This window comes from Streptomyces virginiae (assembly GCF_000720455.1).
GTDB lineage: Bacteria > Actinomycetota > Actinomycetes > Streptomycetales > Streptomycetaceae > Streptomyces > Streptomyces virginiae.
Genome location: NZ_JOAK01000001.1, coordinates 339787 through 396381 on the forward strand (window position 1 = coordinate 339787; position 56595 = coordinate 396381).

Annotated in this window: 49 protein-coding genes, 1 tRNA gene and 2 pseudogenes (2 of these 52 cut by a window edge); 25 read left to right on the forward strand and 27 right to left on the reverse strand. The window is 71.5% G+C overall.

Going from position 1 to position 56595, the window contains the following annotated elements:
• The 3 genes and pseudogenes from pucL to IG86_RS45270 all read right to left on the reverse strand — a co-directional run.
• A protein-coding gene (pucL, locus tag IG86_RS0101635; RefSeq protein ID WP_030817333.1) for a factor-independent urate hydroxylase crosses the window boundary here: on the reverse strand, positions 1-815 show its 5' portion. Its footprint begins 103 nt before the window's first position; only the first 815 of its 918 coding nucleotides appear in the window; its start codon is at positions 813-815; its stop codon lies off the left edge, out of view.
• Positions 816-1076: 261 nt separating this feature from the next.
• The gene (locus IG86_RS43455) at positions 1077-2426 is read right to left on the reverse strand and encodes an aspartate aminotransferase family protein (RefSeq protein WP_030817335.1); all 1350 of its coding nucleotides are present in this window, start codon (positions 2424-2426) and stop codon (positions 1077-1079) included.
• A gap of 591 nt (positions 2427-3017) precedes the next feature.
• Positions 3018-4169, reverse strand: a pseudogene (locus IG86_RS45270) (AfsR/SARP family transcriptional regulator); the annotation flags it as partial.
• Positions 4170-4428: 259 nt separating this feature from the next.
• Here IG86_RS45270 and IG86_RS0101645 point away from each other — a divergent pair.
• Positions 4429-4935, forward strand: a complete 507-nt coding sequence (locus tag IG86_RS0101645) for a hypothetical protein (protein ID WP_045936292.1) — start codon at positions 4429-4431, stop codon at positions 4933-4935.
• A gap of 88 nt (positions 4936-5023) precedes the next feature.
• Here IG86_RS0101645 and IG86_RS0101650 read toward each other — a convergent pair whose 3' ends face one another.
• The 3 genes from IG86_RS0101650 to IG86_RS0101660 all read right to left on the reverse strand — a co-directional run bounded on the left by IG86_RS0101650 (position 5024) and on the right by IG86_RS0101660 (position 6814).
• Complete coding sequence (locus IG86_RS0101650) at positions 5024-5395, reverse strand: hypothetical protein (RefSeq protein WP_030817340.1); 372 nt, start codon at positions 5393-5395, stop codon at positions 5024-5026.
• A gap of 177 nt (positions 5396-5572) precedes the next feature.
• Positions 5573-5776 carry a cold-shock protein gene (locus tag IG86_RS0101655; RefSeq protein WP_030030412.1) on the reverse strand — a complete coding sequence of 68 codons (204 nt, stop codon included), beginning with the start codon at positions 5774-5776 and terminating at the stop codon, positions 5573-5575.
• A gap of 297 nt (positions 5777-6073) precedes the next feature.
• On the reverse strand, positions 6074-6814 hold the full coding sequence (locus tag IG86_RS0101660; RefSeq protein ID WP_030817345.1) for a PP2C family protein-serine/threonine phosphatase: 741 nt from the start codon (positions 6812-6814) through the stop codon (positions 6074-6076).
• A gap of 155 nt (positions 6815-6969) precedes the next feature.
• Here IG86_RS0101660 and IG86_RS0101665 point away from each other — a divergent pair, with 155 nt between their 5' ends.
• From IG86_RS0101665 to IG86_RS0101675, 3 genes are all read left to right on the forward strand, one after another.
• Positions 6970-7269: a hypothetical protein gene (locus IG86_RS0101665; RefSeq protein WP_030817348.1), complete on the forward strand. Its 300-nt coding sequence runs from the start codon at positions 6970-6972 to the stop codon at positions 7267-7269.
• A gap of 69 nt (positions 7270-7338) precedes the next feature.
• Complete coding sequence (locus IG86_RS0101670) at positions 7339-8715, forward strand: FAD-binding oxidoreductase (RefSeq protein WP_030894125.1); 1377 nt, start codon at positions 7339-7341, stop codon at positions 8713-8715.
• Positions 8716-8813: 98 nt separating this feature from the next.
• Complete coding sequence (locus IG86_RS0101675; RefSeq protein ID WP_030817354.1) at positions 8814-9242, forward strand: hypothetical protein; 429 nt, start codon at positions 8814-8816, stop codon at positions 9240-9242.
• Between the two features lie 68 nt (positions 9243-9310).
• On the opposite strand, the gene IG86_RS0101680 is transcribed toward IG86_RS0101675, so the two are convergent.
• Both IG86_RS0101680 and IG86_RS0101685 read right to left on the reverse strand, forming a co-directional pair.
• Positions 9311-9868, reverse strand: coding sequence for a potassium channel family protein (locus IG86_RS0101680; protein ID WP_045936293.1), 558 nt, complete (start codon positions 9866-9868; stop codon positions 9311-9313).
• A gap of 65 nt (positions 9869-9933) precedes the next feature.
• A complete protein-coding gene (locus tag IG86_RS0101685) occupies positions 9934-10611 on the reverse strand; it encodes a GAP family protein (protein ID WP_030894130.1) in 678 nt (225 codons plus the stop codon).
• 175 nt (positions 10612-10786) lie between these two features.
• Here IG86_RS0101685 and IG86_RS0101690 point away from each other — a divergent pair, with 175 nt between their 5' ends.
• Positions 10787-11182 carry an SHOCT domain-containing protein gene (locus IG86_RS0101690; protein ID WP_030817362.1) on the forward strand — a complete coding sequence of 132 codons (396 nt, stop codon included), beginning with the start codon at positions 10787-10789 and terminating at the stop codon, positions 11180-11182.
• A gap of 69 nt (positions 11183-11251) precedes the next feature.
• Here the strand turns inward: IG86_RS0101690 and IG86_RS0101695 are convergent, their stop codons facing one another.
• The 9 genes from IG86_RS0101695 to IG86_RS0101735 all read right to left on the reverse strand — a co-directional run bounded on the left by IG86_RS0101695 (position 11252) and on the right by IG86_RS0101735 (position 23301).
• Complete coding sequence (locus IG86_RS0101695) at positions 11252-12601, reverse strand: hypothetical protein (RefSeq protein ID WP_030894133.1); 1350 nt, start codon at positions 12599-12601, stop codon at positions 11252-11254.
• Positions 12602-12757: 156 nt separating this feature from the next.
• Positions 12758-15322 carry an ABC transporter permease gene (locus IG86_RS0101700; RefSeq protein WP_030894135.1) on the reverse strand — a complete coding sequence of 855 codons (2565 nt, stop codon included), beginning with the start codon at positions 15320-15322 and terminating at the stop codon, positions 12758-12760.
• 40 nt (positions 15323-15362) lie between these two features.
• Positions 15363-16109 carry an ABC transporter ATP-binding protein gene (locus IG86_RS0101705; protein ID WP_030817368.1) on the reverse strand — a complete coding sequence of 249 codons (747 nt, stop codon included), beginning with the start codon at positions 16107-16109 and terminating at the stop codon, positions 15363-15365.
• Between the two features lie 226 nt (positions 16110-16335).
• Positions 16336-17013, reverse strand: coding sequence for a response regulator (locus IG86_RS0101710; RefSeq protein WP_030894138.1), 678 nt, complete (start codon positions 17011-17013; stop codon positions 16336-16338).
• Complete coding sequence (locus IG86_RS0101715) at positions 17010-18467, reverse strand: sensor histidine kinase (protein WP_398225630.1); 1458 nt, start codon at positions 18465-18467, stop codon at positions 17010-17012. Before IG86_RS0101715 ends, IG86_RS0101710 begins: the two co-directional genes overlap by 4 nt.
• Positions 18468-18843: 376 nt before the next feature.
• Positions 18844-19590 (reverse strand): VOC family protein, encoded by a 747-nt coding sequence (locus IG86_RS0101720; protein ID WP_037847099.1) that lies wholly within the window; start codon positions 19588-19590, stop codon positions 18844-18846.
• Positions 19591-19845: 255 nt separating this feature from the next.
• Positions 19846-21048 (reverse strand): NAD(P)/FAD-dependent oxidoreductase, encoded by a 1203-nt coding sequence (locus IG86_RS0101725; protein WP_030894142.1) that lies wholly within the window; start codon positions 21046-21048, stop codon positions 19846-19848.
• Positions 21049-21160: 112 nt separating this feature from the next.
• Positions 21161-22105: an RNA polymerase sigma factor SigJ gene (gene sigJ / locus IG86_RS0101730; protein WP_030894144.1), complete on the reverse strand. Its 945-nt coding sequence runs from the start codon at positions 22103-22105 to the stop codon at positions 21161-21163.
• 257 nt (positions 22106-22362) lie between these two features.
• Positions 22363-23301 carry an alpha/beta fold hydrolase gene (locus IG86_RS0101735; RefSeq protein ID WP_030817379.1) on the reverse strand — a complete coding sequence of 313 codons (939 nt, stop codon included), beginning with the start codon at positions 23299-23301 and terminating at the stop codon, positions 22363-22365.
• Positions 23302-23427: 126 nt separating this feature from the next.
• Between IG86_RS0101735 and IG86_RS0101740 the strand changes: the two genes are divergently transcribed.
• From IG86_RS0101740 to IG86_RS0101760, 5 genes are all read left to right on the forward strand, one after another.
• Positions 23428-24060, forward strand: coding sequence for a TetR/AcrR family transcriptional regulator (locus IG86_RS0101740; RefSeq protein ID WP_030894146.1), 633 nt, complete (start codon positions 23428-23430; stop codon positions 24058-24060).
• Between the two features lie 426 nt (positions 24061-24486).
• Complete coding sequence (locus tag IG86_RS0101745; protein WP_051784911.1) at positions 24487-25533, forward strand: UDP-glucuronic acid decarboxylase family protein; 1047 nt, start codon at positions 24487-24489, stop codon at positions 25531-25533.
• Positions 25534-25660: 127 nt separating this feature from the next.
• Complete coding sequence (locus tag IG86_RS0101750) at positions 25661-27532, forward strand: glycosyltransferase family 2 protein (protein ID WP_030894152.1); 1872 nt, start codon at positions 25661-25663, stop codon at positions 27530-27532.
• A gap of 69 nt (positions 27533-27601) precedes the next feature.
• Complete coding sequence (galE, locus tag IG86_RS0101755) at positions 27602-28624, forward strand: UDP-glucose 4-epimerase GalE (RefSeq protein WP_030894154.1); 1023 nt, start codon at positions 27602-27604, stop codon at positions 28622-28624.
• Between the two features lie 62 nt (positions 28625-28686).
• The gene (locus IG86_RS0101760) at positions 28687-30111 is read left to right on the forward strand and encodes a UDP-glucose dehydrogenase family protein (protein ID WP_167751126.1); all 1425 of its coding nucleotides are present in this window, start codon (positions 28687-28689) and stop codon (positions 30109-30111) included.
• Here the strand turns inward: IG86_RS0101760 and IG86_RS0101765 are convergent.
• Together IG86_RS0101765 and IG86_RS43465 are read right to left on the reverse strand one after the other, a co-directional pair.
• Entirely contained in the window at positions 30045-31661 is a 1617-nt protein-coding gene (locus IG86_RS0101765) for a right-handed parallel beta-helix repeat-containing protein (protein WP_244305757.1), read from the reverse strand. The two genes, IG86_RS0101760 and IG86_RS0101765, sit on opposite strands and share 67 nt — an antisense overlap.
• 415 nt (positions 31662-32076) lie before the next feature.
• Complete coding sequence (locus IG86_RS43465) at positions 32077-32214, reverse strand: hypothetical protein (RefSeq protein ID WP_167751127.1); 138 nt, start codon at positions 32212-32214, stop codon at positions 32077-32079.
• 145 nt (positions 32215-32359) lie between these two features.
• On the opposite strand from IG86_RS43465, the gene IG86_RS0101775 reads away from it, so the two are divergent.
• Positions 32360-32836: a cupin domain-containing protein gene (locus tag IG86_RS0101775; RefSeq protein WP_030894162.1), complete on the forward strand. Its 477-nt coding sequence runs from the start codon at positions 32360-32362 to the stop codon at positions 32834-32836.
• Between the two features lie 271 nt (positions 32837-33107).
• Here IG86_RS0101775 and IG86_RS0101780 read toward each other — a convergent pair.
• A tRNA-Gly gene (locus IG86_RS0101780) sits at positions 33108-33181 on the reverse strand.
• Between the two features lie 478 nt (positions 33182-33659).
• Between IG86_RS0101780 and dcd the strand changes: the two genes are divergently transcribed.
• Both dcd and IG86_RS0101795 read left to right on the forward strand, forming a co-directional pair.
• On the forward strand, positions 33660-34247 hold the full coding sequence (dcd, locus tag IG86_RS0101790) for a dCTP deaminase (RefSeq protein ID WP_030647898.1): 588 nt from the start codon (positions 33660-33662) through the stop codon (positions 34245-34247).
• Positions 34244-34744 (forward strand): phosphoribosyltransferase, encoded by a 501-nt coding sequence (locus IG86_RS0101795; RefSeq protein ID WP_030817386.1) that lies wholly within the window; start codon positions 34244-34246, stop codon positions 34742-34744. Before dcd ends, IG86_RS0101795 begins: the two co-directional genes overlap by 4 nt.
• A gap of 84 nt (positions 34745-34828) precedes the next feature.
• Here the strand turns inward: IG86_RS0101795 and IG86_RS0101800 are convergent, their stop codons facing one another.
• The gene (locus IG86_RS0101800) at positions 34829-35737 is read right to left on the reverse strand and encodes a Yip1 family protein (protein WP_030817387.1); all 909 of its coding nucleotides are present in this window, start codon (positions 35735-35737) and stop codon (positions 34829-34831) included.
• Positions 35738-36024: 287 nt separating this feature from the next.
• On the opposite strand from IG86_RS0101800, the gene IG86_RS0101805 reads away from it, so the two are divergent.
• On the forward strand, positions 36025-36825 hold the full coding sequence (locus tag IG86_RS0101805) for a hypothetical protein (RefSeq protein WP_030894165.1): 801 nt from the start codon (positions 36025-36027) through the stop codon (positions 36823-36825).
• Between the two features lie 901 nt (positions 36826-37726).
• On the opposite strand, the pseudogene IG86_RS0101810 reads toward IG86_RS0101805, so the two are convergent.
• Together IG86_RS0101810 and IG86_RS0101815 are read right to left on the reverse strand one after the other, a co-directional pair.
• A pseudogene (locus IG86_RS0101810) lies at positions 37727-39934 on the reverse strand ((Fe-S)-binding protein); the annotation flags it as partial.
• A gap of 110 nt (positions 39935-40044) precedes the next feature.
• Positions 40045-40581: a sugar transferase gene (locus IG86_RS0101815; protein WP_030894170.1), complete on the reverse strand. Its 537-nt coding sequence runs from the start codon at positions 40579-40581 to the stop codon at positions 40045-40047.
• 206 nt (positions 40582-40787) lie between these two features.
• Between IG86_RS0101815 and dnaK the strand changes: the two genes are divergently transcribed.
• The 4 genes from dnaK to IG86_RS0101835 are packed head-to-tail and all read left to right on the forward strand — an operon-like array spanning position 40788 to position 44987.
• A complete protein-coding gene (gene dnaK, locus IG86_RS0101820; protein WP_030647926.1) occupies positions 40788-42638 on the forward strand; it encodes a molecular chaperone DnaK in 1851 nt (616 codons plus the stop codon).
• Positions 42638-43297, forward strand: coding sequence for a nucleotide exchange factor GrpE (gene grpE / locus IG86_RS0101825; RefSeq protein ID WP_030647929.1), 660 nt, complete (start codon positions 42638-42640; stop codon positions 43295-43297). Before dnaK ends, grpE begins: the two co-directional genes overlap by 1 nt.
• A gap of 39 nt (positions 43298-43336) precedes the next feature.
• On the forward strand, positions 43337-44515 hold the full coding sequence (gene dnaJ / locus IG86_RS0101830; RefSeq protein ID WP_030817399.1) for a molecular chaperone DnaJ: 1179 nt from the start codon (positions 43337-43339) through the stop codon (positions 44513-44515).
• Between the two features lies 1 nt (position 44516).
• Positions 44517-44987 (forward strand): heat shock protein transcriptional repressor HspR, encoded by a 471-nt coding sequence (locus tag IG86_RS0101835; RefSeq protein ID WP_030894173.1) that lies wholly within the window; start codon positions 44517-44519, stop codon positions 44985-44987.
• Between the two features lie 72 nt (positions 44988-45059).
• Here the strand turns inward: IG86_RS0101835 and IG86_RS0101840 are convergent, their stop codons facing one another.
• Entirely contained in the window at positions 45060-46127 is a 1068-nt protein-coding gene (locus tag IG86_RS0101840) for a regulatory protein (protein WP_045936294.1), read from the reverse strand.
• Positions 46128-46211: 84 nt separating this feature from the next.
• On the opposite strand from IG86_RS0101840, the gene IG86_RS0101845 reads away from it, so the two are divergent.
• Entirely contained in the window at positions 46212-46487 is a 276-nt protein-coding gene (locus tag IG86_RS0101845) for a hypothetical protein (RefSeq protein ID WP_030894176.1), read from the forward strand.
• Complete coding sequence (locus IG86_RS0101850; RefSeq protein WP_030026718.1) at positions 46484-46798, forward strand: Rieske (2Fe-2S) protein; 315 nt, start codon at positions 46484-46486, stop codon at positions 46796-46798. Before IG86_RS0101845 ends, IG86_RS0101850 begins: the two co-directional genes overlap by 4 nt.
• Positions 46799-46932: 134 nt before the next feature.
• Here the strand turns inward: IG86_RS0101850 and IG86_RS0101855 are convergent, their stop codons facing one another.
• Positions 46933-47346, reverse strand: a complete 414-nt coding sequence (locus tag IG86_RS0101855) for a pyridoxamine 5'-phosphate oxidase family protein (RefSeq protein WP_030817404.1) — start codon at positions 47344-47346, stop codon at positions 46933-46935.
• A 110-nt stretch (positions 47347-47456) separates the two neighbouring features.
• Between IG86_RS0101855 and clpB the strand changes: the two genes are divergently transcribed.
• The gene (gene clpB / locus IG86_RS0101860) at positions 47457-50048 is read left to right on the forward strand and encodes an ATP-dependent chaperone ClpB (protein WP_030817406.1); all 2592 of its coding nucleotides are present in this window, start codon (positions 47457-47459) and stop codon (positions 50046-50048) included.
• 134 nt (positions 50049-50182) lie between these two features.
• Complete coding sequence (locus tag IG86_RS0101865) at positions 50183-50722, forward strand: YbjN domain-containing protein (protein WP_030026713.1); 540 nt, start codon at positions 50183-50185, stop codon at positions 50720-50722.
• 16 nt (positions 50723-50738) lie between these two features.
• Here IG86_RS0101865 and IG86_RS0101870 read toward each other — a convergent pair whose 3' ends face one another.
• Entirely contained in the window at positions 50739-51857 is a 1119-nt protein-coding gene (locus IG86_RS0101870; RefSeq protein ID WP_234315964.1) for a glycosyltransferase family 39 protein, read from the reverse strand.
• Positions 51858-52067: 210 nt separating this feature from the next.
• Positions 52068-53258 (reverse strand): pyridoxal phosphate-dependent aminotransferase, encoded by a 1191-nt coding sequence (locus tag IG86_RS0101875; RefSeq protein WP_030817408.1) that lies wholly within the window; start codon positions 53256-53258, stop codon positions 52068-52070.
• 686 nt (positions 53259-53944) lie between these two features.
• Between IG86_RS0101875 and IG86_RS0101885 the strand changes: the two genes are divergently transcribed.
• The 3 genes from IG86_RS0101885 to IG86_RS0101895 all read left to right on the forward strand — a co-directional run.
• Positions 53945-54490, forward strand: a complete 546-nt coding sequence (locus IG86_RS0101885) for a DUF2617 family protein (RefSeq protein ID WP_030817416.1) — start codon at positions 53945-53947, stop codon at positions 54488-54490.
• Between the two features lie 157 nt (positions 54491-54647).
• Positions 54648-56291: a polyamine aminopropyltransferase gene (locus IG86_RS0101890; protein ID WP_030817419.1), complete on the forward strand. Its 1644-nt coding sequence runs from the start codon at positions 54648-54650 to the stop codon at positions 56289-56291.
• Between the two features lie 32 nt (positions 56292-56323).
• Positions 56324-56595 carry the 5' portion of an SRPBCC family protein gene (locus tag IG86_RS0101895; protein ID WP_030817420.1) on the forward strand. It continues 553 nt past the right edge of the window, so the window shows 272 of its 825 coding nt (coding positions 1-272); the start codon lies at positions 56324-56326; its stop codon lies off the right edge, out of view.

Sequence of the window (56595 nt, forward strand, 5' to 3'; positions counted from 1 at the left end):
TCGTTGTCGTTCTTGAGGCCGAAGGGCTCCAGGTCGACGAGGAAGTGGTGCTTGTTGGGGAGGTTGAGCCGTACCTCGTTGACCTTGGGGCAGTTGTCGAGCACGCGCTCGGCCATCTGGTTCAGGGTCTGCTGGAGCGAGTAGGAGTACGTCTCCGCGAAGGCCTCCAGCATGTTCTTGCGGACCTTCTTGTACGCCTGGTCCCAGTCGTAGCCGCGGTCGTCGGCGGCCAGCGCCGAGTGCGCCCACCGCGCGGTGACCTTGGTCGCCAGGATGCGGTCGTACGCCTCCTTGAGCGTCGTGTACTTGTCCTTGATGTACCCGTGGAACTCGGAGTTCGTCGAGTTCATCACCGTGAGGTCCTTCAGACCCGAGATGACCTGCAGGCCCGTCGTCTCGCTGTAGGTGATCTGAGCGGTCCGCACCTCCTGCCCCTTGAGGACGAAGGAGTGCTGCTCCTTGCGCGTGGGGACCGGGATGCGCTCCCAGGCGAATTCCTCGATGCGGATCTGGGCCTCGCGGATCGGCGCCTGCGAGGAGACGAAGTGCTTGGCGAGCAGGATGCCGAAGGCCTCCGGCGACTCGATGCCGTGCTCCTTGCCGAAGGCGTACACCGTGTTCTTGGTGGTGTCGGTCGGCAGGCAGTTGGCGTTGTCGCCGGTGAGGTGGACGTCGCGGAATTCACCGCGGAGCGCGACCGAGACGTTGAGGTCGCGGATCTCGTGCCAGGAGCCGTCGTTGCCCTTGCGGGTGACCTTCACGATGCGGTTCTCGGCCTTGCCGTACTGGTTCTGGGCCAGGACGTGCTTGCTCATGCTGTCTTCCTTCGGGTACTCGGGAACACGGAGTCCGTTCGTTGGATCCCGTACGCCCGGCGTCCAGCGGTCGTCCCGCTCCCCGCCGTTCGGCCACTGGGGGCCGCCCCGGGACTGACGTGCATCCCGGTCCGTAGGTGCTTGGCCTGTTTTGACGTTTGTGGCCTGCACGGATTGCAGCATGTGTACGGCGGGTTAACCACCGCACGGATCCTCCGAACACCAGCACCGGCAGATTGGGCGACCCCACAGATTCGCAGGTCAGACGGTGTGCGCGTCGGCCACCGTCAGGGCCTCGTCCAGGATCTGCAGGCCCTTCGCCACGTCCTGCGGCGCGATGTTGCAGGCCGGGGCGATGTGGATCCGGTTGCCCGCGATCAGCGGCCAGAGCCCGCCCTTCTTGCAGGCGGCCCCGAACTCCGCCATCGGCGCGTTGTCCGCCCCGGCGGCGTTGTAGGGGACCAGCGGCTCGCGGGTCTCCTTGCTGCGGACGAGTTCGAGCGCCCAGAAGGTGCCGAGGCCGCGGACCTCACCGACCGAGGGGTGGCGCTCGGCGAGCGCGCGCAGGCCGGGGCCGAGGAGTTCGGCGCCGGTGCGCGCGGACTGCTCGACGACGCCCTCCTCCTCCATCACGTTGATCGTGGCGACGGCGGCCGCGCAGGCCAGGACGTGCCCGGAGTACGTCAGCCCGCCCGGGTAGGGCCGGCGGGCGAAGGTGTCGGCGATGGCCGCCGAGACGGCCACACCGCCGAGCGGTACGTAGCCGCTGGTCACGCCCTTGGCGAAGCAGATCAGGTCGGGGGTGACGTCCCAGTGCTCGGAGGCGAACCACCTGCCGGTGCGCCCGAAGCCGACCATGATCTCGTCGAGGACGAAGACGATGCCGTAGCGGTCGCACAGCGCGCGCACCCCGGCCAGGTAGCCGTCGGGGTGCACCAGCACGCCGGGGGCCCCGCCGACGGTCTCCAGGATGATCGCGGCGATGGACTGCGGGCCCTCGAAGACGATGGTGTCCTCCAGGTGGCGCAGGGCCCGCTCGCACTCCTCGGCCTCCGTCGTCGCGTAGAAGGGCGAGCGGTAGGCGAAGGGCCCCCAGAAGTGCACGACGCCGGCGGTCGCGGAGTCGTTGCCGAAGCGGCGGGCGTCACCGGTCAGGTTGATCGCGGTGGAGGTGGCGCCGTGGTACGAGCGGTACGCGGACAGCACCTTGGGGCGCCCGGTGTGCAGCCGGGCCATGCGGACCGCGTTCTCCACCGCCTCGGCGCCGGCGTTGGTGAAGAAGATCTTGTCGAGGTCGCCCGGGGTGCGCTCGGCGATCAGCCGGGCCGCCTCGGAACGCACGTCGACGGCGAAGCCGGGCGCGACGGTGCACAGCTTGGCCGCCTGCTCCTGGATGGCCGCGGTGACCTTGGGGTGCTGGTAGCCGATGTTGGTGTAGACGAGGGCGCTGGAGAAGTCGAGGTAGCGGTTGCCCTGGTAGTCCCAGAAGTACGACCCCTCGGCGCCGGCCACGGCGAGCGGATCGATCAGCTCCTGCGCCGACCAGGAGTGGAAGACGTGCTTCCGGTCAGCGTCTTTCACGGTCGTGAGGGCGTCGGCTTCTGCGTTCATAAAACGAGAGTAGTCGTCCAGGATGTGGACACGGCTGGGGTCGCCCCGCGCCCCTCCCCCGCGGGGATCAGCCGTCCAGGGTGGCCCGGGCGAGCTCCCGTAGGGCCTCCGGCGCACCGGCGGCGGACCCGGCGCACCGCTCGTGCTCCGCGTACCGCGCACCGAGTGCGGCGCGCGCCGCGGCCTCCACCCGGGCCGCGTCCGCCCGCGAGTGGTCGGGGCCGCCGCGCACGGCCAGCGCGCCCGCCAGCAGCCGCGCCGCCTCCCGGGGCCGGTCCTGCCGCAGCGCCTGATCCGCGACGCCGACCAGCACCTGGGCGAGGGTGGGCGCGTGCCCGGCCGCCAGCGCCAGGTCGAGTGCCTCGGCCCGGTGTGCGCGGGCCGCCTCCGGCCCGCCGTCGGCCGCGTCCAGGTACCCGAGCGAGTCGAGGACCACCGCCCGGAACACCGGGTGGGCGGCAGGGCCAGCGGGTGGACCGGCCAGAGCGCCTCGCCGGTGAGGCCCAGCGGCTCGCGGCTGGTCGCCAGGACGCGCAGCCCGGGGCATTCGCCGAGCAGCCGGTCGGCGACCGCCGCGGCCGCGTCGATCAGGTGCTCGCAGTTGTCCAGCACCAGCAGGGCGGTACGGGTGCGCAGGGCGGCGGCGAGCCGGTCCAGCGGGTCGCCGGCGGCCGCGCCGTGCTCGCGCAGGGCCAGCGCGTTCAGGACGGCCGGTGCCACGTCGGCCTCCGCGCCCAGCGGGGCGAGTTCCACCAGCCAGACGCCGTCGGGGAACCGGTCGAGCAGCGGGCGGGCGCTCTGCACGGCCAGCCGGGTCTTGCCGGCGCCGCCCGGACCGGTGAGCGTGGTGAGCCGGAAGGCGCCTATGAGGGAGGCGACTTGGGAGAGGTCGTCGTCGCGTCCGACGAAACTGGCCAGTCCGGCCCGCAGGTTGGTGGGCGGGGCCGCAGCCGACGGGGCCTCCGCGTCGACCGCGCCCCCGGCCGGCTGCGCGGCGCCCGGGGGCGGGCCCGCGACCTCTCCGCGCAGTACGGCGGTGTGCAGGGCGGACAGTTCCGGCGAGGGGTCGGCGCCGAGTTCCTCGGCGAGGGCCTCGCGCGCGGCGGCGTACGCGGTGAGCGCCTCGGCGGGCCGTCCGGCGGCGACGAGCGAGCGCATCAGCGCGCCGACGAGCCTTTCGCGCAAAGGGTGTTCGGCGACGAGGGAGGTCAGCTCGGCGGTCAGCTCCCGGCCGCGCCCCACGCGCAGGTCCGCCTCGATCCGGTCCTCCAGGGCCGCCATCCGCAGCTCCGACAGCCGGGTCACCGGCGCCCGGAAGAAGTCCGAGCCGGCGACGTCGAGCAGGGCCGGGCCGCGCCACAGCTCCAGGGCCTCGCGCAGTACGCGGGCGGCGGCCGCGGGATCCCGGGCCAGTGCCCTGCGGCCCTCGGAGGCGAGCCGTTCGAAGCGGACGACGTCCACCGCGTCGGGTTCGACGGCGAGGCGGTATCCGGCCGGATGTGATGCGACGACGGCGCCGGGCAGGGCCCGCCGCAGCCGGGACACCAGTGCCTGCAGGGCGTTCGCGGCGCCCGCCGGCGGGTCCTGCGCCCAGATCCCGTCGATCAGCAGCTCGGAGGCGACCACGCGCCCCGGTTCGAGCGCCAGCAGGATCAGCAGTGCCCGCAGTCGCGTTCCCCCGACTCCGGCGCCGTTTCCGTTCTCGCCCCGTACGTCCAGGGGCCCCAGCATCGAGATCCGCATGCGGACATTGTGCGATGTGGCCTCGGGATATTGCCATTTCGTTATGGCAAGGCGCCGGAAAGGCCCGAAATGAGGCCAGTTGGTGATGATCTACTGGACGTCGCTTCGGCCTGGTGTGACCGATCAGGGTGAAGTGCGCCCGCTTTAGCGTCACTTTAGCGCGAGCCGCTTCGGGGGCGCAATCGGCGGTGCGCGCATTCGAGCAACAACTCGTTACGACCCGGGGGAGAACATGTCTTTCGTTTCCAGTAAATCCGTCATGCGCGTGACCGTGGCCGCGGCCGCGCTGGCGTCCTTCGCCCTGACGGCCCCGCAGGCCTCGGCCGTCGAGGCCGTGCCGGCGGCCGGCGGCGTCCGGATCTCCGCGGCGGCGGACGACGCCACGCGCGCCGTCGCGAAGGCCCAGCCGGCGGCGGCCGCCGCCACGGCGAACCTGTGCGGCGCCGGCTACGAGCTGACCTTCGCCGAGCAGCTTCCGGACTCCCGGCGCTTCGGCACGCTGTTCCTGTACCGCAAGGGCTCCTCGGCGTCCTGTGCCGTCTTCGACAACAACCTGGGCTCCGCCAAGTACATGAAGCTGAAGCTGTGCGAGACCAAGGCGCGTCCCGCGGGCACGCCGAGGGTCTGCAGCACGGACGAGGGCACCTTCAGCCAGTACGCGGGCCCGGTGCGCGTCAACGACGTGTGCGGCGAGGTCACGGCCATCCTGAAGCAGGACGGCATCGCGATCATCGACCGCGTGCGCCTGGTGCCGCCCTGCAAGTAGCGGGCCGGTCCGGGACGGCCTCCGCGCGGGTGCGCGGGGGCCGTCCGAGGTGTGAGGGCGGGGGGTGGCGGCTGCCCGGGGGCGGCTGTTACTTGTCGGAGTAGCTGAAGTCCCCGACCGTCCAGGCGCTGACGTTGTCGAGGGCGATCCGGTACATTCCGCCGGTCTCGGGGATGCCCACCGGGCCCTGGAGGATGCGCGCCACGTGGAAGTGCAGGTGTGAGGGCGGGCCGCCTGGCTGTCCGGCCGTGCCTTCGGGGGAGCCGAACACCTCGGCGAACGGGCCGAGCTGGTCGGAGTCCCGCAGGACCTCCGCCACCCGCTGGCGCCAGACGCGTTCGGGGGCGAGGCGGCCGGTGATGACGGCGCCGTTCACGACGACCGTCAGGGACATCTGATTGGTCTGTTCCGACTCGACCATGGCGGCGAGGTCGCGGAGCAGGTCGTCAGGGATCGACATGGGCAGGGACTCTAGCAAGAGGGCCCGGCCCCGGGGGGCGCTTCCGGCGCGGCGGCGGCCGATTCCCGACGGGCGGGCAAAAAGGCCCGCGGCCCGCACGCAGAGGTGCGGGCCGCGGGCCCGTTCGCTCTCGCGTCGACACCGGTAGCAGGGCCGGCGTCGGCGAGGGCGTCAGCGTCAGGCGGGAACGATGTTCTCGGCCTGCGGGCCCTTCTGGCCCTGCGTGACGTCGAAGGTGACCTTCTGGCCTTCCTGGAGCTCACGGAAGCCGGACGTGGCGATGTTCGAGTAGTGGGCGAAGACGTCCGCGCCGCCACCCTCCTGCTCGATGAAGCCGAAACCCTTTTCCGCGTTGAACCACTTCACGGTGCCGGATGCCATGCGAGTTCTCCTTTGGGGCAGTGCCCGGGCCGCACTGTGCGGACCCGGCGTCGACGAGATGATTGCCCCGACCGGAAATCTGTACCGGAAATGAAAAGTGCACCCACCGGAAAATCGGGTGAGAGCACTTGTAAGCTTTTTGGGGACCACAACCGCAACTGGCGTCACCGTAGCACAGGGAAAACGGGTGGGCCCGGTAAGTCTTTCCGTTCAGGTATTCCTGCGTCGCGGTACTGGATATCCGGTCCTTTGATCCTATGAACGCCCCTCCTGGTACCGGGGCGCCCAGCGGTCCCCTCAGGCGCCGATGCGCAGCAGCGCGAGCGTGATGTTGTCGGGACCCCCCGCGTCGATCGCAGCCTTCCACAGCTCGAACGCCGCCCTGCCGTCGTCGTGCACCCGCAGCAGTTCCTCGATCGCGTCGTCCGGCACCGGGTCGGTCAGCCCGTCGCTGCACACCAGGTAGCGGTCGCCCTCGGCCAGCGGGAAGGTCTCGATGTGCGGGGTGATCGCGCTGTGCCCGCGGCTGCCGCCGAGCACCTGCGTGACGGCGGAGGTGGTGCGGTACCCGGGCGCGGGGGGCGGGCTGTCGTCCACGCTCACCTGGCGCAGGCCGTCGCGCGCCGCGTGGAACACCTTGCTGTCGCCGACGTTGAAGGCCAGCAGCGACTCGGCCAGTACCAGGGCGCCCGCGACCGTGGTCCCCATGGCGGTCAGGTCCGGCCGGCCGTCGGCGGCCGAGTACACCGCGTCGTTGCAGAGGTCCAGGGCGCCGGCGACGGCCTCCGCGCAGTCCAGGGAGGGGCCGAGCGAGGACAGCTGGCGCACCACGAGCTCGCTGGCCACTTCCCCGGCCGGCTGTCCGCCGAGCCCGTCGGCGACCGCGACGACGAGCGGTCTGCCGAAGGGGAACACCAGCGTCTGGGGGTTCTGGGTCACGGTCCCGCACAGGGTCCACGGCCCGATGACGAGGCTGTCCTCGTTGTGCTCGCGGACCAGCCCGACATGGCTCAGGGCGGTCACAGCTATGTACGTCACCTCGACGTCCCGCCTCTCCGCAACGGCTCCGGCAGACGCGTACCTCGCCACCATTGTCGCGCCGCTCCGGCATGCGCGGCGCGGTCTGCCGGAGCACGCTGGTCGTGGAGCTGCCTGTCCCCCGACGGCGGCCGGGCCAGGAAGGACTGCCGTTGATGTTCGCGAGGCTGAGCACCTACCAGGGATCACCCGTCCCCGCTGAGGGAGACCTGGGCGCGCATTCGGAGGAGATCGTCCGGCAGGTGCAGGACGTGCCCGGCTTCCGGGGCGTCTTCTACCTGGTCGACCGGGCCACCGGGGAGGCGAAGTCGCTGACCCTGTGGGAGGACGAGCGGAGCATGCGGGAGAGCGAGGAACTCGCGAACCGGATCCGCGAGGAGACCGCCAGGCGGGAGGGCCAGCAGGTCGTCACGGTCGAGCACTTCGAGGTGGGCTTCAGCCACCTGGGGCCTTAGGGGCAGCACCCGGCGCCCGCGTCTCGGCGCGGCGTGAGAGCGAGGTACGACGGACGAGGAGCGATGGTCATGGGCAAGCTCGCGATCGACCAGCTGCGGGAACGGGTACGCGGGGCGGTCGTCGCCCCCGACGACGCCGCCTACGAGGAGGCGCGCGCGGTCAACAACGCCATGATCGACCGGAGGCCGGCCGTCGTCGTGCGCTGCGCCAACGCCGGTGACGTCATGGCCGCGGTCGACTTCGCGCGGGAGAACGCCCTGGACCTCGCGGTCCGGGGCGGCGGCCACAGCGTGCCCGGCTTCGGCACCTGCGACGACGGCGTCGTCGCCGACCTGTCGGGGATGCGCGGCGTACGCGTCGACGCCGCGCGCCGCACGGCGCGCGCGGAGGGCGGCGCCACCTGGGGCGACTTCAACGCGGCGACCTACGCCTACGGGCTGGCCACCACCGGCGGGATCATCTCCACCACCGGCATCGGCGGGCTCACCCTCGGCGGCGGCATCGGCTATCTGTGCCGCGGCCAGGGTCTGAGCTGCGACAACCTGATCTCGGCCGATGTGGTGACGGCGGACGGCCGGCTCCTCGTGGCGAGCGAGGAGGAGAACCCCGACCTCTTCTGGGCGCTGCGCGGCGGCGGCGGGAACTTCGGCGCGGTGACCTCCTTCGAGTACCGGCTCAGCCCGGTCAAGGACATCTACGGCGGCCCGATGCTCTTCGAGCTGGACGACGCGGCCACCGTGCTGCGGTCCTTCGCCGACTACATCGCCGACGCCCCGGAGCAGCTCGGCGGCTTCCCGGCCTTCCAGCTGGCGCCTCCGCTCCCGTTCATCCCGGCGGACCGGCACGGCGATCCGTTCGCCCTGATCGTGGCGTGCTGGGCCGGGCCGCTCGACGAGGGCGAGAAGGCCCTCCAGGCCTTCCACGACTTCGCCCCGGTGGTCGCGGAGCACGTCGGCCCCATGCCGTACCCGGCGCTCAACAGCGCCTTCGACGCGCTCGTGCCGCCCGGTCTCCAGCACTACTGGAAGGCCAACTTCGTGACCGAGCTGAGCGAGTCCGCGATCGAGGCGCACCTGGTGCACGGCCCGAAGCTGCCCGCCGTCAACTCGACGGTCCACATCTACCCGATCAACGGCGCCTGCCACCGCGTCGGACCGCAGGAGACGGCCTTCGCCTACCGCGACGCCTCCTTCGCCACCGTCATCGCCGGCATGTGGCCGGACCCGGCGGATAGCGAAGCGAACATCGCCTGGGTCCGCGACTACTACGAGGCCACCGCACCGCACTCGGAGGAGGGCGGCTACATCAACTTCATGGCCGAGGACGACCAGAGCCGGATCAGGGCCAACTACAAGGGGAACTACGACCGTCTGGCCGAGGTCAAGCGGACGTACGACCCGCACAACCTCTTCCACCTGAACCAGAACATCCAGCCTGCCGCCTGAGGCGGTGCGGATGCGGACCGTGTCCGGCTGTGCATAGTTTGTCGTAGTACCGGAAGGTCCCGTACGCCTGGTTTGCCCTGATCGAGGAAGGCCCCTCCATGAAGCGTTTCCCGGTGGTCGGTGTGCTCTGCCTGAGCGCGGTGTTCGGCCTCAGCGCGTGCTCCGACGACAGTTCCTCCCCCGCGGAGGAGGCCTCCGAGGCCTCGGCCGACCTGTGCACCGACCTGAACGCGCTCAAGGCCGACAACGCCAAGCTGAAGGCCCTGAACCCCGCCGTCGCGACCAAGGACCAGATCAAGGAAGCCTACGACGCCGTGCAGGAGGACTGGGCGAACGTCAAGGAGAACGCGAGCAAGCTGAAGGACGCGGAGCGCGAGGCGGTCCAGTCCGCCGCCGAGAACCTGAAGAAGGGCTACGAGGACCTGCCGGGCGACACGACCGGCAAGGACGCGCTCACCCAGCTGCAGCCCCAGATCCAGTCGCTGGACCAGGCCACGACGGCCGCCTCCTCCGGTCTCAAGTGCTGACCGGGTGACCGGTCCCCCCCGAAGAGCAGAAGTCCCCGTCCGGTTCTCCGGACGGGGACTTCTGCTCTTCAGGGGCCGTCGTCCTCGTCCGTGAACGGCAGGTCCCCGGCTCTCCTCTTGCGCATGGCGATCTTCATCGCGCCGAAGAGCGCCTTGGCGATGACGCCCACCACGATCAGGTCGGCGACCATCTGCGCGGTGGTCAGCACGCGCCCGGTTTCGGTGACGGGGACGATGTCGCCGAATCCCACGGTCGCGAACACCGTGACCGTGAAGTAGAGGGCGTCCGTGCGGTTCAGCGGCTCGGAGAAGGTGCCCGGCACGCTCTCCGAGAGCATGAAGTACGTGGCGGAGAAGACGATCAGGAACAGCGGTACGGCGGTCGTCATCGCTTCGAGGGCGGACAGCCGCGGATACTCCGAACGGGCGATGGCGGCGACCTGCCAGGCCGTCAGCAGACCGAACGCCAGCAGCCCCAGCACGAGCGTCAGGACCGTCAGGAGGCCGAAGCCGCCTTCCAGCGGCGCCATGAAGTACAGCGCCGTGAGCAGGACGACCGAGGCCGTCCCGCGCAGGCAGTGGCCCAGCAGGACGCGCCGGCGGCGCCGGGCAGCGTTGCGTTCCATGCCTTCAGGAGAACGGCCCGGACCGCATCCGGCGACCGGAGCGCCGGGCGCACGGCGGGCCGCCGTCAGCGCGTGAGGTCGTACAGGCTCCTGCCCACCAGCCACAGGCCGAGGACGAGGCAGGCGAGGACGATCGCCGGGTCCTTGTGGTCGGAGAGCCAGGCCCGCAGGCCCGTCAGCGCCCGCGCCGCCCGCTCGGGGGCGAACACCATGTACAGCTCCATCGCCAGGAGGGTGGAGGAGGCCAGGACGCAGAAGCCGAACAGGGCCAGGTACGTGGCGTTGTCGGAGAGGTTCGCCTCGATGACGGTGGCGGCGGCCGCACCGACCATGCCCCACGGCTGGAGGAGCACCGCGAGCCCGGCGGCGGACCACGCGGACGCCTGGTCCATGCGGGAGAGCGCGCGCGGCTCTCCCGCCGGGCCGGACCCGTCGACAGCGGGCGCCGCGCCCGCTCCGGGGCGCCGCCGGCGCCGGTATTCGGCGTAGGCGACCAGCCCGATGCCGATGGCCAGGCGGAGCGCGAGACCGGCGGTGGACGGCGGGGAGCGCGGCGGCGGGGGCTGGCCCCCGGTGAGGAGCAGGACGACGGCGATCACGGCGACGAGGCAGCCGAGCCAGGCCAGGATGAAGGCGAGCCCCTTCCACAGACCACCGGGCGCGGACACCACCAGCACGAAGGCCATGATGGGCAGCGGATAGAGGGTGATGATCAGCCCGATGACGATCAGGTCAAGCACCATCGGCTTTTCCCCGTCGGTGGATAGACCCTTCCTCGGGTACCGGGAAGGGAATGCTCATGCGTCCATGGTTGGCACGCCCCACGTACGGGTGCAAAAGATGCGGCATTCGCTCCGCATGCGGAGTAACGGACCCGCCTGTATCAATGAAGTACCACGTGCATGATCGGAGTCGGGCATGGACGACTATCCACTTCTCAACCTCTTCTGGACGATGCTGTGGTTCTTCCTGTGGGTCATGTGGTTCTTCCTGCTCTTCAAAGTCATCACGGACATCTTCCGTGACCACAGCCTGCACGGCTGGGGGAAGGCGGGATGGCTGATCCTCGTGCTGCTGGTGCCGTTCATCGGCGTGTTCATCTACGTCATCGCGCGCGGCCGCAGCATGCACGAACGGGACGCCAAGCAGATCAAGGAGAACGAGGCGGCCTTCCGCTCGTACGTCCAGCAGGCTGCCGGCAGCGGCGGTGGCGGCGGTTCCGCGGACGAGCTGAGCAAACTCTCCGCGCTCAAGGACAAGGGCGACATCAGCCAGGAGGAATTCGACCGGGCCAAGGCCAGGATCCTGGCCTGAGCCCAACGAGCCCCGCTAGCCACATGAGTCCCGTCGGCTCCGCCCCGCCCGGGGCGGAGCCGGCCGGGCTCATTCGCGGTCCGGGCGCGGGGCCGGACGGTCGGCCGGGCCGCCGGCGCCGCCCGCGCCGTCGGCGACGCGGCCGCCTGCCGCGAGCAGGGCCAGTACGGCGAGCACCGCGAGCAGGATCAGCACCAGCAGCAGCACCGTCAGCACGGTCGGGTGGTTCCACAGCGCGAACACGAGCGCGATGACGAGCAGCGCGCCCACGGTGAGCGCGTGCCGGTGGGCCTCCACCCACCGGCCCGCGCCGCCGGTGTGCACCCCGTGTCCGGCGCCCCAGCGGGCGGCGGAGTCGGCCGTACGGTCGGCCCGGCCGCGCACGCCGCGCGGCAGCCGGCCGGCACCGGACAGGTAGGCGCCGAGCGCCACGACGATGCCGAGGACCATCGCGGTCCGCAGACTGACCCGCAGGAACCGCACCAGCGTGTCGAAGACGGCCGCCGCCGCGGCCGGGGACTGGACCTCGGCGGGCAGGTGGTCGAGGTAGTAACGGCGGCCCACGACCAGGGCGATGGCGACCAGCAGGCAGGCGAACGCCGCGCACAGGGCGGTCGTCACCAGGGCCCGGCGCCGGCGCGCGGCCAGCAGCACGCCCGCCGCGCCGAGGACGACCGTCAGGACGGGCAGCCAGTTGCCGAGGACGTCGAGCAGCCGCACCGCGCCCCTGATCTGCCCCAGCTTGTCGTTCTGGAAGAGCACCATCTGCTTGTCGACCTCGGGGATCTTCTCCGCCGGGGAGACCCCGGCGGCCACGAGCTCTTCCTTGACCTTGTCGACCGCCTCGCCGACGTCGAGGGTGACGGTGCCTCCGTCGACGCCGACCGCACCGCGGCCCTTGCCGGTGAGCGCGTGCACCACGGCGTTGTGGGCGGCGCGGTTGGCCACGGTCCACACCTTCTCGAACCGGTCGCTCTCCACGAACCGGGTCGCCACCTTGGAGACGACCTGGTCGGCGGCCGAGTCCAGCTGCGGGCCCAGTGCCTTGACCGCGTTGCCCACGCGCGGCGGCAGCCCCTGGGACTCCAGCCACTTCGCCAGGTCGGCCGTGACCTGGGAGCCGTCCACGCGTACGTCGGCCGCCTTCGTGATGCGGCCCACGGCGGCCTCCTCGATCGCGGGGTTCGAGGCGAGCGGCTTGACCGTCGAGACGTACCGGTCGGTGTCCAGCACGATGTCGTGCACCCAGACGGTGAGCAGGGAGAGCGGTACCAAGATGCAGGTCAGTGTGATCAGTACCGCCGACACGGCGCTCTTCGCGATCCGCCCGCCACGGGATCCGCCGCCCCGGGCGGTTGTCGGGCGGTCGGTCGGCGCCGCGCCGGGCGGGTCGCCGGGTGACGGGGACGGCTCGCTCATGGCACTCCCGGGGACGGCTGGGCACGGCAGGGCGCGGCGGACAGCCGCGCCCTGCCATTGGACACAGGCCGTCACCGGTCGCGCCTGTTCAGCTGGGCCCTACAGGTGACGTCGCCTCAGCCGCCTGAGCCGTTCCGGCCGCCCCGGGTTCGGACCTCAGGCCGAGGCGACCGCGCGCAGCGGGCTCAGCGCCGCCGCCCGGCGGGCGGGTACGACCGCCGCGGCCGCGCCGATCACCAGGGACAGCAGGCACACCGCGAGCAGCGTCCCCCACGGCGGCACGAAGGAGTACTGCGCCATCGCGCCGTTCGCCAGCGAGCCGACCGCCCAGGCGCTGAACACCCCGCCCACCAGCCCCAGCAGAGTGCCGAAGGCGGCGACGATCACGGCCTCCAGCCGGATCATCCGCCGTACGCCGGCGCGGTCCATGCCGATGGCGCGCAGCACGCCGATCTCCCGGGTCCGCTCCGAGACCGACATGGCCAGGGTGTTGACGATACCGAGCGCGCTGATCACGACGCCGATCGCGAGCAGCCCGTACATCAGGGTCAGCAGCTCGCCAACGCTGCCCGCGGCCTCGTGGACGAGGGCCGCCCGGTCCTGGACCTTCAGCAGCGGGTTGGCGCCCACCGCGGTGCGCAGCCGCTCGGCCACGGCGTCGGAGGCGGCGCCGTCGTCCGTGCGGACGAGGATCCGCTGGACGGAGTCGGGCAGGAAGCCGCTGCGCCGTACCTCGCCGAGGTCGCCGAGCGCGTCGCCGGCGGCGGGGTTGTCCCGGTAGACGCCGACGACCGTGTAGGGGCGTGGCTCGTGGCCGCGTCCGATGCGTGCCTCGATCCGGTCGCCCGCGGCCAGGCCCTGCTCCCGGGCGAGCGTGGCGGACACGGCGATCCGGCCCGGCCCGAGGTCGTCGGCGGAGCCGCCGGTGAAGTCGAGCCTCATGACGGCGTCCACGGCCGCCGGGTCCACTCCGGCGATCTGCCGGACTCCGCCGCCGATGAACACCGGCACGTCGGCGACCGCCGCCGCGGTGCGCACTCCGGCCGTGGCGGCGACCCGCTCGACGGCGGCCGGGTCGATGCCGGTGGTGGGGGTGCGGGTGCCGATCACGTAGTCGGCGCCGAGTCCCCCAGCGGCCTGGCGGTCCAGGGCCTGTGCGGTGGAGTTCCCGACGACGGCCAGCCCGGCCACCAGCGCCGTACTGATCATCAGGGCGGAGGCGGTGGCGGCGGTGCGCCGCGGGTCGCGCAGCGCGTTCTCCCGGGCGAGGTGGCCGACGGGCCCGAAGCGGCCGGTCGGCCGGCCCGCCAGCCGGATCACGGGTGCGGCGAGCAGCGGCGCCAGCACGATCAGGGCGACGAGGAGGATGCCGGAGGCGAGCATCGCGTCCTGGAGGTTCTGCTCCGAGGCGTCCTCCACCCCGCTCAGGGACACCAGCAGTCCCACGCCGAGGACGAGCAGGACCAGGCCCGCGGCGGCGCGGATCCGCGAGCGCGTGGCGGAGGGCGGCTGCTGCGCCGAGCGCATCGCCTCGACCGGCGCGACCCTCGCCGCCCTGCGGGACGGCAGCCACGCGGCGAGCACCGTGACGCCCACGCCAACGCCGAGCGCGGCCACGACGGGCCGCGGGCCGATCACCAGCGGCCCGTCGGGCAGGGCGTCCTGCGCCGTGCCGAGCAGGCCGGGCAGCACGGCGGCGACGCCGAGCCCGAGCAGGAAGCCCGCGGCGGAGGCGACGAGGCCGAGCAGGGCGGCCTCGGCGAGCACGGAGCCGGCCACCTGGCGGCGCGAGGCGCCGATCGCCCGCAGCAGCGCGATCTCGCGGGTGCGCCGCGTCACGAGCATCGTGAAGGTGTTGACGATGAGGAAGGAGCCGATGAACAGCGAGACCCCGGCGAAGACCAGCGGCAGCTTGGCGTGACCACGCGTCAGGGTGTCGACGTAGAGCGCTTGTTGGGCCGCCTGGGCGGCGCCGGTGGTGGCCTCGGCCCGCCCGGCGGGGAGCACGGAGGCCACCCGGCCGGCGAGTTCGGCCTGGCCGGTGCCGGGCGCGGCGGTCAGGTCGATCCCGGTGTACCGGCCCGGAGAGGCGAACAGCTGCTGGGCGGTGGCCCTGTCGAACAGGGCGAGGGTGCCGCCCGCGGTCACCCGGGTGTCCTTCGTGGCGACGGTGCCCACGAGCCGCTTGGTCATGACCGGGCCGTCGGTGGCCAGCGTGACCGTGTCCCCGAGGCGGTATCGGCCGGCTGCGGCGGTGCCCGCGTCCACGGCGATCTCGTCGCCGCTCCGCGGGGCCCGGCCCTCGACCAGCGGATACCGCCCGTCCTCGCCGTTCCCGTCCGGTACGTGGGCGGCGCCGAGGTTCGCCCTGGCCCGGCCGGCCCGGAGCGGGGTGCCGTCGGCGGCGGACAGGGTGGCCGAGCCGTCGGCGGTGGGCCGCACGGCGGCGACACCGGGCACGGCGGCCAGCTTGCGCACGAGCGCGTCGTCCAGGACGTTCGTGCGCTCTTCGCCGGGGGGCGCGTCCGGGGGGTCCTTCGGGGTCACGGTGACCGCGACACCGGCGAAGCCCTTCGACGCGGCGGCGCGGTGGGCGGCGGCGGAGGAGTCGGCGAAGACGAGGGTGCCGGAGACGAACGCGACACCGAGACAGACCGCCAGGACGGTCATGGCCAGACGGGCCTTGTGCGCGAGGAGGTTGCGCAGGGCTGTTCGCAGCATGGGGAAGGCTTTCGGGGAGGAAGAGGAGAAGGACGGGGTGTCAGCTCTCGAAGCCGAGCATCCGGTCGAGTACGGCCGCGGCGGACGGCTCGTGCAGTTCGTCGACGACGTGGCCGTCGGCCAGGAACAGGACCCGGTCCGCGTACGAGGCGGCCGCCGGGTCGTGGGTGACCATCACCACCGTCTGTCCCAACTCCCGTACGCAGTCGCGCAGGAAGCCGAGGATCTCGGCGCCCGAGCGCGAGTCGAGGTTCCCCGTCGGCTCGTCGGCGAAGACGATCTCGGGCCGGGAGACCAGCGCCCGCGCCACCGCCACCCGCTGCTGCTGCCCGCCGGACAGCTCGGCCGGGCGGTGGCCCAGCCGGTCCGTCAGGCCGACCGTGGCGACGACGGCCTCCAGCCAGGCGGCGTCCGGCCGGCGTCCGGCGAGCCGCAGCGGCAGCGTGATGTTCTCCAGCGCGGTCAGGGTGGGCATCAGGTTGAAGCCCTGGAACACGAAGCCGACCCTGTCCCGGCGCAGCGCGGTCAGCTGCTTCTCGGACAGCGAGGACAGCTCGGTGCCGCCGATGCGCGCGGAGCCGGAGGTCACCGTGTCCAGTCCGGCCAGGCAGTGCATGAGCGTGGACTTGCCGGAGCCCGAGGGGCCCATGACGGCGGTGAACCGGCCCCGGGCGAAGTCGACCGTGACCGCGTCCAGCGCGGTCACCCGGGTCTCCCCCTTGCCGTACACCTTGGTCAGACCGGTGGCGCGGGCGGCCGGCCGGGGGTGGGGAGAGGGCTGCGACATGTGGGGACTCCGCCTCGGGTGCGAGATGCGTCGGTCCTCACCCGAAGGGGTGGCCGGACCGGGGGACGCGTTCCATGCTCACTGCCCTGACCTGCGCAGACATCGTGCTGGAGGCTGGAGTCGGGCTCTGTCCGAGGGAGGGCGCCGGGCCCGCCGCCTCTGTCTTGGGGCACAGCCGCGGCCGCGCCGCCTCTGCCTTCGGGCACAGGCCGGCGGCCGTCCGGCGTCAGGAGGCCAGGCCGGTCCGGTGGGCGAGGAGGGCCGCCTGCACCCGGCTCGCCGAGCCGGTCTTCTCCAGGATCGCGCCCACGTGCGTCTTCACCGTGCCGATCCCGATGCCGAGCCGTCCGGCGATGTCCTGGTTCGACAGCCCCTCTCCCAGCATCGCGAGGACCTCGCGCTCCCGTACGGTGAGCCGCGCGATGCGCTCGTCCGTGGGCGCGGGGCCGCAGTCGTCCCGGTCGCCGCCGCGCAGCATCCGGGCGATCACCGACCCGGTCACGCCGGGGGAGAGCACGGCGTCGCCGGCGGCCGCCGCCCGTACCGCGCCGATCAGTTCCTGCGGACCCTCGTCCTTCAGGAGGAAGCCCGTGGCGCCCTCCCGCAGCGCCCGGATGACGTTGTCCTCGTCGCCGAAGGTCGTCAGCATCACCACGCGCGGCGCCGGATCGAGGGCGAGCAGTGGCGCGATCGCGGCCAGGCCGTCGCAGACCGGCATCCGGATGTCCACCAGTGCCACGTCGGGCCGGTGGGCGGCCGCCAGCTCGACGGCCTGCCGTCCGTCGGTGGCCTCGGCGACGACGTCGATGTCGCCGGCGTGGCGCAGGATCAGGCGGACTCCGTGCCGGATCATCGTCTCGTCGTCGGCGAGCAGGACACGGATGGGCCGGGCGGGTGCGGTCACGGGGTCTCCCAGGGCGTGGCGTCCCGGACCGACGGGACGTCGAACCGGTCGATGGCGATCAGCCGCTGGGCGGCGTCGAAGCAGTAGCGGGCGATGAGCAGGCCGCCGGGGTGCCTCTCGGTGGCGCCGTTGAACGGGTAGACGCAGCCGGTGGTACCGGCCGGGCGCGGCGGCTCGTGGCCGGTGGCCGCGGCCCGCACCGCGGCGTTGTCCAGCACGCCGTACCCCGCCACCTCCGCGTACGTCATGCCGATGCGCGGCAGCGGGGGCGGCCCGGAGCGGCCGGACGGCTGGGCGGCGTACACGAAGGCGATCCCGATGACCATGAGCGCGGACAGCGCCGCCAGCCCGAAGCCGAGCGTCAGCACCTCGGCGGTCCGCCGCCCGTCCGGGCCCGGGCCGGCGGGCTCCGGGGCGGTCGGGTCCGTTCCGATCGCCCCCTGGCCGGCCGCCGTGAGCGTCCCCGGCCCGTCGTCGGCGCGCCGGGCGGCAGGGCCGCCGCCGGGCCCGGCCGGCTCGGCGGGCACGGCCGCGGCCACCCGGAACCCGCCCGACGGCAGGGCGGCGGCCTCGAACGTCCCGCCGAGCAGCTCCACGCGCTCGCGCAGTCCGGTCAGGCCGCGCCCGGTGCCCGGTTCCTCCACGGGCGCCGGCGGCCCGGGCCGCGCCCCGTTGCGTACGGTGACCCGTACCCGGGCTCCGTCGGCCGCGGCGGTGGCCGCCTCGTCGGTGGCCGCCACGGCGGTGTCGTGTTCGACCGTCACGGTGACGTGCGCGTCGGCCGCGTACCGGTGCACGTTGGTGAGCGCCTCCCGTACGACGCGGTGCACCGCCCGGCGGACCGGGGCGGGACGCGCGTCGAGGTCCGGTCCCGTCCAGTCGAGCCGTACCGCGATCCCCCCGTCGCGGGACTGTGCGACCAGCGCCTCGATGTCTGCGCGGGTGCCGGTCGCGTGGGTGAGGGCGTCGGGCCCGGTGTCACGGGCGAGCGGCCCGAGTACGCCGAGGACCTGGCGCAGCTCGCGCATGGCGTCGCGGGTGGTGCGCCGCACCAGGACGGCCTCCTCGCGCAGCTGCGGAGCCGCCCCCTCCAGGGCCAGTTCCAGCCCGCCGGCGTGCAGTGACACCAGGCTGAGCCGGTGGCCCACCAGGTCGTGCATCTCGGCGGCGATGCGGGACCGCTCGTGGATGCGGGCCTCGCTGTCGGCCAGCCGGCGGGCCCGCTCGGCCGCGTCACCGCGCTCGCGCAGTGCCCGCAGCAGGCGGCCCTGCTGGCCCTGCGCCGTGCCGACCAGGCCGGGGACGATCACGGCGGCCGGCGCGAGGACCAGACCGACGGCAAGTCCGTACGCCGCCGACCCGGGCCCGAGCCGCGGGCCGGTCACCGTCGCGCAGACCACGAGGAGGGCCCCGGCGGCGGCGAGCAGCCGGGCGCGCGGACGCGGCCGGGCCATCCGGCGGGCCACGGAGTAGGCGGCCGCCGCCGTGACCGGCCCGACGGCCGGCACCGGGCCGGTCAGCGCTGCGAGCACCAGGAGCACGGGCCCGGGCCACCGCCGGCGCAGCGCGAAGAGCCCGGCGGCCGCGGCGAGGACGACGAGCTGGAAGGGCGGGTGCGGCAGGTACCCGAGGTGGCCGACGGCCGCGTACACGCCCAGGCCGGCGAGGCCGACGCCGAGCGTCTGCGCGACCGGGCGGAGGCGGGCGGGACGACGCGAAGAGCTGATGGGCACCACGCTGACCAGTATCGACGCCCCACTGCGCGCCGGCATGGGCCCTGCGGCCGATCTCCTCCTCTGCCCAAAGGCAGAGGGGGAAGGGGGCGCTGGATCAGAAGGGAACGGAATCGGCCGGCCCGACGATCCCGAACAGCGCGCCTTCGGGATCGCGCAGGGTGACCTCGTGCGGGCCCGGACCGGAGTCCGCCACGGAGACGGTGCTGCCGCCCAGATCGGTCGCGGCCTTCACCGCGGTTTCCAGGTCGGGGACCCGGAAGTGGACCTGCCAGCGCGGCCGCAGGGCCGGGTCGGGGGCCTGCGCGAGCGTCCCGCCGTGCAGGCGGGCCACCGTACGGCCCGCGTGGCGCAGCAGGATGCGGTTGTCCTCCTCCACGTACGCGACCTCGCAGCAGCCCGCCTGGGAACAGGCCCATTCCAGGACCTCGCCGTAGAAGATGGCGGCGTCGAAGGCGTTCCTGGTGCGCAGTTCGAGCCAGGCCGGCGCGGCCTCGCCGCCCATACCCCAGTCGGGGATGGCGTCGCCCTGCCAGATCCCGAAGACCGCCCCGTCGAGGTCGGAGGCGAGCGCCGCCCGTCCGGTACCGAAGGCGAGGGGGCCGACGGCGACGGTCCCGCTGCGCTCCAGGATGCGTGCGGCCGTGACGTCGGCGTCGTCCACGGCGAAGTACGGGGTCCAGGCGACCGGGACCGTGACGCCGGTGGGCACGGAGCCGAGGCCGGCCACCGGGATCCCGTCGCTGAAGCCGACGGCGAACCCCTCGCCGAGGCGGTCGTTCCCGAACCGCCAGCCGAGGACCGCGCTGTAGAAGGCCTGCGCCGCGCCGACGTCGCGCGCCATGAGGCTGACCCAGCAGGGTGCGCCGAATGTTTCGTGACTCGATGTCGACACGCCTGTCATCCCCATCCGCCGGTGCGGCCCCGGATGCCCCTCCCACGGTACTCGTGGGAGCTCCCGGGAAACGTCGGCCACATCCTCGTGGCGCCGCCGCCCGCGCCCACGCCGACACGGCGACCGGCACCCCGCCCGGCGGAACGTATCGGCGGCGGCGTGCGCGGTCGCGCCGCGCGCTCGCCGCGCTCTTGCCCCGCGGGGTCAGGCCGCTGCCTGCGCGCGGGCGCGGCTCCGGGTCTCCTGGCGTGCGAGACGGCGGCGCCGGGTCGGCATGCCCAGGGTCGGGTTGGCCACGCCCCAGGCGGCTCCCTTGCAGATCAGCTCCTTGTAGAAGGCGGCCACGCGACCGGTCAGGGCCTTGTCGACCGCGCGGTCGTCGGCGGTGACGAACTGGATCAGGCCTTCCTTGCGGCCGAGGGAGATGCACTGCTGGACGTAGCGGATGGGGACCTGGGGGACCTTGGTGCCGGTGAGCCGCGCGGCGATGGCGTCGGCGGCCTGCCAGGCCATGGGGACGCCGGAGGCGCAGGACATGCGCAGCGGCTTGTCGGCGGGGCCGACCGCCATCGCCGCGTCGCCCACGGCGTACACGTCCGGGTGGGAGACCGAGCGCATCGTGGCGTCGACGACGATGCGGCCGCGGTCGGTGACGTCGAGGGCGGTGGCCAGGGCGACGGGGTGGACGGCGAATCCGGTGGTCCAGACGGTGACGTCGGCGGGGAGGGTCCGCCCGTCGGCGGTCGTGACGCGGTCGGCCGCCACGGCGTCGACCGCCGCGTGTTCGTGGACCGTGATGCCGAGTCCGTCCACCGTCCTGCGCAGGTGGGCGCGGCCCTTCTCCGAGAGCCAGTCGCCGAGGCCTCCGTGGGCGGCCAGGGAGACGTCGAGGTCCGGGCGGGCCTCGGCGATCTCGGTCGCGGCCTCCAGCCCGGTCAGGCCGCCGCCGACCACGACCACGGGCCGGCCGCCGGCCAGGGCGGCGAGGCGGTCGCGCAGGCGGAGGGCGCCGGGGCGGCTGGAGATCTCGTGGGCGTGCTCGGCCGCGCCGGGGACGCCACCGTCGTTCCAGCCGCTGCCGAGGGCGTAGACCAGGGTGTCGTACTCCAGTTCCTGCGGCTCGGTGACGTCCGCGGCGGTGACCGACACCGTCTTGCGGTCCACGTCCACGGCGGTGACCTTCGCGAGCTTCAGGTCCACCCCCGTGCCCGCGAACATCCCGGCGAACGGCCGGGGCCTGAGGTCCTGGCCGGCCGCGAGCTGGTGCAGCCGGACGCGCTCGACGAAGTCGGGCTCGGGGTTGACGAGGGTGATGGTGACGTCCTCGCGGTGCAGTCGCTTGGCGAGACGGCCGGCTGCGACGGCACCGGTGTAGCCGGCTCCGAGGACGACGATGCGGTGCTGCATGTCCGTGCTCCTGTCTGGGCGGGTCCGCCGTTGTCCGGCGTGGTGTCGCCCCTTGAACCGGGCAGCCCCGCATTTCCTGACAGGATCGGGATGTGACCTGCGTCACGCCGTGTCAGAGGGTGTGGAGCGGCCCCTCCCCGTGGTCCGACGCGGCCCACCGCCGCGTCGCGCGGACGAGCTTGTCGGGGTTGACCTGGCTGCGGACCGCCACGATGCCGTCGGCGGTGACGTCCAGGCAGGTGATCCCGACGAGCCGGCCGTCGACGACCGCGACGACGGCGGGCCCGCCGTTGGCGGTCGTCGCGTAGATCTCGGGCGTGCCGCCGACGATGGCCCGCTTGGCCTTGCCGGGCTTGAACAGGCCGCGCAGGAACGTGGCGACCGCGAGCGCGCCCTCGAACGCCTTCGCGCGGGCCGGGACCTTGCCGCCGCCGTCGCCGACCGAGACGGCGTCCTGGGTGAGCAGCCGGACGAGGGGTTCGGTACGGCCGCTGGTCGCCGCGGCCAGGAACTCCTCGACGATGCGCCGGGCGGCGGCCGCGTCGATCTCGGTGCGCACCCTGCCGTCCGCGACGTGCTTCTTGGCCCGGTGGTGGATCTGCTGGCTGGCGGCCTCGGTGACGTCCAGGATCTCGGCGATCTCCCGGTGCGGGTAGTCGAAGGCCTCCCGCAGCACGTACACCGCCCGCTCGTTGGGCGACAGGCGCTCCAGCAGGACGAGGACGGCGTACGAGACCGACTCGCGCTGCGCGGCGGTGTCGGCCGGGCCGAGCATGGGGTCGCCGTCGAGCAACGGCTCGGGGAGCCAGCGCCCCACGTACGTCTCGCGCCGCGCGCGGGCCGAAGTCAGCTGGTTGAGGCAGTAGTTGGTGAGGACCTTCGTCAACCAGGCCTCGGGCACCTCGATCCGCCGGACGTCCGCCGCCTGCCAGCGCAGGAACGTCTCCTGCACGGCGTCCTCGGCCTCGCTCGACGAGCCGAGCAGCCGGTAGGCAATGGCCTCCAACCGGGGCCTCGCGGCCTCGAAGCGGTCCACGTCACTCATGAGCAGCGCCATGCCGCGATCCTATGGGGTGTCCCGCCGATCATGCCGGGCCGGCCCGGGGCCGGTCCCGGAGCCATCCCCGTCCACCTGAAGGTGGGTTCATGCCGGAGCCGGCACCGTGGTCGCCGCAAACGCCCCGTCCGGAGGCGCCGTGCTCGCGGAACTCACCGCGTACTCGGATCCGACGCCCAGGGCTCCTGACCGCGCCGTCACCCGCTGTCCGGGTGTGGACATGGGCGAAGGCCCAGGTCGGTGACCTGGGCCTTTTCCTACGCGTCGACCGCGGCGGGGTCGAGGGAGTCGGCGTCCTCCATGAAGGACAGCATCCGGGCGTTGACCACGTCGGGGTGGTCGATCTGCGGGCCGTGTCCGGTCGCGGTGATGATCTCGGCGCGGGCTCCCGGGACGAGGCGCGGTACGCGTTCCAGCTGCCGTTTGGGGTGCACGAGCAGGCTGTGCTTGCCCATGATCACGTAGAGCGGGGTCCGGATCGACCGCAGCGCGTCCTCGGCCAGCGGCAGGGGCGCGGGGCGGCGGATCCGGTACGCGCGGGCGCCGAGCTGGATCCACTTGCGCATCTCGGGGATGGCGAGGACCGGCTGGTCCAGCCACTTGGCGAGCCGGGGGCGCAGGGCCTTCGGGGCGAAGGTGGCGAACAGGCTGATGAAGATCCAGACGAAGAAGCGCAGGCCGACCTTCTCCAGGCCGCCGGGGTCGAGGGCGGTGACCGAGACGAGCCGTCCGGGCCGCCGGTGGGCCTGGTTGAGGACGAGCCAGCCGCCGTAGGAGGAGCCGACGAGGTGCACCCGGTCGAGGCCGAGCGCGTCGAGGGCCTCGTCCATCCACTGGGCCGCCCGCTCGGGCTGCCACATGGGCTCGCGGTGGACGCTGCGGTTCGCGTCGCCGGGGGTGTCGAGGGCGTAGACGGGACGGTCGAGGCTGAGCCCGGGGGTGTTGGGGAACCACATGGCCGAGGAGTAGGCCGCGCCGTGGATCAGGACGATCGGGGTCCGGGACTCGGCGGCGGGGTCCGAGGGCCCGTAGCGGTAGACGTGGGTGGTGCCGAAGCTCGTCTCGACGTCCGTCTCGGAGCGGACGGGCGCCCCCATCGCGTGGAGCACGTCCTCGGCGGCGAAGTAGCGGTCGCGCAGGGTGTCGTTGACGTAGCGGCCGACATCGCGGCGTACGCGGGCGGTGTTCTCGGGCACGGCGGCACCTCCTGGGAAGATCCGTTCTTCGTGGTACGACCGTATCACTAATATGGTACATCGGTATCATCAAAGGGTCGGGGGGCGGATCACGTACCCACCATCGACGGGCGGAGACACGGGAACATGCCGAAGCGTGTGGATCACGAGGAGCGGCGCGCGCAGATCGCCGAGGCGCTCATCCGGGTCGCGGGGCGCCGCGGACTGCACGCCGTCGGCATGCGCGAGGTGGCCGCCGAGGCCGGTGTGTCGCTCCGGCTCGTGCAGTACTACTTCGAGACCAAGGAGAAGCTGCTCTTCTACGGCCTCCGGCACCTGACCGACCGCTTCACCGCGAGGGTCGGCGCCCGCCTGGCCGCCGCCGGCCCGGAGCCGGGCCCGCGCGCCACGGTGGAGGCGCTGCTGCTGGCCTCACTGCCGACCGACGAGGAGAGCCGGACCTTCCACCTGCTGTACAGCTCCTACGCGATCCTGTCGGTGACCGACGGGGCGCTGGCCGCCCAGCCCTTCATCGACAACCCCGACGCCGCGGAGAACGCCCTGGCCGGACTCCTCGAACAGGCACAGGCGGCCGGCCTGGCCGACCCGGAAGCCGACGCGCGCACGGAGGCGATCAGCCTGCTCGCGATGGCGGCGACCCTGGGCACCAGCATCCTCGTCGGCCAGCGGAGCCCGGAGTCGGCGATCGCGGTGCTCCGCCACCACCTGGACCGGATCTTCACGACGGCCACGCGCGCCCCGGCTCGCGTCGGCCGATGACGGGAGTACGGCCGAACACGCGAAGCTGACCCCTCCCGGGTGGCGTGGCGGGGACTGCACTGCACCCGGGACGATTTCGAAGCGGTGCTCCGAGTCGACGCCGAGAGGGGGGGCGGCCCGAGAGCGGGGCACCCGCAGGACGGTCCTGACGCGCGCGAGGCCCGCTCACACGGGCGAGTGAGGCCGAGATGTGCGCTGATCGTGGCGCGAGGGCAAGAGGCCCTTGGGCCGACGGCGCGCGGCATGTCGGACCCGGCCGCCAAGTGGCGCAGCGCGGATTTGCGCTTCTTAAAAATGTCTTACCTATGTCCATATTCTTGCCTGAGTTTCCCCCTGAGCCCGTTCGCTTCCGGTCGCCGCGCACGTGGGCCGGCTGCACCAGGAACGCGACATGAGGCTTTCCGCTCTCGATTCCTGGAGAACCGTATGCGCGTTGCCGTCACCGGTGGCGGTGGATTCCTCGGGTCGCATCTCTGTGAGGCCCTGCTGAGGCGTGGGGACTCCGTAGTGTGTCTGGACAACTTCTCGACAGGCGAGCCCGGGAACATCGCACACCTGCTCCCCGATCCGGCCTTCGAATTCATTCGTGCAGATGTCAGCGTCTCCGCAGAGGTCCCCGGCCGCGTCGACGCCGTCGCCCACCTGGCGAGCCCGGCGTCGCCTCCCGACTACCTGCGCCAGCCGCTGGAAACGCTGGCAGTCGGCAGCAGGGGGACGGAGAACGCCCTCCGGCTGGCGCTGCGCCACCATGCCCGGTTCATCCTCGCGTCGACGAGCGAGGTCTACGGGGACCCGCTGGTCCACCCGCAGGACGAGGACTACTGGGGCAACGTCAATTCCGTCGGACCTCGCAGCGTGTACGACGAGGCGAAACGATTTGCCGAAGCGATCTCGGTCGCGTACCGCCGCACCCACGGAATGAATGTCGGTATCGCGCGGATCTTCAACACCTACGGTCCGCGCATGCGCCCGCACGACGGACGGGTGGTCTCCAGCTTCATCACCCAGGCCCTCACCGGCGAGCCCCTGACCATTTACGGCGACGGAAAGCAGACCAGGAGCTTCTGCTACGTCGACGATCTCGTCCGCGGTCTCATCGCCCTGCTCGACTCCTCCGAGGCCGGACCCTTCAACCTCGGGAATCCGGTCGAGCGAACGGTCACCGAGCTCGCCGAAATGGTGCTGGAACTCACCGGCTCGCTGTCGGAGATCCAGTACCACCCGCTCCCCGTCGACGACCCGACCCGCAGGCGCCCGGTCATCACCCGGGCGCGCGACGCACTCGGCTGGTCGCCCGAGGTGGACATCGAGGAGGGGCTGCGCAGGACCAGCGCCTGGTTCGCCTCCCGTCCCGCCGACCTCTCGGCCGGGGCCGCCGCGATCCGCGGCGGCCAGGAGGACGGGATGCCGCCCCCGAGGAAGTACGTCGGCGCCGTGTCCGTCACGGCGGAATCCGTCCCCGCGCAGGCCTGAACGACCCGGATCCTCCCCCTCCGGCGGGGAGCGGCGTGACCGCACGCCCTCCCCGCGGTCCCTTCCCGACAAGGCGGCCGTGAGGCTCTCGCGGCGCCACACCGAGATCATCCCGGAGCGCGCTCACATGACCCCGACCCAGCCAGGGCTCGTACGCGATGCCGCGACCGACGGGCGCATCCCCGGCCCGTCCGGAGAGCAGGCCACACTCAAGGACCAGATCCGCGAGCTCTCCCGGGGTCGGGTCGCCGAGATTCCTCCCGACGGGCCCGTCTTCGCCGAGCCGCGCCGTGCCCTGGAAACCCGCCCCACGAGCTTCGTCCGCCAGTTCGGGACGGCCGACCGGGTCAAGGTGGCGGCGCTCACCCTGGGGTGGGTGGGATGCCTCGTCTGGTTCTGGGTCTGGTGGCTGAGTCCCGAGCACCGGATCGGCTGGGTGGGCCTGGCCGTCAACAGCGCGCTGCTGCTCTACCTGGCGCTGCTGCCCGTGCACTTCCTGGTCGCGGTCGTCCGCCTGCGCCGTTTCGACTCGCAGATCGAAGTCCCGCTGGTGCGTGCGGCGTTCGTCGTCACTCGCGCCCCGTCCGAGCACTGGGACATCGCCCGCACCACGCTGGAGGCGATGCTCCACCAGGACTATCCCCACCCCTACGACGTATGGCTGTGCGACGAGGACCCCGCCGGCGACGTCCTGGACTGGTGCGAAGCGAACGGCGTACGTGTCTCCTGCCGCCGGGACCGACCGGACTACCACCGGCCGACATGGCCCCGCCGCACCCGCTGCAAGGAGGGCAACCTCGCCTTCTTCTACGACCACTGGGGCTACCGGGACTACGACGTCGTCGCCCAGCTGGACTGCGACCACGTGCCGAGCCGCACGTACCTGGCCGAGATGGTGCGTCCGTTCTCCGATCCCGCGATCGGCTACGTGGCTGCCCCGAGCGTGTGCGACGCCAACGCCGAAGTCTCCTGGTCCGCCCGGGGCCGACTGCACCGGGAAGCCGTCTTCCACGGGGCCGTTCAGCTGGGCCACTCGGCTGGCCTCGCACCCCTGTGCATCGGCTCCCACTACGCGGTGCGTACGGAGGCGGTCCGGGACATCGGCGGCATCGGGCCCGAACTCGCCGAGGACTTCTCGACCACGTTCCTGATGAACTCGGCCGGCTGGCAGGGATCGTTCGCCATCGATGCCCATGCGCGCGGCGACGGCCCCGTCACCTTCGCCGCCATGGCCACCCAGGAGTTCCAGTGGTCCCGCAGCCTCGCGGTGATGCTCTTCGGGATGCTGCCGCGCCACCTGGGCCGTATGCGGGGCTGGCTGCGCCTGCGGTTCGCCTTCGCCCTCTCCTACTACCCGTTGCTCGCCGCGACCACGACGATGGGGCTGGCGCTGCCTCCGGTGGCGGCCGTCACCGGTCTGCCGTGGATCAACGTGAACTACTTCTCGTTCCTCGGCCACTTCTGGGCGATGTCCGTATGGCTGATCCTCCTGACCGCGCTCGTGCGCCGACGCGGACTGCTCCGCCCGGCCAAGGCCCCGGTCCTGAGCTGGGAGAGCTGGCTCTTCGGGCTCGCCCGCTGGCCCTTCGTCGCCTGGGGGGTGGGCGCGGCCCTGGTGCAGAAGCTGCGCCCCCGGCCGGTGGTCTTCAAGGTGACCCCCAAGTCGACCGACGGGCTCGAGCCCCTGCCTCTGCGGCTCGTGGCGCCCTACCTGATCATCACCACCGCCCTGTCCTGCGCGGCCGTGACCGGCGAGCTCACCGGTCCCGCCGCGGGATATGTCTTCCTGTGCATCCTCGGCTCGCTCTCGTACGCGCTGGTCACCCTCACCGTCGCCGGGCTGCACGTCGTGGAGATGGCCCGGGCCGCGGGAGTGCCGAAGCACAAGGCCGTGGTGACGGCCCGCCTGCCGCTGCTGGCCGGAGCGCTGACGCTGCTGCCGCTCGCCCTGGCCATCGGCCTGTTCCCGGTCTACGCGGCAGGCATCTTCGGCTGGTGACACCGGCGCACCGGCTCTCCACCCCCACTTCACCCCCCCAGACGATCACGGAGAAGGGATCCCACTCGCATGCCCACGACGGTCCTGGTCACCGGCGGTGCCGGCTTCATCGGCAGCCACACCTGCGTCGAACTGCTCCAGCACGGCTACGAGGTGGTCGTCGTCGACGACCATTCGAACAGCTCACCGGAGTCCCTGGAGCGCGTCGCGAAGATCGCGGGACGCCCGATCGCCGCCGTTCACCGGGCCGATCTGCGGGACCGGCGCGCGCTGGACGCCCTATTCGCCTCGCACCCGATCGACGCGGTGATCCACTTCGCCGCGAAGAAGGCGGTGGGCGAGTCCGTGGAGATCCCGATCGCCTACTACGACATCAACGTCGGGGGTACGACCGCCCTGCTGTCGGTCATGCACGCGCACGGAGTGCACCGGCTGGTGTTCTCCTCGTCCTGCTCGATCTACGGGGACGCCACCAAGGTGCCCCTCACGGAAGGGGATCCGGCGGCCCCGACCAATCCGTACGCCTCGACGAAGTGGCTCTGCGAGCAAGTGCTGGCCGACACCTGCCGCCGCCTGCCCGAACTCAGCGTGCTGGCCCTGCGGTACTTCAACCCCGTCGGCGCCCACCCGTCCGGACTGCTGGGCGAAGACCCCCGCGGAGTGCCCAACAACATCATGCCGTACCTGGCACAGGTCGCCGTCGGCCGCCGCGAACGGCTCAGCGTCTTCGGCGACGACTATCCCACCCCCGACGGGACCGGCATCCGTGACTACATCCACGTCATGGACGTGGCCGAGGGCCACCGGCGCGCCCTCGAACACCTCGGGGACGAGAACGGAATGCGCGTCTTCAACCTCGGTACCGGGGTGGGGTCCTCCGTCCTCGACCTCGTCGCCGCCTTCGAGAGGGCCTGCGGCAGGCCGATCCCCTACGAGGTGACCGGGCGCCGCCCGGGCGACGTGACCGAGCTCGTCGCCGATCCCACCGCGGTGGCAGAGGCATGGGGCTGGGCCGCGACCCGGGACCTCGCCACGATGTGCCGCGACGCGTGGCGCTTCCAGGAGCTCAACCCCTCCGGCTACACGGGCTGACGCGTCCGCGGCCGCCTCATCTCACCTCCCATTCACTGCAGTTCGTCTGACAGGAGATGCGCATGCGCCTGACCGTCATCGGTACGGGATACCTCGGAGCCGTGCACGCGGCGTGCATGGCGGACATCGGACACGAGGTCCTCGGCGTCGACGTCGATGCCGAAAAGATCAGAGCCCTCACCGAGGGCAGGCCCCCCTTCTTCGAGCCGGGACTCGACGAGGTGCTGACCCGAGCCCTCGACTCCGGGCGCCTGCGCTTCTCCACCTCCCTCAGCGAGGCGGCGGCCTTCGGTGAGGTCCACTTCGTCTGCGTCGGCACCCCGCAGCAGGCCGGCTCGGATGCCGCCGACCTGCGCCACGTAGACGCCGTCATCGACGGGCTGGTCCCCCACCTGAGCAGCCCTTGCCTGATCGTGGGCAAGTCCACCGTGCCGGTGGGCACCACACCCCGCATCGCGGCCCGGCTGAGGGGGCTCGCCCCCGAGGGCGTCGACGTGGAGGTCGCCTGGAACCCGGAGTTCCTGCGCGAGGGGTTCGCGGTCGAGGACACGCTGCGGCCCGACCGGCTCGTGGCGGGCGTCACCTCACCGCGCGCGGACGGGATCCTGCGCGAGGTGTACGCCCCCATGCTCGACGCCGGCATCCCGTACATCAGCACCGACCCCGCCACCGCAGAGCTGGTCAAGGTCGCGGCGAACTCCTTCCTCGCGACCAAGATCTCGTTCATCAACGCGATGGCGGAGGTCTGCGACGCGGCCGGTGCCGATGTGAGCACCCTCGCCGACGCGCTCGGACACGACACCCGCATCGGGCGCCGCTTCCTCAACGCCGGCCTCGGGTTCGGCGGCGGCTGCCTGCCCAAGGACATCCGGGCGTTCACCGCGCGGGCCCGGGAACTCGGCGTCGGGGAGGCGGTGAGCTTCCTGCGCCAGGTCGACGACATCAACCTGCGCCAGCGGCTGCGGACCGTCGCCATCGCCCGCGACCTGGTGGGCGGTGCGTTCTCCGGACACCGCATCGCGGTCCTGGGCGCCACCTTCAAGCCGAACAGCGACGACGTCCGTGATTCGCCGGCGCTCGCCGTCGCGGCGGCCGTCCACCGCGAGGGCGGTGAGGTACGGGTCCACGACCCCGAGGGCATCTACAACGCCCACCTGGCCCACCCCGAGCTGCGCTACGAGGACGACGTGCTGACCGCGTGCCGGGGGGCCGATGTCGTGCTGCACCTGACCGAGTGGAGCCAGTACCGGGAGGCCGACCCGGTGAAGCTGGCACGCGTGGTGTGCGCACCGCGCCTGGTCGATGCCCGCAACAACCTCGACGCGGGTCTGTGGCGCTCCGCCGGCTGGACCGTCCGGACACTGGGCCGGCCCGGCCCCGCCACCGTGCCCGCACCCCAGCGGGGCGGCGGCGCCCTGGGTCACTCCTCGGCGCGTGGCTGCGCGGCACCTGCGGAGGGCGCTGTGCTCAGTCGTGCCCCGAAGTAGTCGACCTGGCCCGGGTTGACGCCGACCGACTGCAGCGTGACGGCGCCGTCCAGCTGGTCGGCGCACTGGGAGACGAGAGGGGTGGCCCCGGCCGCATCGGTGACCGGGGCCACCGCGCCCGCGAGGCACGGGTCGGCGGTGCTGCCCGTCAGGACGGTACCGAGCAGTTCCTGTCCGGCCCGCTTCCGCCAGGCATCCAGGTCGGAGTACCGGGTCTTGCCCCACTGCACCTTCCAGTCGCCGGTGCTGAAGTAGTCGTTGCCCTGCAGACGAACCAGGCCCTGGGTGTAGTTGGTGTCCGAATCCACTACGGGAGCACCGTTGGTGACGAAGATGTTGTTGCGGACGGCTACTTCGCTCATTCCGTTCCGCAGTCGCAGGGCCGGAGGCCGGTCGGCGCCGCTCGACCGCAGGATCACGGTGTTGTGGTAGATCTCCAGATTCCGCAGGAGGTCGCCGAAGGCCACGATGCCGCCGTACCAGGACAGCTTCCTGGCGTCGTCCCAGCTGTAGTTGAACCGCACGACGTTGTCCTTGTGTGCGTTGCTCGGCTCGCCTGAATACACCAGGAAGCCCGCGCCGTCGTTGCCGTAGGACAGGTTGTACTGGAGCACCGAGGACGAGACGTTGTTGTCCAGACCGAAACCCCCGCCGTCGACGCGGGACCCGGTGCGGTTGCGGTAGGCCTTGTTGTTCTGGATGATCACGCGGGTCGAGTCGTACGTCCAGATTCCCTCGGGCCCCTCCTTGGCCCGGGCCGAGGACTTCGCACCGTTGTCGTACGAGAGCGACTGCTGAACGGTGGAGCCCCGAACGCTGCCGAGGACGATGCCGCTGCCCGTGTTGCGGTCGTCCGCCGTCGGGTCTCCGGGATTGCCGTACGCCTTGACCCGCGTGATCGTGAGCTTCTCGTGCGCGTAGCGGGGATCCTTGGCCTTGAACTGCGGCCCGTAGGTGACCAGTCCGGCGTCCTGATTGTGGTGCACTGCCGAGTCGCTGATCCGGATGTCGCCGAACCCCGAGGACTTGGGGCCCGCGCCGAGGCGGATTCCGTTCTGGAACCGGGACACGTCGACGCCGGTGATCCGCACGTGGTTCAGGCGCTTTCCGCCGGGGAGGTCGTTGAAGAAGCTGATGCCGTCCGCGCTGCCCTGAGCCTTGGCGTCGCCGACGATCGCCAGATTGCGGATCTCCACGCCGGCGGTGTTGTAGACGGCGATGCCGGCCGAGCCGCGCGGCGCGATGGTGGCCCGGCCAGTGCCGTACGAATCGATCACGACGGGTTTCGGCGCGCTGCCCGCGTCACCCGCGCCGATGGTCAGCCCACCTGGGAAGCGCGCGCCGCCTTTGAGCCGGAGACGGTCTCCCGGCCGGAACGGCACCTGGTCGGCCCTGCCGAGGGTGCGCCAGGCGGTCGCCTCGGACAGCCCGTCGCGATCGTCATCGCCGTCCGGGCTCACGTAGAAGGTGAGGGGCCCCTCGGCGGGAGGCCGCGGCGGCGTGTAGGGCTTGAGCACACCGCATCCGGAGAGAAGGGTGATCGCGCCCACGGTCACACCCGCGACGAACTTCGCCCCAGCACGACGACCCCACCCGACGGTCCGACGGTCGCGCATCATCCCGGTGTCCCCATTCCGTCGGCTCTCGCAGCTCGCGTAACAAGGTGCCAGAAGCCGCAGGTGCGTTACGTCCGTGACATGGCGATAGCTCCCTATCTTTAAACGGAAGCCTGAATAGCCTTGATTATCCGATTTTGCGCACGCCGGGCACCTGTTGCGGAGAGGTCTGGACAACACGCAAGACCCGGGTCGTTGACCTGGACTTTGTCGTGGAGCGGATGACGGGAACCGAACCCGCGCCCATACGGCTCCCCTACCAGTGACCTGGGATTCCGCCATTGTCGGCAACCGATGCCCAGCGGGCTGTGCTGGAGGGCTGGGTGCGTCGTCGCACAACGGCCCAAGCCTAGCTCTGGCTCAGCGGGCGCGGATCGTGCTGGAGGGCGCGGACGGCGCACTCGATCATGGAGGTGTCGCGTCCGCGCCTGGCCGGCGAGACCGTCAGCGACTCCATGAACCCGGTCGACTGCACGACCGGAAGCACGGCGGAATGCGGCAACGGGTTGCGGCCATTTGTGCGGAAGTGGCTCGCGCGCTTGCGGCCAGAAGAGCACAGGGCTCTGAGAAGGTTGACGTGGGCTGGGGAAAGACGGCGACCGCGTACCGCCTTCATTGACCGGGAGAGAATTATGACCATCAAGGACATCGGGCCGGAACCTCAAAGCTTCGACCTTGAGAAGGCGACACTCGACAACACGAACTATCGCGCGGTCGCCTGGTCCGGGAAGTACCTTCAGTTGACCCTCATGTCGATCCCGGTGGGTGAGGACATCGGCTTGGAGGCGCACCCGGAGACCGACCAGTTCCTACGACTCGACGCAGGCCGGGGCCGCGTCCAGATGGGCCGCACGAAGGATCGACTCGACTTCGACCGGGAGGTCGAGGACGGCTGGGCAATCTTCGTGCCCGCCGGCACTTGGCACAACGTCACCAACATCGGTGACGAGAACCTGCAGCTCTACGCCGTCTACGCGCCGGTCCACCACGCGTCGGGCAAGATCCATGCAACAGCCGCCGACGCGGAGCGCGACGAGGACTCAGGCAACGACGAGCCGGCGTACTGGTCGGTCCAGCCTGCCCAGCAGCCATCGGACGAGCACGCCTGACCAGCGAGGGCTTGTCGCGACAGTCGGCCCCGAGGCGAGCCGAAAGCACCAGTGCGACCGCCGCCGTCCACAGGATCGCCCCCCCGCTCGTGGCTCCGGCCGGAGCGGCCCGGGGGAGGTGACGAAAAGGGGTGGTGAGGGTGGCCGTCAGTGACCACTCGGCGTCCAACCTGACGCCCCGTTACGGCACTTATGGCACGCGAATGGCACGCGAGGCTCGATAGGTCTAGACAACAAACAAGCCCCAGGTCGCTGACCTGGGGCTTTGTCGTGGAGCGGATGACGGGAATCGAACCCGCGCTATAAGCTTGGGAAGCTCATGTTCTACCATTAAACTACATCCGCGCAGAGGGTCAGTTTCCTGCATCCCTACCGTTGCACACTCTACCCCATGATCGACCCCCGGCGTATTTGCCGCGGGGTCGCCGTTGTCTGTCGTGTGCACGGGAGCGTGTGGGGACGGGAGTTGGGGCGTACCGTGTCGTGCGGAGCGCGGCGGCTGGAGCGGGTGCGGATCATCCCCTAATGTGGCGATTCGTCGCAGAATGGCTCGTTGGGGAAAGGGACACGATGGAGCACACCGTCGTCCGTTGTGCCGAAGGGCACGTTTTCAGTACCGCCTCCTTCCCGCTGCAGCACCTCGGTGCCGGCCGGATCGGGCCCGGGCGGCTGCTGCGGTGTCCGCGATGCGCGCGCCTGCGGCAGGCCGTGCCCGTCGGCGGTGCGCCCAAGCGCTGAGCGCGGGGTGTGAGACGTACGGCCGGGCGCGCGGGCGTTCCCTCTCGATTGGGGGAGGCCCGCGCGCTCTGCGTATCCTCGGGACGTGCTTCTCTCTGACAAAGACATCCGGGCCGAGCTCGACAGCGGACGGGTTCGCATCGACCCGTTCGACGAGGCGATGGTGCAGCCCTCCAGCATCGATGTGCGTCTCGACCGGTTCTTCCGGGTGTTCGAGAATCACCGCTACGCCCACATCGACCCCGCGGTCGAGCAGCCGGACCTGACGCGGATGGTCGAGCCCGAAGGGGACGAGGCGTTCATCCTGCATCCCGGTGAGTTCGTCCTGGCGTCGACCTACGAGGTCATCTCGCTGCCCGACGACATCGCCTCCCGGCTGGAGGGGAAGTCCAGCCTGGGCCGTCTGGGCCTCGTGACGCACTCGACCGCCGGGTTCATCGACCCCGGCTTCTCGGGCCACGTGACCCTTGAGCTGTCGAACCTGGCCACGCTGCCGATCAAGCTCTGGCCGGGCATGAAGATCGGGCAGCTGTGCATGTTCCGGCTCAGCTCGCCCGCGGAGTTCCCGTACGGCAGCGAACGGTACGGCTCCAGGTACCAGGGGCAGCGCGGGCCGACCGCCTCGCGCTCCTTCCAGAACTTCCACCGCACCCAGGTGAGGCACGAGGCATGAGCGACGCAGTACGCGAGAACCTGACCTACGAGGGCTTCGGCGCCGCCGTGCGCGAGCTGGCGCAGACCATCGCCGACGACGGCTACGAGCCCGACATCATCCTGAGCATCGCCCGCGGCGGCGTGTTCGTCGCCGGCGGCCTGGCCTACGCCCTGGACTGCAAGAACATCCACCTGGTCAACGTGGAGTTCTACACCGGTGTCGGCACCACGCTGGAGATGCCGGTCATGCTGGCGCCCGTGCCCGAGGCGATCGACTTCACGAACAAGAAGGTCCTCATCGCCGACGACGTCGCCGACACCGGCAAGACGCTGAAGCTGGTGCACGACTTCTGCCTGGGCCACGTCGCCGAGGTGCGCTCCGCCGTCATCTACGAGAAGTCCCACTCCCTCGTGAAGTGCGAGTACGTGTGGAAGAAGACCGACGAGTGGATCAACTTCCCGTGGTCGGTCGAGCCGCCCGTCGTCAAGCGTGAGGGCCAGGTCCTCGACGCCTGATCCACCGCTGTCCGACCGGACGTGCGCGAGGGGCCCCCGGCCGTTGCCGGGGGCCCCTCGCGCGTCCGGGTGTCTGCGCACCAGCTAGATGGTGCCCAGCTTGATGATCGACAGCAGGGCGATCAGCTGGATCGCGGAGGCGCCGAGCGCCTTCGGCCAGGGCAGGTCGTGCGACTTGCTGACCAGCGAGGTGAAGAGCGCGCCCGCGGCGACCCAGGTGGCCCAGCCAAGGACCTGGACGATCATGTTGTCGCCGCCGAGGAACACGGCGAAGAGCAGGCGCGGGGCGTCCGTGATGGACATGACCAGCATCGACAGGCCCACGGTGGGCTGCCAGCTGCCGTCGCCGCCCATCTGGCGGGCCAGGGTGTGCGTGACCGCGCCCAGGAGCAGACCGCAGATGACGAAGGCCGCGCCGGCGGACAGCACGATCGGGACGGCCTTCGACAGGGTCGCGTTGATCACGTCCTTGCGGGCGTCGTCGAGGCCGAAGACCGCGAGGAGGCCGTAGAGGAAGGTCACGATCAGCGCCGGACCCCAGACGGGGTAGTCGCGCATCTGCAGGAAGGTCTGCCCCGGCCGCGTCACGATGCCGCGGAGCAGCTCCTTCCACGGCAGCCGCGGCCCGGTGGGCGCCGCCGCGGCAGCGCCGGCGTGGTAGGTCGCGCCCTGGCTGTAGGGGTCCTCGCCGACGGCGAAGACCTGCGTGTGCCCCGGGTTGTCGTTGTTGTAGTTGCCGCCGCCCCCGTGGCCGTGCGGGGGCTGCTGCGCGTGCGGGTGCTGCTGCCCGTACGGGTCGAAGTACTCCGGCTCGCCGTGGCCCCCGGCGTTCGGCTGCGGCCACTGCTGCTGCGGTGGCGGCCCGCCGACGGGAGGGTAGGGCGGCTGGCCGTACGGCGGCGGTTGCTGCTGACCGTACGACTGCTGCTGCTGCGGGGGTTGTTGGGGAGCGCGGTTGTTGTCCCGGCCGCGTCCGATCCTGAATCCAGCCACGTGATCGAACGTACCTGGTCCGGCGGGCTCCGGTGGCCGGGCAGCCGGAACAGGCACCCTTTGCGGCTGACCTGTGACATCCCTTAGGGGATCCCCGGGGGGCTGTCCCCACCTCCGGAGCGCATCGGCCCGGTGTCCGGTTTACGTAGCTGCGTGGCGTTCTGCGGGCCTTCGTTACATTGTCGATGGAATACGCACATATCGGGCCCGTAGCTTCGTCTTCGTCGACTCCACGCAGCACGAACGATCACGAACGATCACGAACGAGCCCGAGGAAGAGTCCCATCATGCGCAGCACCCGCCGAACCACCCTCCGTACCGCCGCCGTCGTCGCCGGCGCGGCCACCGTCCTGGCGCTCCCGGTCGGATCCGCCTTCGCGGACTCCCCGGCCGTGCCCGGGCCGCCCGTCGGGCCGTCGGTGGATTCCCGGGTGGCGCCCGCGCGGGCCTTCGTCACCGCCGTGAAGCTCACGGACGGCTCGATCGCCAAGGTCTACAGGGTCGGCAAGCTCGGCGAGAACCACTTCGAGGCCGACATATACGCCGCCGGCACCAAGCTGGACACCCTGGTCAGCAGGGGCAGCGCGGCGGCGTACGGGCAGAGCAACGGCCTGCACGTGGTCCTCCAGCCGAACGGCACGGTGACGTCGTGGCTGGACGGGGCGCCGAAGCCGCAGCCGAAGCCGGATGTGCGCAAGCACGGGAGGGCGGAGAGCTCGGTGCGGGTCGCCGTGCCGGACGGGCGGATCGCGAAGCTGGCCGACGGCCCGCGCGGCAAGCGAGTGGTGATCTCCATGCCGAACGGCAACGTCCTCGGCGTCATCGACCTGAAGCGTCCGAGCACGCAGAACGACGGCTGGACGTACAAGCTCGTCCACGACGGCAAGCGCGTGAAGTTCTTCGTCATCGACGGCAAGGGCGGCGGGAACAGCTGGGTCTACGACTTCGACGGCCGGCTGATCGAGAAGTACACGGTCGACGCGCCGGTCGCGGCGCGCGGCAGCGGCAGTGGCACGGCGTCGGCGGACGCCGCCGGGCTCGGCTTCGCGGTCCTGCTGGCCCACCCCGCGGCCGACGCCCGGGGCTGACCCCGCAACGCCCTGTGCCCGGCGGCTGCCGGCCCGGGTGCCCACTGGGCCTTCCGGGCCTTGGCCCCCGGCGCCTGCCGCTCCGCCTGGGGCTGCGCGTCGGCGTCGTGGGCCCGGGTGGGCACTCGGCCCCTGGCGCCGCCTCGCCGCCCCCCGTGGGTGGTGTCCGGGGGCGAAGCCGGAATGCCGGAACGGCCGGCCCCCGAGTGGGGACCGGCCGTTGCGGTGTGTGCCCTGTGCCCTGTGCCCTGTGCCTGGCGGCAGCTGGCCCGTCGCCTTCTCCGGGTCCGGCCCCGGCCTCGGGTGCGCACTCGGCCCCGGTCCGCCTCGGCCCCCGGCGGCGCCTCGCTGGAATGCCGCAACGGCCGGTCCCCGAGTGGGGACCGGCCGTTGCGGTGTGTGCGTGCTACCGAGTGCCTGGTGGCTACTTGGCGTCCTCGGCCTTCGCCTTCGGCTCGGCCGGGCCCTCCTTCTGCGCCTCGGGCTTCGCGTCGGCCTCCGGCGCCGCCTCGGCTTCCGCCTTGGCCTCGGGCTGCGCCTCGGCCTCGGCCCCCGGCGCCGCTTCAGCCTTCGCGTCAGCCTCGGTCTCGGCCTGCGGCGCTGCCTCTGCTTCGACCTCAGCCGCCGCCTCGGCCTCCGCCTCGGCCTCCGCCTTGGCCTCAGCCTCCGCCTCAGCCTCAGCCTTCGCCTTTGCCTCGGCTTCCGCCTCCGCCTCCGCCTTCGCTTCCGCTTCGGCCTTCGCCTTTGCCTCGGCTTCGGCCTTGGCCTTGGCCTCCGCTTCGGCCTTGGCCTTCGCCTCCTCGGCGGCCTTCGCCTTGGCCGCCGCTTCGGCCTCCGCCGCCGCGGCAGCCTCGGCTTCCGCCTCCGCCGCCAGGGCGGCCAGTTCCGCCTCCGTCGGGCCCGGGGCCTTGACCGACTCCAGCAGCAGCTGGGCCACGTCCACGACCTGCACGGACTCCTTCGCCTGGCCCTCGTTCTTCTTGCCGTTGACCGAGTCGGTCAGCATGACCAGGCAGAACGGGCAGGCGGTCGAGACGATGTCGGGGTTGAGGGACAGGGCCTCGTCGACGCGCTCGTTGTTGATGCGCTTGCCGATCCGCTCCTCCATCCACATCCGCGCGCCACCGGCGCCGCAGCAGAAGCCCCGCTCCTTGTGGCGGTGCATCTCCTGCTGGCGCAGACCCGGCACGGCCGACATGATCTCGCGCGGCGGCGTGTAGACCTTGTTGTGCCGGCCCAGGTAGCACGGGTCGTGGTACGTGATCAGGCCGTCGACCGGCGTCACCGGCGTCAGCCGGCCCTCGTCGATCAGGTGCTGCAGCAGCTGCGTGTGGTGGATGACCTCGTACTCGCCGCCCAGCTGCGGGTACTCGTTCGCGATGGTGTTGAAGCAGTGCGGGCAGGTCGAGACGATCCGCTTCGCCGACTTCGGCTTCTTGGTCTCCGGGTCGTCGTCGTCCTCGCCGAACGCCATGTTCAGCATGGCCACGTTCTCCTGGCCCAGCTGCTGGAACAGCGGCTCGTTGCCCAGGCGGCGCGGCGAGTCACCGGTGCACTTCTCGTCGCCGCCCATGATCGCGAACTTGACGCCCGCGATGTTCAGCAGCTCCGCGAAGGCCTTCGTGGTCTTCTTGGCCCGGTCCTCCAGCGCGCCGGCGCAGCCGACCCAGTAGAGGTAGTCGAACTCGGAGAGGTCCTCCGCGTCCTTGCCGATGATCGGGACCTCGAAGTCCACCTCCTTCGTCCACTCGACGCGCTGCTTCTTCGCCAGGCCCCAGGGGTTGCCCTTCTTCTCCAGGTTCTTGAGCATCGTGCCCGCCTCGGACGGGAACGCGGACTCGATCATCACCTGGTAGCGGCGCATGTCGACGATGTGGTCGATGTGCTCGATGTCGACCGGGCACTGCTCCACGCACGCACCGCAGGTCGTGCAGGACCACAGCACGTCCGGGTCGATGACGCCGTTCTCCTCGACCGTGCCGATCAGCGGGCGCTCGGCCTCGGCCAGCGCCGCGGCGGGGACACCGGCGAGCTGCTCCGCCGTGGCCTTCTCGTTGCCCTCCATGTCCTTGCCGCCGCCGGCCAGCAGGTACGGGGCCTTGGCGTGCGCGTGGTCGCGCAGCGACATGATGAGGAGCTTCGGGGAGAGCGGCTTGCCCGTGTTCCAGGCGGGGCACTGCGACTGGCAGCGGCCGCACTCGGTGCACGTGGAGAAGTCGAGGATGCCCTTCCAGGAGAACTGCTCGACCTGCGAGACGCCGAAGTTGTCGTCCTCGCCCGGGTCCTCGAAGTCGATCTCCTTGCCACCGCTGGTCATCGGCTGGAGCGCGCCCAGCGCGGTCGCGCCGTCGGCGTTGCGCTTGAACCAGATGTTCGGGAAGCCGAGGAAGCGGTGCCAGGCGACACCCATGTTGGTGTTCAGGGAGACCACGATCATCCAGATCAGCGAGGTGCCGATCTTGATCATCGCGGTGAAGTAGATGGCGTTCTGCAGCGCGCTCGCCGACAGCCCGTCGAAGGCCATGACCAGCGGGTACGAGATGGCGTACGCCGGCTCCCAGCCGTCCACGTGGTGGATCGCGCCCTCAAGGCCGCGCAGGCACAGGATCGCGAGGCCGATGGTGAGGATGATGTACTCGACGAAGTACGCCTGCCAGGCCTTCGAGCCGGCGAAGCGCGACTTGCGGCCGGCCCGGGAGGGCAGGCTCAGCAGACGGATCGCGATCAGGACCAGGATGCCGACGACCGTCATCAGGCCGATGAACTCGATGTAGAGCTCGAACGGCAGGAAGCCGCCCAGGACCGGAAGCGTCCAGTCGGCCTGGAAGAGCTGACCGTAGGCCTGGGCCAGGGTCGGCGGGAGCGTCAGGAAGCCGATCGCGACGAACCAGTGCGCGAAGCCGACGATGCCCCAGCGGTTCATGCGGCTGTGGCCGAGGAACTCCCGCACGAGGGTGAGCGTTCGGGCCTTCGGGTCGTCCGTGCGGCTGCCGGCCGGCACGGGCTGACCGATCTTCACGAAGCGGTAGATCTGCGCCACGGCTCGTGCGAGCAGCGCGACGCCGACCACGGTCAGGACCAGCGACACGATGATCGCGGCGAGTTGCATGGGAGGGCTCCTCGGGCGGCACTTACTAAGCGGTAACTTATGAAGTCAAGGCTTGAGGTTACCCATTCCCGACGCCGCAATGTAGCTGAGCGTGCGGTGATCTGTGTCGCTCAGGCGAGCCTTTGTCGGTAGGCCGCCAGGGGGGTCCGCGCCAGGATCGCCAGGTCCATCCCCAGCCAGTGGTTCTCCACATAATGCCGGTCGAGCAGCGCCATCTCCTCCCAGGGGAGGTCGGAGCGTGCGCTCATCTGCCACAAACCGGTCATTCCGGGGCGTACGAGGAGCCGGTCCGGGCGGTCCGTGCGGGCCTCCGGGCGCGGGCCGACGAGCGACATCTCACCGCGGACCACGTTGAGGAGCTGGGGGAGCACGTCGAGGGCGCAGCGCTCCAGGAGCGCGCCCGTCCGCCCCGCCGCGGCCGTGTGGAAGCGCCAGGTCCGCAGCGGCCGCCCGGCGAGGCCGACGGCGGCCTCCCGTGCGAAGGGGTGCCCACCGGTGGTCGCGTACAGCAGGGCGGTGACGGCCGCGAGCGGCAGGCCGAGCGTGGCGAGCAGGACCACTGCCCCGACGAGGTCGAGCACCCGCTTCGCCGGCGGCGGGGCGGGTACCCGTACCCGTGGCCGGGAGGCGGTCAGTGTGAGGGGCATGCCAGCACGCTGCCGCACGGGTGTCGCGTCCCCGGCGCGCCGCGCGGCGCGGGTCCCTCGTCCGGCCGCCCCGCCCCGGCGGCGCAACAGGGTTGCGCGTAAGTGGCAGCTAAAGGTTGAGTCGACCCGACTCAGTTCTGTTGACGCGGGCGCGGCGGTACGGCATGGTTGAGTCTGTTCCACTCAAGTCAGCTGGAGGAATCGAAATGGCACGTGCGGTCGGCATCGACCTGGGCACCACTAACTCCGTCGTCAGCGTTCTGGAAGGCGGCGAGCCCACCGTCATCACCAACGCCGAGGGCGCCAGGACCACGCCGTCCGTCGTCGCCTTCGCCAAGAACGGCGAGGTCCTCGTCGGCGAGGTGGCCAAGCGCCAGGCGGTCACGAACGTTGACCGGACCATCCGCTCCGTCAAGCGCCACATGGGCACTGACTGGAAGATCAACCTGGATGGCAAGGACTTCAACCCGCAGCAGATGAGCGCCTTCATCCTGCAGAAGCTGAAGCGCGACGCCGAGGCCTACCTGGGCGAGAAGGTCACGGACGCGGTCATCACCGTCCCGGCCTACTTCAACGACTCCGAGCGCCAGGCGACCAAGGAGGCCGGCGAGATCGCGGGCCTGAACGTCCTGCGCATCGTCAACGAGCCGACGGCCGCCGCCCTGGCCTACGGTCTCGACAAGGACGACCAGACCATCCTCGTCTTCGACCTCGGTGGCGGCACCTTCGACGTGTCGCTCCTGGAGATCGGCGACGGCGTCGTCGAGGTCAAGGCCACCAACGGTGACAACCACCTCGGTGGTGACGACTGGGACCAGCGCGTCGTCGACTACCTGGTGAAGCAGTTCGCCAACGGCCACGGCGTCGACCTGTCCAAGGACAAGATGGCGCTCCAGCGTCTGCGCGAGGCCGCCGAGAAGGCGAAGATCGAGCTGTCCTCCTCCACGGAGACCACGATCAACCTGCCGTACATCACGGCGTCCGCCGAGGGCCCGCTGCACCTGGACGAGAAGCTCACGCGCGCCCAGTTCCAGCAGCTGACCGCGGACCTGCTCGACCGCTGCAAGACCCCGTTCCACAACGTCATCAAGGACGCCGGCATCCAGCTGTCCGAGATCGACCACGTGGTCCTGGTCGGCGGCTCCACCCGCATGCCGGCCGTCGCCGAGCTCGTGAAGGAGCTGACCGGCGGTCAGGACGCCAACAAGGGCGTCAACCCGGACGAGGTCGTCGCCATCGGCGCCACCCTCCAGGCCGGTGTCCTCAAGGGTGAGGTCAAGGACGTCCTGCTCCTCGACGTGACCCCGCTGTCCCTCGGCATCGAGACCAAGGGCGGCATCATGACCAAGCTCATCGAGCGCAACACCACGATCCCGACCAAGCGGTCCGAGATCTTCACGACGGCCGAGGACAACCAGCCGTCCGTGCAGATCCAGGTCTACCAGGGCGAGCGCGAGATCGCGGCGTACAACAAGAAGCTCGGCATGTTCGAGCTGACCGGCCTGCCGCCGGCCCCGCGTGGCGTCCCGCAGATCGAGGTCTCCTTCGACATCGACGCGAACGGCATCATGCACGTCACGGCCAAGGACCTCGGCACGGGCAAGGAGCAGAAGATGACCGTCACCGGCGGCTCTTCGCTCGGCAAGGACGAGGTCGACCGCATGCGCCAGGAGGCGGAGCAGTACGCGGACGAGGACCTGCGCCGCAAGGAGGCCGCCGAGTCCCGCAACCAGGGCGAGCAGCTCGTCTACCAGACGGAGAAGTTCGTCAAGGACAACGAGGACAAGGTCCCGGCCGAGGTCAAGACCGAGGTCGAGTCCGCCGTCGCCGAGCTGAAGGAGAAGCTCAAGGGCGAGGACACCGGCGAGATCCGCAGCGCGACCGAGAAGCTCGCCGCGGTCAGCCAGAAGCTCGGCCAGGCGATCTACGCCGACGCCCAGGCCGCCCAGGGCGCCGCCGGCGGCGCCGCCGGTGACGCGGGTCAGGCCAAGGCCGACGACGACGTCGTCGACGCCGAGATCGTCGACGACGAGAAGCCGAAGGGTGGCGCTGCCTGATGTCGGAGGAGACCCCGGGCTTCGACGAGAAGCCCGAAGTCCCCGCCGACGCCGCTCAGGACGACGCCGAGCCGAAGGCCGCCGACTCCGCCGACACGGCGGAGGGGGCGGCCCCGGCCGGGGACAGCGCACAGGATGTGGCCCTGCTGGCGCAGCTGGACCAGGCCCGTACCGCGCTCGGTGAGCGCACCGCGGACCTCCAGCGGCTCCAGGCGGAGTACCAGAACTACCGCCGCCGGGTGGAGCGGGACCGGATCACCGTCAAGGAGATCGCGGTCGCGTCCCTCCTGACGGAGCTCCTGCCGACGCTCGACGACATCGGCCGGGCGCGGGAGCACGGCGAGCTGGTCGGCGGCTTCAAGTCGGTGGCCGAATCGCTGGAGACGGTCGCCGCCAAGATGGGCCTGCAGCAGTTCGGCAAGGAGGGCGAGCCCTTCGACCCGACCGTCCACGAGGCCCTGATGCACTCGTACGCGCCGGACGTCACGGAGACGACCTGCGTGGCGATCCTGCAGCCGGGGTACCGGATCGGCGAGCGTACGATCCGTCCCGCACGGGTCGCGGTGGCCGAGCCCCAGCCGGGCGCGGCCCCCAAGTCCGAGTCCGCGGAGGGCGACAAGCCGTCCGGCGAGGACGCGGATGCAGCCGACAAGGGCTGACGCAGTACACGTAGAGGCACGGGAGGAGGGACACCGGGGATGAGCACGAAGGACTTCGTCGAGAAGGACTACTACAAGGTCCTCGGTGTCCCGAAGGACGCCACCGAGGCCGAGATCAAGAAGGCGTACCGGAAACTCGCGCGCGAGTTCCACCCGGACGCCAACAAGGGCGACGCCTCCGCCGAGGAGCGCTTCAAGGAGATCTCCGAGGCGAACGACATCCTCGGGGACGCCAAGAAGCGCAAGGAGTACGACGAGGCGCGCGCGCTGTTCGGCAACGGCGGCTTCCGCCCCGGGCCGGGCGGCGGCGGCTCGTTCAACTTCGACCTGGGCGACCTCTTCGGCGGCACCCAGCAGGGCGGTCAGGCCGGCGGCTTCGGCGGCGGCCTGGGCGACGTCTTCGGCGGCCTCTTCAACCGCGGCGCCGGCCCGGGTGCGGGAACCCGTACCCAGCCGCGCCGCGGCCAGGACATCGAGTCGGAGGTCACCCTCTCCTTCACGGAGGCGGTGGACGGGGCCACGGTCCCGCTCCGGATGTCCTCGCAGGCGCCCTGCAAGGCCTGTTCGGGCACCGGCGACAAGAACGGCACGCCCCGGGTGTGCCCGACCTGCGTCGGCACCGGCCAGGTCTCGCGGGGCAGTGGCGGCGGCTTCTCGCTGACCGACCCCTGCGCGGACTGCAAGGGCCGCGGCCTGATCGCGGAGACCCCCTGCGAGGTCTGCAAGGGCAGCGGTCGTGCCCGCAGCTCCCGCACCATGCAGGTCCGGATCCCGGCGGGCGTCTCCGACGGCCAGCGGATCCGGCTGCGCGGCAAGGGCGCTCCGGGCGAGCGCGGCGGCCCCGGCGGCGACCTCTACGTGGTCGTGCACGTCGGGACCCACCCGGTGTTCGGCCGCAAGGACGACAACCTGACGGTGACCGTCCCGGTGACGTTCGCGGAGGCGGCACTGGGCGCCGAGATCAAGGTCCCGACCTTGAACGGCCCCTCGGTGACGCTGAAACTGCCCCCGGGCACCCCGAACGGGCGTACGATGCGGGCCCGCGGCAAGGGAGCGGTCCGCAAGGACGGCACCCGCGGGGACCTGCTGGTCACCGTCGAAGTGGCGGTTCCGACCGAGCTGTCCGACAAGGCACGCGAGGCGCTGGAGATGTACCGCGAGGCGACGGAGTCGCAGGACCCGCGCTCCGCGCTGTTCGAGTCCGCGAAGGGAGCATGACATGGACGGCCGCCGACGACAGTCCCGTCTGGGAAGCGGTGCCTACCAACTCACCGACGAGACCCCGGTCTACGTGATCTCGGTGGCCGCCCAGCTCTCGGGCCTGCATCCGCAGACCCTCCGCCAGTACGACCGTCTCGGCCTGGTCTCCCCGGACCGTACGGCCGGCCGCGGCCGGCGCTACTCGGCCCGCGACATCGAACTGCTCCGCACGGTGCAGGCGCTGTCCCAGGACGAGGGCATCAACCTGGCGGGCATCAAGCGGATCATCGAGCTGGAGAACCAGGTGGCCGCGCTCCAGCAGCGCGTCGCCGAGCTGTCGGCGGCGGTGGACGGAGCGGCCGCCACGCTGCGGGCCCGCGAGGCCCAGGTGCACGCCTCGTACCGGCGCGACCTGGTTCCGTACCAGCAGCCGCAGCCGGGCAGTGCCCTGGTGGTCTGGCGGCCCAGCCCCAAGCGCCCGATGGACTGACCGGCAGGTCGTCCCGGCGCCAGGAGCACCCCTACGGGCTCCGCCCCTCCCAGGGCGGGGCCTGACGGCTTTCTAGAGGCCTTCCCGGTCCGCGTCGTGGTCCGGGCCGGGGTGCTCGCACTCCTCGGGGGCCGAGGGGCGGCCCAGGATGCCGGACTGGGCGATGAGGTAGCCGAGCTGGGCCCGGCTGCCGCTGCCCAGGGTGGTGGCGAGTTTGGCGATGTGGGCGCGGCAGGTCCGCACGTTCATGCCGAGGCGGCGGGCGATGGCCTCGTCCACGTGCCCCTCGATGAGGAGCTGGGCGATGGTGCGCTGCACGCCGGTGACGCCGCCGGGGGTGCTGCGGTACGTCACCTCCTCCGTGAGCGGTACGGCGCGGTGCCAGAGCTGCTCGAACACCTTGATGAGGTAGTCGACGAGGCCGGGGTGGCGCAGTTCCAGCGCGACCCGGCGGTCGTCGCTCACCGGGATGAAGGCGACGGTGCGGTCGAAGATGATCAGGCGCTCTATCAGCTCTTCGAGCGTGCGGATCTCGACCTTGCCCGTGGAGATCCGGTCCACGTAGGCGAGGGTGCCCTGGCTGTGCCGTGCGGTGTGCTGGTAGAGGGTCCGTATGCTGACCCCGCGGTCGATCAGCGGCTGGTCGCGCTCCAGGGCCTGCGTGAGGGCCTCGGAGGGCCGGGCCCCGCCCGGCTGGACCGTCAGCACCTCGGTGTGGCATTCGGCCGTCGCGAGGTTCAGTGCGGCGTTGATCCGTTCGAAACCCTCCAGCACCGTGATGGCGTGGGTGTTGGCCGGGCTCTGTGCGCTGATGGCCAGGAAAGGCTCGAAAGTGTCGGTGAGATCTACAGCGCTGCGTCGGCGGTCCTGGATCTCGCGTTCAATCGGATGGAGCCGTTGAGCCAAAGCCACGGACGGGGGAACCGGGCGGAGCTGGTTCGCGTCATCCGGGTCGGGCTGCAGAAGGGCGAGTTCCAGCAGGCAGGGGGCGTTCTGGATCTCTCCCCGGGCTATCCGGCCGGTGCTCAGGGCAGCCGCGTAGAGCCGGGTTCCCTCGGCGCACATGGACGTGACGGGGTGGGGATGTGTCGCCTTTGTCTCGTTTCGCGTCAAATCTCCACCCCCCAGGGTCCTGAACATGCAAGAACATGATGCATCGTCCCTGTGGCATTGACGTGCCTGAATGAGCCATCGTCTGACACGCGGGGGAGAGGATTCCATCAAGTGAGGACGAAGCCGACCATGTACAAGAGAATGCTTCGCTCGGTGCTTGCCATAGGTTTCTCCGCCGTTGCGGTTTTTGGGGCAGTCAGCGCCGTCGAAAGTGACGCGGGGAGCGCTAGGGACGGTCAGGGCACGAGCCTGACGAGCACGGAGTTCGACACCGGCTGGACCACGGCGCCCGTGGGCAGGTACGCGGACACCGGCTGGACCGCCGCCGAGCTGGGCGGTAAGGACGACACGGGCTGGACCGAGGCTCCTGTGACGGTGTCCGCATGACCCCCGACGACCGCGGCTTCCGCCGCGAGATGGCGTCGGCCTACCGCTCGGGCTGGCAGTTCATCGACCTCGCCACGGCCATCCCCCACCCCGGCGACTCGTTGATGGTCACCCTGTTCGGCCAGCCCATCGTCATCGTGCGCGAGGAGGACGAGGACGTACGTGCCTACCGGTGCCTGCGCCGCCCGCGCGGCGCGCCGCAGCCCGTCCGCTGCGAGGTGCGCTACGGAATGGTCTTCGTCAATCTCGACCAGCGGGACCACCAGCTCTTCGAACCCGACATCACCACCGCCACCCCCCGCAGTGCCTGAAGCGATTCCCCCGTCGTTCCAGATCGCTCAGGTGCTACCCCCACACAACGGCGCCGTCGTGGACCTGACCACGATGGCGCCGTTGTGATGCCCGCGTCCAGTGCGTGAACCGGACAAGATGAAGAATCAACGGCTCATGCGCGGCCCATGGCCCGGTCCAGGGTGATCTCCATGACCACGCGGTCGGGATTGGGCGAAGGCGTCCGCCCGTACCGCTCCGCGTAGCGCGCCACCGCGTCGGCGACCGACGCCTCGTCCGTGCGGATCACCGCACGGCCCTCCAGCGTGGCCCAGCGGCGCCCCTCCATCTGGCAGACCGCCACCCGCGCCCCGCCGCCCTGCGCGGCCTGGGCCGCCAGGACGTTGCGGACCTTCTTGCTGTGCTTGTTGCTGATCACCCGGGCCAGGCCGGCCTCCGGGTCGTACGTCACGCCCACCGGCACCACGTGCGGGGTCCCGTCGGGGCGCGGGGTGGTCAGCGTGCAGACGTGCCGCTCCCGCCAGAAGGCGAGGTACTCGGGCGTCGGGTTGAGTACGTCATGGGACATGGCCGAAGGGTACGGGCAAGCCGCCCCCTCAACTGCCTTGAGTGGAATAGACTCAACTTTGCATACGCTGACTCTGTCAGACCCATATCCCTCGGAGAGGAGAAGGCGCAGTGGATGCCGAGCTGACCAACAAGAGCCGCGACGCGCTGAACGCGGCCACCGGCAGGGCCGTCAAGGAAGGCCACGCGGACCTGACCCCCGCGCACCTGCTGCTGGCCCTGCTCGCCGGCGAGGACAACGAGAACGTGATCGACCTGCTGATCGCCACCGACGCCGACCAGGCCGCCGTGCGCAGCGGCGCCGAGCGCCTCCTCGCCGCGCTGCCCAGCGTCACCGGCTCCACGGTCGCGCCCCCGCAGCCCACCCGTGAGCTGCTCGCCGTGCTCGCCGAGGCCGACAGCGAGGCCGGCAAGCTCGGCGACGAGTACCTCTCCACCGAACACCTGCTCATCGCCGTCGCCGCCAAGGGCGGCGCGGCCGGTGAGGTCCTTTCCGCCCAGGGCGCGACGGCGAAGAAGCTGCTGGACGCCTTCCAGAACGCACGAGGAGCACGGCGGGTGACCACCCCCGACCCGGAGGGCCAGTACAAGGCCCTGGAGAAGTTCGGCACCGACTTCACGGCGGCCGCCCGCGACGGCAAGCTCGACCCGGTCATCGGCCGCGACCACGAGATCCGGCGCGTCGTGCAGGTCCTGTCGCGCCGTACGAAGAACAACCCTGTGCTCATCGGCGAGCCCGGCGTCGGCAAGACGGCCGTCGTCGAGGGCCTGGCCCAGCGCATCGTCAAGGGCGACGTGCCCGAGTCCCTGAAGAACAAGCGGCTCGTCGCGCTCGACCTCGGCGCCATGGTCGCCGGCGCCAAGTACCGCGGCGAGTTCGAGGAGCGGCTGAAGACCGTCCTCGCGGAGATCAAGTCCAGCGAGGGCCAGATCATCACCTTCATCGACGAGCTGCACACGGTCGTCGGCGCGGGCGCCGGCGGCGACTCCGCGATGGACGCCGGCAACATGCTCAAGCCCATGCTGGCCCGTGGTGAGCTGCGGATGGTCGGCGCGACCACCCTCGACGAGTACCGCGAGCGCATCGAGAAGGACCCGGCGTTGGAGCGCCGCTTCCAGCAGGTGCTGGTCGCCGAGCCGTCCGTCGAGGACACCATCGCGATCCTGCGCGGGCTCAAGGGGCGCTACGAGGCGCACCACAAGGTGGTCATCAACGACAGCGCACTGGTCGCCGCCGCGACCCTCTCCGACCGGTACATCACCTCCCGCTTCCTGCCCGACAAGGCCATCGACCTCGTCGACGAGGCCGCGTCCCGGCTGCGCATGGAGATCGACTCCTCGCCCGTCGAGATCGACGAGCTGCAGCGCTCGGTGGACCGGCTGCGGATGGAGGAGCTGGCGCTGAACAACGAGTCCGACCCCGCCTCGCGCGAGCGCCTCGACAAGATCCGCAAGGACCTCGCCGACAAGGAGGAGGAGCTGCGCGGCCTGACCGCCCGCTGGGAGAAGGAGAAGCAGTCCCTCAACCGGGTCGGCGAGCTCAAGGAGCGCCTGGACGACCTGCGCGGCCAGGCCGAGCGCGCCCAGCGGGACGGCGACTTCGACACCGCCTCCAAGCTCCTCTACGGGGAGATCCCGCAGCTGGAGCGCGAGCTGGCCGAGGCCACCGAGGAGGAGGCCGCGGCCGAGACGGCCAAGAACTCCATGGTCAAGGACGAGGTCGGGCCCGACGACATCGCGGACGTGGTGGGCGCCTGGACCGGCATCCCCGCCGGCCGGCTGCTGGAGGGGGAGACCCAGAAGCTGCTCCGCATGGAGGACGAGCTGGGCCGCCGCCTGATCGGCCAGACCGAGGCCGTACGGGCCGTCTCCGACGCCGTGCGCCGCACCCGCGCCGGCATCGCCGACCCGGACCGGCCGACCGGCTCCTTCCTCTTCCTCGGCCCGACGGGCGTGGGCAAGACGGAGCTGGCCAAGGCGCTCGCCGACTTCCTCTTCGACGACGAGCGGGCCATGGTCCGCATCGACATGTCGGAGTACTCCGAGAAGCACAGCGTGGCCCGGCTCGTCGGCGCCCCGCCCGGCTACGTCGGCTACGAGGAGGGCGGCCAGCTCACCGAGGCCGTCCGCCGCCGCCCGTACAGCGTGGTGCTCCTCGACGAGGTGGAGAAGGCCCACCCCGAGGTCTTCGACATCCTGCTCCAGGTCCTGGACGACGGCCGGCTCACGGACGGCCAGGGCCGCACCGTCGACTTCCGCAACACCATCCTGATCCTGACCTCGAACCTGGGCAGCCAGTTCCTGATGGACCCGGCCACCCCGGCCGACCAGAAGAAGCAGCAGGTCCTGGACGTGGTCCGGGCGAGCTTCAAGCCGGAGTTCCTCAACCGCCTGGACGACCTGGTGGTCTTCTCCGCGCTCAGCCGGGACGAGCTGGCGCACATCGCCGAGCTGCAGATCGGCCGCCTCGCCAAGCGCCTGGCCGACCGGCGGCTGACCCTGGACGTCACCCCCGCGGCCCTGGCCTGGGTGGCGGACAAGGGCAACGACCCGGCGTACGGCGCCCGGCCGCTGCGCCGCCTGATCCAGACGGCGATCGGCGACCGTCTGGCCAAGGAGATCCTCTCCGGGGAGGTGCGTGACGGCGACACCGTGCGCGTCGACGTGGCGGGCGAGGACCTGCTGGTGGGCAAGGCGCTCTGACCCGGCACCCCGCGTACAGGGACGTGCGCGGGGTGCACTCCTGTCCGCCCGCAGCGGATCCGTGGCCGTCGGGCTGGACATGGGGTGGGCGGGATGGGGGAGGATGCAAGTATCCGCACGAAGGGAAGTACACGGTGAGCATCGACCCGGCCTCGATTCCGAACTTCGGAGGGCAGCAGCCCGATCCGCAGGCCACAGGACCGGCGGGCCCCGTCGTCCCCGACCAGGATCTGGTCAAGCAGCTGCTGGAGCAGATGGAGCTCAAGTACGTCGTCGACGACGAGGGTGACCTCGCGGCGCCGTGGGAGGAGTTCCGTACGTACTTCATGTTCCGCGGCGAAGCGGAGCAGCAGGTCTTCTCGGTGCGGACCTTCTACGACCGTCCGCACAAGATCGACGAGAAGCCGCAGCTCCTCGAGTCGATCGACGACTGGAACCGTCGCACCCTGTGGCCGAAGGTCTACAGCCACACGCACGACGACGGCTCCGTCCGCCTGATCGGCGAGGCGCAGATGCTGATCGGCACCGGCGTCAACCTGGAGCACTTCGTGTCCTCCACGGTCAGCTGGGTCCGCGCGTCCATCGAGTTCGACAAGTGGCTCACGGAGCAGCTCGGACTGGAGAAGGACATCGACTCCGCCGACGGCGAGGAGGAGGACGGCGGGGACAACTGACCCCCCGGCCCCACCCTCACGGGGGCATCTTGGCGAAGACCAGGAGGTAGACCCCGTAGGCGTAACTGAGCCCGGCCAGCCCCGCGGTCACCACGACCGCGGAGCGCGGCCGGGCTCGTGCCATCACGGCGGCCAGCGGCAGCAGCAGCGGGAACGCCGGCAGCAGGAACCGCGGCTTCGACTCGAAGTAGCCGGCCCCGCCCAGGGTGATCACCAGCAGGACCGCGGTGTAGACGAGCAGCGGCAGTGGCGGCCGGTTGAACAGCAGCAGCACCGCCAGCAGCAGGGCCGTTCCGAGCAGCACCGCGGTGACGCCGGTGGCCAGTGCCACGGGGCCGCCGCTCAGCACCCGCCAGAGGGCGGACAGCACGTAACCGCCCCCGTCGAAGCGGGAGCCCCACTGGCGCTGCACGGTGAAGTACCCGGCCACGTCGTGCCGGCGGACCCCGACGGCCGCCACGTACGCCAGCCAGCCCGCCGGCGCCAGCAGCCCGGCCGCCCACACCTCGGGCGCGCGGGATCTTCGTACGAGCAGCGCGTGCGCGGCCGTGACGGACACGGCCGCGGCGACGGCGATCCCGGTCGGCCGGGTCAGCCCCGCGAGCAGTGCCAGTGACGCGGCGAGCAGCCAGCGCTCGCGCAGCAGCGCGTACAGCGACCAGGCGGCGAGGGCGACGAGCAGCGGCTCGGTGTAGGCGAGGGTGAGCACCACCGCGTGCGGGACCACCGCCCACAGGGCGACCAGCAGCAGCGCGACGCGCCGCCCGGCCACCAGCTCCCCGACCCGGTACACGCCGACGGCGGCCACGGCGGCCGCGGTCCAGGCGACCAGCAGCGCCCCCCACTCGCCGCCGCCGGACAGCCGCACCAGCACCGGGTACAGCGGGAAGAAGGCGTAGTCGCTCTGCACGAGCCCGGTGACGGGCCACATCTGGGTGCGGCCGTAGCCGTGCCGGGCGATGGCGAGGTACCAGACGGAGTCCCAGGAGTGCCCCAGCACCCGCAGGGGGCTGCGCCCGGCCCACCACGCGGCGAAGGCCAGCACGGCGGCTCCGGCCACGCGGACCGCGGCGAACACGCCGAGCGCGAGCGCGGCGGTGGGCACGCCGACGGCCCTGACGTCCCTCGGCCGCACGAAAACAGACGTACTGCCCGTCGCCGTCATCTACCCCCGACTTCCTGCGCTGCGTGAGGAACGCCCATCCGGACCAGGAGGAGCCTCGGGCACCTTAAGCGGCCCCGCGTCCCACCGGGCGTGAATGGCTCCGGAAGCTCCGGTGAAATCGGGCACCCACCGGGGGTGCGGGGCCCGCGCCCGTGGCGGGCGGGGCCACCGGCTCGCGGCTCAGAGCCGCCGCAGCCGGTCCGCGGCCTCTTCGAGGACGGGGGTCTTCTTGCAGAACGCCCAGCGGACCTGGGTCGCGCCGGCGGACTTGTCGTCGTAGAAGACCTGGTTGGGGATGGCGACGACCCCGCAGCGCTCGGGCAGGGCGCGGCAGAAGGCGAGGCCGTCCTTCTCGCCGAGGGGGGTGATGTCGGTGGTGATGAAGTAGGTGCCCTGCGGGCGGAAGACCTCGAAGCCGGCCGCGGCGAGGCCGTCGGCGAGGATGTCCCGCTTGGCGGCGAGGTCGGCGCGGAAGGCCTCGTAGTAGGCGTCCGGCAGCTGCAGGGCCTGCGCGATGGCGTACTGGAAGGGGCCGGAGGAGACGTAGGTGAGGAACTGCTTCGCCGAGCGGACCGCGGAGACGAGTTCCGGCGGGGCGGTCAGCCAGCCGACCTTCCAGCCGGTGAACGAGAACGTCTTGCCCGCGCTGCTGATGGTGACCGTGCGCTCGCGCATCCCGGGGAAGCCCGCCAGGGGGACGTGGGAGCCCTCGAAGACCAGGTGCTCGTACACCTCGTCCGTGACGACCAGCAGATCGCGCTCGACCGCGAGCGCGGCGATCGCCGTGAGTTCGGCCGCGGTGAGGACGGTGCCCGTCGGGTTGTGCGGGGTGTTCAGCAGCAGCAGCCGGGTGCGCGGGGTGACGGCGGCGCGCAGCTCGTCCAGGTCGAGGGCGAAGGTCCCGCCGTGCGGGCGCAGGGTGACCGGGACGCGGGTGGCGCCGGCCATCGCGATGCAGGCCGCGTAGGAGTCGTAGAAGGGTTCGAGGGCGATGACCTCGTCACCCGGCTCCAGGAGGGCGAGGAGGGACGCGGCGATGGCCTCCGTGGCGCCCGCGGTGACCAGGACCTCGGTGTCGGGGTCGTAGCCGAGGCCGTAGAAGCGCTGCTGGTGCGAGGCGATCGCGGTGCGCAGCTCCGGGACGCCGGGCCCGGGCGGGTACTGGTTGCCGAGCCCGGTGAGGACCGCGCGGGAGGCCGCCTCGGCGATCTCGGCCGGGCCGTCGGTGTCGGGGAAGCCCTGGCCGAGGTTGATCGACCCGGTGCGCGCGGCCAGCGCCGACATCTCCGCGAAGATCGTCGTGCCGAAGGGTGCCAGGCGGCGGTTGAGGAAGGGGCGGTCGCTGCTCACTGGTGCGCTCATGGGCGTCATCCTGCGGGCAACCTCTGGACTTGCTCAAGTGTGCTTTGGGCCGTGCGGGCCGTGGGAATTCCCCCTTCACGCGGGACGCGGGGATCCCGCTCCCCGGGAGGACCGGGGCGTGAGAGAGGGGCGGACATGGAGTTCGTCTTCGTAGTGCTCGGAATCTGCGCGTTGTTGGTCTTCCTCATGAGCCGGTTCGTCCGGAAGCTGGCGGGGCACGGTTCCCGCCCGCGCCGGACGCGCCGCCGCCGGGGCAGCTGGTGGGCGGGGGACGGGGGTTCGTCGGGCTGCGGCTCGTCGTCCTCGTGCGGGTCGTCCTCCTCCTGCGGTTCGTCCTCGTCGTGCGGCGGGGGGTGTGGCGGCGGCAGCTGACACGGGGCAGCCGGCGCCGCCCTGACGTGGGCGTCCGACGGTCCGTTTCCCGTCGGGCGCCCCGCGCGTTGTCCATGCATCTCGACGCGCGGGACGCAACCTGTTGAACACGTGAACTGCCGAGCCCCCGGGGGGATGTAAACCCCGTCAAGTTGGGTAAAAACGCTGTGAGTGCCGTGCCTTTCATGATTCCCTCGGTTGAGTAGACCAGTCCTCGGACCTCCCTGGACTTCCTGTGGACCCGTGCCGGTTTCCCCCCACCCGTGCTTGCTACCGCTGGCGGGCTCCGGCCCATCTCCCTCGCGCGTTTGCGGAGCCGACTCATGCTCACGACCCTCCAGACCTCATACACCGACACGCGTGCCGCCGATCTCGCCTGGGCCCTGGGTCGGGACCGGCTGCCCGCCCTGGCCGTGCTGAACCTCGAACTTTCGGGCGCGAAGGTCGAGTTGCGCCTGCTCGGGGCCTCCCATCAGGTTCTGCTGGAGGAGAAGGACGTGCTCTGTTCGGAGACGGTCGCCTGCATGCCCGGCAGCAGTACGCCGCTGCCGCTCGGCGTGGCGAAGCGGGTGGGCGACTGGGAGTACGAGTTCGCCGCGCGGGTCGAGACCCTCTCCCGGGGATCCTTCGCGGGGCGGGCCCAGGAGCTGCTCGCACTGGTCGCGGACCACCCGAACGGGCTAGCGGGGACGTTCCCCGGAAGCCCGCACGCCTTCACCGCCCTGCTCGCCCAGCGCTACGAGGGCCAGGTGCGGTGGCGCACCTGGCACGCGTACCCGCAGGAAGGGCAGTTGGTGGCCACCCGGACGCGGATCGGGGTGCGGACGGGTGCCCCCGCGCCGGCCCTGGAATCGCCCGCCCTGCTGTAGGCCGTACGGGCGAGGGGCCCCCGCGGCCGGAGTGCGGCCGGACGGGTGCGCCGTGGTGCGGGGTGCGATGTGGTTACGCCAACTGGCCGAATCGGTGCACCACTTGCACCCATGTGGGTGACCGGATGCGAGTGGACGGTGACGTACGGTTCGCTTCATGATCGACCGTTCCGTCCCGCGCCGGGTCCTTCCGGCTCCGGAGCCGGGAGGCGCCGAGACCGTCACGGCCGCCCTGCCCGTACGGCCCCGGACCGGCCGACTCCTGGTCCTGGCCACCGTGTTCGTCTGCGCCGCCTGCGGGCTCGTGTACGAGCTGGAGCTGCTCGCCCTGGGCACCTACCTCATCGGTGACTCCGTCACCCAGGCGTCGGTCGTGCTGTCCGTCATGGTCTTCGCCATGGGCGTCGGCTCCCTGCTCGCCAAACGCTTCCGGCACCGGCCCGCCCTCGGCTTCGGCGTCATCGAGGCCGGGCTCGCCCTCCTCGGGGGTCTCTCCGCCATGGCGCTGTACGCGAGTTTCGCCTGGCTGGGGGAGTCCCGGCCGGCGCTCGTCGCCTTCTCCTTCGCCATCGGGATGCTCATCGGCGCCGAGATCCCGCTGCTGATGGTCCTCATCCAGCGCATCCGCAGACAGGACGCGGGCGGCGCCGTCGCCGACCTGTTCGCCGCCGACTACGTGGGCGCCCTCGTCGGCGGCCTCGCCTTCCCCTTCCTGCTGCTGCCGCTGCTCGGCCAGCTCACCGGCGCCATGCTCACCGGCACCGTCAACGCCGTCGTCGGCGGCGGGCTGGTCCTGTGGCTGTTCCGCCACGACCTGACCCGGCGCTGCCGCTGGCTGCTCATCACCGCGAACCTGACCGTCCTCGTCGTGCTGGCCTCCGCGACCGTCCTCGCCGACGACTTCGAGCGGGTCGCCCGCCGCGCCGTCTACGGCTCCGAGGTGCGGGTCGCCGTCCAGACCGGGGTGCAGGAGCTGGTGCTCACCGGCCCCGCGACCGGCTCCCCGCGCTCCCTCGACCTGTACCTCGACGGACGGCTGCGGGTCAGCGGCTACGACGAGTACCGCTACCACGAGGCCCTGGTCCACCCCGCGATGACCGGCCCGCACGCCCGGGTCCTCGTCCTCGGCGGCGGCGACGGCCTCGCCGCCCGCGAGGTGCTCCGCTACCGGGACGTCGCGTCCGTCACCGTCGTCGAGGTCGACCCCGGCGTGGTCCGGCTCGCCCGCACCGATCCCATGCTCTCCGCGCTCAACGCCGGGGTGTACGCCGACCCGCGCCTGGCCGTCGTCACCGAGGACGCCTTCCGCTGGCTGCGCGGACCCGCCGCGGACGACCGCTTCGACGTGATCGTCTCCGACCTCCCCGACCCGGGCATCACCCCCAGCACGAAGCTGTACTCGCAGGAGTTCTACGGACTGGCGGTGCGGGCCCTCGCCCCCGGCGGCCGGATGGCCGTGCACGCCGGGCCGCTGGCCACGCGCCCCCGTACGTACTGGACCGTCGACTCCACCCTCCGCGCGGCCGGCCTGCGCACCACCCCCTACAGCGCGGGCGGCCGCCTCACCGGATTCGCCGCCGGACCCGACCGCACACCCCTCGGGGACTCCGGCGCGCCGCCGCGGGACTGGGGGTTCGTCCTGGCCGCCCGCGACCAGGAACCCCGGTTGCGCGTGGACCGTGAAACGCCCGCGCTGCGTTCGCTGTCGACCCTCTCGCTCCAGGACGCGTCGCGCGACGCCGAACGCACCCGGGTGAGCGGACTTCCACCGTCGACGCTGCCGCATCCGCGGTATTCGTGACCCGGTGCGGTCCAGGCCGTAGGCTCGACCGCATGGAGCATCAGGTGTTCGTCCCGGTACCGGCAGACGACCTCCGCGCCGTGCTGCGCGACCCCGCCCGGGTGGCCCGGTGCGTACCGGGACTCCAGCAGGACGCCGACACGGGCGTCGGACCGCTCTCCGGGCGGCTGAAAGTGCGGGCCGGCGGGAGCACCGTGACCTACCGGGGGTCCGCGGCCGTCACCGAGCAGGGCCCCGGCCACTTCACCTTTGAGGGTGAGGGCACGGAGGTGCGCGGCAGCGGCACCGTGAAGTTCTCCCTCGA

Coding starts and splice junctions, on each gene's coding strand:
- IG86_RS43455 (WP_030817335.1), bottom strand. CDS start 2,426: ATGAACGCAGAAGCCGACGCCCTCACGACCGTGAAAGACGCTGACCGG.
- IG86_RS0101645 (WP_045936292.1), top strand. CDS start 4,429: ATGCGCGTGACCGTGGCCGCGGCCGCGCTGGCGTCCTTCGCCCTGACG.
- IG86_RS0101650 (WP_030817340.1), bottom strand. CDS start 5,395: ATGTCGATCCCTGACGACCTGCTCCGCGACCTCGCCGCCATGGTCGAG.
- IG86_RS0101655 (WP_030030412.1), bottom strand. CDS start 5,776: ATGGCATCCGGCACCGTGAAGTGGTTCAACGCGGAAAAGGGTTTCGGC.
- IG86_RS0101665 (WP_030817348.1), top strand. CDS start 6,970: ATGTTCGCGAGGCTGAGCACCTACCAGGGATCACCCGTCCCCGCTGAG.
- IG86_RS0101670 (WP_030894125.1), top strand. CDS start 7,339: ATGGGCAAGCTCGCGATCGACCAGCTGCGGGAACGGGTACGCGGGGCG.
- IG86_RS0101675 (WP_030817354.1), top strand. CDS start 8,814: ATGAAGCGTTTCCCGGTGGTCGGTGTGCTCTGCCTGAGCGCGGTGTTC.
- IG86_RS0101680 (WP_045936293.1), bottom strand. CDS start 9,868: ATGGAACGCAACGCTGCCCGGCGCCGCCGGCGCGTCCTGCTGGGCCAC.
- IG86_RS0101685 (WP_030894130.1), bottom strand. CDS start 10,611: ATGGTGCTTGACCTGATCGTCATCGGGCTGATCATCACCCTCTATCCG.
- IG86_RS0101690 (WP_030817362.1), top strand. CDS start 10,787: ATGGACGACTATCCACTTCTCAACCTCTTCTGGACGATGCTGTGGTTC.
- IG86_RS0101695 (WP_030894133.1), bottom strand. CDS start 12,601: ATGAGCGAGCCGTCCCCGTCACCCGGCGACCCGCCCGGCGCGGCGCCG.
- IG86_RS0101700 (WP_030894135.1), bottom strand. CDS start 15,322: ATGCTGCGAACAGCCCTGCGCAACCTCCTCGCGCACAAGGCCCGTCTG.
- IG86_RS0101705 (WP_030817368.1), bottom strand. CDS start 16,109: ATGTCGCAGCCCTCTCCCCACCCCCGGCCGGCCGCCCGCGCCACCGGT.
- IG86_RS0101715 (WP_398225630.1), bottom strand. CDS start 18,467: ATGGCCCGGCCGCGTCCGCGCGCCCGGCTGCTCGCCGCCGCCGGGGCC.
- IG86_RS0101720 (WP_037847099.1), bottom strand. CDS start 19,590: ATGGCGCGCGACGTCGGCGCGGCGCAGGCCTTCTACAGCGCGGTCCTC.
- IG86_RS0101725 (WP_030894142.1), bottom strand. CDS start 21,048: ATGCAGCACCGCATCGTCGTCCTCGGAGCCGGCTACACCGGTGCCGTC.
- sigJ (WP_030894144.1), bottom strand. CDS start 22,105: ATGGCGCTGCTCATGAGTGACGTGGACCGCTTCGAGGCCGCGAGGCCC.
- IG86_RS0101740 (WP_030894146.1), top strand. CDS start 23,428: ATGCCGAAGCGTGTGGATCACGAGGAGCGGCGCGCGCAGATCGCCGAG.
- IG86_RS0101745 (WP_051784911.1), top strand. CDS start 24,487: ATGCGCGTTGCCGTCACCGGTGGCGGTGGATTCCTCGGGTCGCATCTC.
- IG86_RS0101750 (WP_030894152.1), top strand. CDS start 25,661: ATGACCCCGACCCAGCCAGGGCTCGTACGCGATGCCGCGACCGACGGG.
- galE (WP_030894154.1), top strand. CDS start 27,602: ATGCCCACGACGGTCCTGGTCACCGGCGGTGCCGGCTTCATCGGCAGC.
- IG86_RS0101760 (WP_167751126.1), top strand. CDS start 28,687: ATGCGCCTGACCGTCATCGGTACGGGATACCTCGGAGCCGTGCACGCG.
- IG86_RS0101775 (WP_030894162.1), top strand. CDS start 32,360: ATGACCATCAAGGACATCGGGCCGGAACCTCAAAGCTTCGACCTTGAG.
- IG86_RS0101795 (WP_030817386.1), top strand. CDS start 34,244: ATGAGCGACGCAGTACGCGAGAACCTGACCTACGAGGGCTTCGGCGCC.
- IG86_RS0101805 (WP_030894165.1), top strand. CDS start 36,025: ATGCGCAGCACCCGCCGAACCACCCTCCGTACCGCCGCCGTCGTCGCC.
- IG86_RS0101815 (WP_030894170.1), bottom strand. CDS start 40,581: ATGCCCCTCACACTGACCGCCTCCCGGCCACGGGTACGGGTACCCGCC.
- dnaK (WP_030647926.1), top strand. CDS start 40,788: ATGGCACGTGCGGTCGGCATCGACCTGGGCACCACTAACTCCGTCGTC.
- grpE (WP_030647929.1), top strand. CDS start 42,638: ATGTCGGAGGAGACCCCGGGCTTCGACGAGAAGCCCGAAGTCCCCGCC.
- dnaJ (WP_030817399.1), top strand. CDS start 43,337: ATGAGCACGAAGGACTTCGTCGAGAAGGACTACTACAAGGTCCTCGGT.
- IG86_RS0101835 (WP_030894173.1), top strand. CDS start 44,517: ATGGACGGCCGCCGACGACAGTCCCGTCTGGGAAGCGGTGCCTACCAA.
- IG86_RS0101840 (WP_045936294.1), bottom strand. CDS start 46,127: ATGTTCAGGACCCTGGGGGGTGGAGATTTGACGCGAAACGAGACAAAG.
- IG86_RS0101850 (WP_030026718.1), top strand. CDS start 46,484: ATGACCCCCGACGACCGCGGCTTCCGCCGCGAGATGGCGTCGGCCTAC.
- IG86_RS0101855 (WP_030817404.1), bottom strand. CDS start 47,346: ATGTCCCATGACGTACTCAACCCGACGCCCGAGTACCTCGCCTTCTGG.
- IG86_RS0101875 (WP_030817408.1), bottom strand. CDS start 53,258: ATGACGCCCATGAGCGCACCAGTGAGCAGCGACCGCCCCTTCCTCAAC.
- IG86_RS0101885 (WP_030817416.1), top strand. CDS start 53,945: ATGCTCACGACCCTCCAGACCTCATACACCGACACGCGTGCCGCCGAT.
- IG86_RS0101890 (WP_030817419.1), top strand. CDS start 54,648: ATGATCGACCGTTCCGTCCCGCGCCGGGTCCTTCCGGCTCCGGAGCCG.